Origin of the sequence: uncultured Jatrophihabitans sp., assembly GCF_964252635.1 — a bacterium.
Classification (GTDB): Bacteria; Actinomycetota; Actinomycetes; order Mycobacteriales; family Jatrophihabitantaceae; genus Jatrophihabitans.
Genome location: NZ_CAXUNP010000032.1, coordinates 1 through 45837 on the forward strand (window position 1 = coordinate 1; position 45837 = coordinate 45837).

39 protein-coding genes and 1 tRNA gene are annotated in these 45837 nt (G+C 71.0%); 21 read left to right on the plus strand and 19 right to left on the minus strand.

Features of this window, described 5'->3' with window-relative positions; translation table 11 throughout:
* Window positions 1-776: 776 nt before the first annotated feature.
* On the minus strand, window positions 777-1514 hold the full coding sequence (locus tag ACFFCA_RS14015; RefSeq protein WP_375485812.1) for a class I SAM-dependent methyltransferase: 738 nt from the start codon (window positions 1512-1514) through the stop codon (window positions 777-779).
* 147 nt (window positions 1515-1661) lie between these two features.
* Here ACFFCA_RS14015 and ACFFCA_RS14020 point away from each other — a divergent pair, with 147 nt between their 5' ends.
* Together ACFFCA_RS14020 and ACFFCA_RS14025 are read left to right on the plus strand one after the other, a co-directional pair.
* Window positions 1662-3257 (plus strand): glycosyltransferase, encoded by a 1596-nt coding sequence (locus ACFFCA_RS14020; RefSeq protein ID WP_375485814.1) that lies wholly within the window; start codon window positions 1662-1664, stop codon window positions 3255-3257.
* A gap of 118 nt (window positions 3258-3375) precedes the next feature.
* On the plus strand, window positions 3376-4881 hold the full coding sequence (locus ACFFCA_RS14025) for an endonuclease/exonuclease/phosphatase family protein (RefSeq protein ID WP_375485816.1): 1506 nt from the start codon (window positions 3376-3378) through the stop codon (window positions 4879-4881).
* 79 nt (window positions 4882-4960) lie between these two features.
* Here the strand turns inward: ACFFCA_RS14025 and ACFFCA_RS14030 are convergent.
* Window positions 4961-5043: transfer RNA gene (locus tag ACFFCA_RS14030), tRNA-Leu, on the minus strand.
* Between the two features lie 190 nt (window positions 5044-5233).
* On the opposite strand from ACFFCA_RS14030, the gene ACFFCA_RS14035 reads away from it, so the two are divergent.
* From ACFFCA_RS14035 to pknB, 6 genes are all read left to right on the plus strand, one after another.
* On the plus strand, window positions 5234-6265 hold the full coding sequence (locus ACFFCA_RS14035; protein ID WP_375485818.1) for an FhaA domain-containing protein: 1032 nt from the start codon (window positions 5234-5236) through the stop codon (window positions 6263-6265).
* A gap of 95 nt (window positions 6266-6360) precedes the next feature.
* Complete coding sequence (locus ACFFCA_RS14040; protein WP_375485877.1) at window positions 6361-6810, plus strand: FHA domain-containing protein; 450 nt, start codon at window positions 6361-6363, stop codon at window positions 6808-6810.
* Window positions 6811-6813: 3 nt separating this feature from the next.
* Entirely contained in the window at window positions 6814-8085 is a 1272-nt protein-coding gene (locus tag ACFFCA_RS14045; protein ID WP_375485820.1) for a PP2C family protein-serine/threonine phosphatase, read from the plus strand.
* Window positions 8082-9485 (plus strand): FtsW/RodA/SpoVE family cell cycle protein, encoded by a 1404-nt coding sequence (locus ACFFCA_RS14050; RefSeq protein ID WP_375485822.1) that lies wholly within the window; start codon window positions 8082-8084, stop codon window positions 9483-9485. Before ACFFCA_RS14045 ends, ACFFCA_RS14050 begins: the two co-directional genes overlap by 4 nt.
* Before the next feature lie 16 nt (window positions 9486-9501).
* Window positions 9502-11229, plus strand: coding sequence for a penicillin-binding transpeptidase domain-containing protein (locus ACFFCA_RS14055; RefSeq protein WP_375485824.1), 1728 nt, complete (start codon window positions 9502-9504; stop codon window positions 11227-11229).
* 18 nt (window positions 11230-11247) lie between these two features.
* On the plus strand, window positions 11248-13068 hold the full coding sequence (gene pknB / locus ACFFCA_RS14060) for a Stk1 family PASTA domain-containing Ser/Thr kinase (protein WP_375485826.1): 1821 nt from the start codon (window positions 11248-11250) through the stop codon (window positions 13066-13068).
* Window positions 13069-13071: 3 nt separating this feature from the next.
* Here pknB and ACFFCA_RS14065 read toward each other — a convergent pair whose 3' ends face one another.
* Both ACFFCA_RS14065 and ACFFCA_RS14070 read right to left on the minus strand, forming a co-directional pair.
* A complete protein-coding gene (locus ACFFCA_RS14065) occupies window positions 13072-14538 on the minus strand; it encodes a sensor histidine kinase (RefSeq protein WP_375485828.1) in 1467 nt (488 codons plus the stop codon).
* A gap of 30 nt (window positions 14539-14568) precedes the next feature.
* On the minus strand, window positions 14569-15243 hold the full coding sequence (locus ACFFCA_RS14070) for a response regulator transcription factor (RefSeq protein ID WP_375485830.1): 675 nt from the start codon (window positions 15241-15243) through the stop codon (window positions 14569-14571).
* A gap of 150 nt (window positions 15244-15393) precedes the next feature.
* Here ACFFCA_RS14070 and ACFFCA_RS14075 point away from each other — a divergent pair, with 150 nt between their 5' ends.
* Genes ACFFCA_RS14075 through ACFFCA_RS14085 form a run of 3 tightly spaced genes read left to right on the plus strand, consistent with a single transcriptional unit; the run spans window position 15394 to window position 18305 of the window.
* Complete coding sequence (locus tag ACFFCA_RS14075; RefSeq protein ID WP_375485832.1) at window positions 15394-16479, plus strand: hypothetical protein; 1086 nt, start codon at window positions 15394-15396, stop codon at window positions 16477-16479.
* 10 nt (window positions 16480-16489) lie between these two features.
* The gene (locus tag ACFFCA_RS14080; RefSeq protein ID WP_375485834.1) at window positions 16490-17470 is read left to right on the plus strand and encodes an ABC transporter ATP-binding protein; all 981 of its coding nucleotides are present in this window, start codon (window positions 16490-16492) and stop codon (window positions 17468-17470) included.
* Between the two features lie 28 nt (window positions 17471-17498).
* Complete coding sequence (locus ACFFCA_RS14085) at window positions 17499-18305, plus strand: ABC transporter permease (RefSeq protein WP_375485836.1); 807 nt, start codon at window positions 17499-17501, stop codon at window positions 18303-18305.
* 58 nt (window positions 18306-18363) lie between these two features.
* On the opposite strand, the gene ACFFCA_RS14090 is transcribed toward ACFFCA_RS14085, so the two are convergent.
* From ACFFCA_RS14090 to ACFFCA_RS14100, 3 genes are read right to left on the minus strand one after another with little or no spacing between them, the layout of a single operon-like run.
* Window positions 18364-18603 (minus strand): DUF2630 family protein, encoded by a 240-nt coding sequence (locus ACFFCA_RS14090; protein WP_375485838.1) that lies wholly within the window; start codon window positions 18601-18603, stop codon window positions 18364-18366.
* Between the two features lie 40 nt (window positions 18604-18643).
* Entirely contained in the window at window positions 18644-19222 is a 579-nt protein-coding gene (locus ACFFCA_RS14095; RefSeq protein ID WP_375485840.1) for a peroxidase-related enzyme, read from the minus strand.
* A gap of 13 nt (window positions 19223-19235) precedes the next feature.
* Window positions 19236-20012, minus strand: coding sequence for an LLM class F420-dependent oxidoreductase (locus tag ACFFCA_RS14100; RefSeq protein ID WP_375485842.1), 777 nt, complete (start codon window positions 20010-20012; stop codon window positions 19236-19238).
* Between the two features lie 67 nt (window positions 20013-20079).
* On the opposite strand from ACFFCA_RS14100, the gene ACFFCA_RS14105 reads away from it, so the two are divergent.
* The gene (locus tag ACFFCA_RS14105) at window positions 20080-22254 is read left to right on the plus strand and encodes a SpoIIE family protein phosphatase (RefSeq protein WP_375485843.1); all 2175 of its coding nucleotides are present in this window, start codon (window positions 20080-20082) and stop codon (window positions 22252-22254) included.
* Window positions 22255-22278: 24 nt separating this feature from the next.
* Here the strand turns inward: ACFFCA_RS14105 and ACFFCA_RS14110 are convergent, their stop codons facing one another.
* Window positions 22279-24171, minus strand: coding sequence for a thioredoxin-like domain-containing protein (locus tag ACFFCA_RS14110; protein WP_375485844.1), 1893 nt, complete (start codon window positions 24169-24171; stop codon window positions 22279-22281).
* Between the two features lie 82 nt (window positions 24172-24253).
* Between ACFFCA_RS14110 and ACFFCA_RS14115 the strand changes: the two genes are divergently transcribed.
* Window positions 24254-25117, plus strand: a complete 864-nt coding sequence (locus tag ACFFCA_RS14115; RefSeq protein ID WP_375485845.1) for a hypothetical protein — start codon at window positions 24254-24256, stop codon at window positions 25115-25117.
* 51 nt (window positions 25118-25168) lie between these two features.
* Here the strand turns inward: ACFFCA_RS14115 and ACFFCA_RS14120 are convergent, their stop codons facing one another.
* The 4 genes from ACFFCA_RS14120 to ACFFCA_RS14135 form a co-directional block, all read right to left on the minus strand.
* Window positions 25169-26146 carry a hypothetical protein gene (locus tag ACFFCA_RS14120; RefSeq protein ID WP_375485846.1) on the minus strand — a complete coding sequence of 326 codons (978 nt, stop codon included), beginning with the start codon at window positions 26144-26146 and terminating at the stop codon, window positions 25169-25171.
* A 66-nt stretch (window positions 26147-26212) separates the two neighbouring features.
* Window positions 26213-27673: a dihydrolipoamide acetyltransferase family protein gene (locus ACFFCA_RS14125; RefSeq protein ID WP_375485847.1), complete on the minus strand. Its 1461-nt coding sequence runs from the start codon at window positions 27671-27673 to the stop codon at window positions 26213-26215.
* A gap of 6 nt (window positions 27674-27679) precedes the next feature.
* Window positions 27680-28660 carry an alpha-ketoacid dehydrogenase subunit beta gene (locus ACFFCA_RS14130; RefSeq protein WP_375485848.1) on the minus strand — a complete coding sequence of 327 codons (981 nt, stop codon included), beginning with the start codon at window positions 28658-28660 and terminating at the stop codon, window positions 27680-27682.
* Between the two features lie 61 nt (window positions 28661-28721).
* Complete coding sequence (locus ACFFCA_RS14135) at window positions 28722-29843, minus strand: thiamine pyrophosphate-dependent dehydrogenase E1 component subunit alpha (protein ID WP_375485849.1); 1122 nt, start codon at window positions 29841-29843, stop codon at window positions 28722-28724.
* Window positions 29844-30140: 297 nt separating this feature from the next.
* On the opposite strand from ACFFCA_RS14135, the gene ACFFCA_RS14140 reads away from it, so the two are divergent.
* Window positions 30141-30635, plus strand: coding sequence for a CD225/dispanin family protein (locus tag ACFFCA_RS14140; protein ID WP_375485850.1), 495 nt, complete (start codon window positions 30141-30143; stop codon window positions 30633-30635).
* Between the two features lie 10 nt (window positions 30636-30645).
* On the opposite strand, the gene ACFFCA_RS14145 is transcribed toward ACFFCA_RS14140, so the two are convergent.
* Entirely contained in the window at window positions 30646-32658 is a 2013-nt protein-coding gene (locus ACFFCA_RS14145; protein WP_375485852.1) for a HelD family protein, read from the minus strand.
* A 46-nt stretch (window positions 32659-32704) separates the two neighbouring features.
* Window positions 32705-33574 carry a WcbI family polysaccharide biosynthesis putative acetyltransferase gene (locus tag ACFFCA_RS14150; RefSeq protein ID WP_375485854.1) on the minus strand — a complete coding sequence of 290 codons (870 nt, stop codon included), beginning with the start codon at window positions 33572-33574 and terminating at the stop codon, window positions 32705-32707.
* Window positions 33575-33632: 58 nt separating this feature from the next.
* Between ACFFCA_RS14150 and ACFFCA_RS14155 the strand changes: the two genes are divergently transcribed.
* The 5 genes from ACFFCA_RS14155 to ACFFCA_RS14175 all read left to right on the plus strand — a co-directional run bounded on the left by ACFFCA_RS14155 (window position 33633) and on the right by ACFFCA_RS14175 (window position 37280).
* The gene (locus tag ACFFCA_RS14155) at window positions 33633-33980 is read left to right on the plus strand and encodes a GntR family transcriptional regulator (RefSeq protein WP_375485856.1); all 348 of its coding nucleotides are present in this window, start codon (window positions 33633-33635) and stop codon (window positions 33978-33980) included.
* On the plus strand, window positions 33977-34435 hold the full coding sequence (locus ACFFCA_RS14160) for a hypothetical protein (RefSeq protein WP_375485857.1): 459 nt from the start codon (window positions 33977-33979) through the stop codon (window positions 34433-34435). Before ACFFCA_RS14155 ends, ACFFCA_RS14160 begins: the two co-directional genes overlap by 4 nt.
* A 68-nt stretch (window positions 34436-34503) precedes the next feature.
* Window positions 34504-35139, plus strand: a complete 636-nt coding sequence (locus tag ACFFCA_RS14165; RefSeq protein ID WP_375485859.1) for a nucleoside/nucleotide kinase family protein — start codon at window positions 34504-34506, stop codon at window positions 35137-35139.
* Window positions 35140-35143: 4 nt separating this feature from the next.
* A complete protein-coding gene (locus ACFFCA_RS14170) occupies window positions 35144-35686 on the plus strand; it encodes an NUDIX domain-containing protein (protein ID WP_375485860.1) in 543 nt (180 codons plus the stop codon).
* A 112-nt stretch (window positions 35687-35798) separates the two neighbouring features.
* On the plus strand, window positions 35799-37280 hold the full coding sequence (locus ACFFCA_RS14175) for an amino acid permease (protein WP_375485862.1): 1482 nt from the start codon (window positions 35799-35801) through the stop codon (window positions 37278-37280).
* Here ACFFCA_RS14175 and ACFFCA_RS14180 read toward each other — a convergent pair.
* The 3 genes from ACFFCA_RS14180 to ACFFCA_RS14190 form a co-directional block, all read right to left on the minus strand.
* Window positions 37277-38926 carry a DUF563 domain-containing protein gene (locus ACFFCA_RS14180; protein WP_375485864.1) on the minus strand — a complete coding sequence of 550 codons (1650 nt, stop codon included), beginning with the start codon at window positions 38924-38926 and terminating at the stop codon, window positions 37277-37279. The two genes, ACFFCA_RS14175 and ACFFCA_RS14180, sit on opposite strands and share 4 nt — an antisense overlap.
* A gap of 220 nt (window positions 38927-39146) precedes the next feature.
* The gene (locus ACFFCA_RS14185) at window positions 39147-39665 is read right to left on the minus strand and encodes a PKD domain-containing protein (protein WP_375485866.1); all 519 of its coding nucleotides are present in this window, start codon (window positions 39663-39665) and stop codon (window positions 39147-39149) included.
* The gene (locus ACFFCA_RS14190; RefSeq protein WP_375485868.1) at window positions 39631-40917 is read right to left on the minus strand and encodes a hypothetical protein; all 1287 of its coding nucleotides are present in this window, start codon (window positions 40915-40917) and stop codon (window positions 39631-39633) included. The genes ACFFCA_RS14185 and ACFFCA_RS14190 overlap by 35 nt, the downstream gene beginning before the upstream one ends.
* A 200-nt stretch (window positions 40918-41117) precedes the next feature.
* Here ACFFCA_RS14190 and ACFFCA_RS14195 point away from each other — a divergent pair, with 200 nt between their 5' ends.
* A complete protein-coding gene (locus ACFFCA_RS14195; RefSeq protein WP_375485869.1) occupies window positions 41118-41507 on the plus strand; it encodes a PKD domain-containing protein in 390 nt (129 codons plus the stop codon).
* Window positions 41508-41573: 66 nt separating this feature from the next.
* Here the strand turns inward: ACFFCA_RS14195 and ACFFCA_RS14200 are convergent, their stop codons facing one another.
* Together ACFFCA_RS14200 and ACFFCA_RS14205 are read right to left on the minus strand one after the other, a co-directional pair.
* On the minus strand, window positions 41574-42986 hold the full coding sequence (locus tag ACFFCA_RS14200) for a metallopeptidase TldD-related protein (protein WP_375485871.1): 1413 nt from the start codon (window positions 42984-42986) through the stop codon (window positions 41574-41576).
* Window positions 42983-44500, minus strand: coding sequence for a TldD/PmbA family protein (locus ACFFCA_RS14205; RefSeq protein ID WP_375485873.1), 1518 nt, complete (start codon window positions 44498-44500; stop codon window positions 42983-42985). Before ACFFCA_RS14205 ends, ACFFCA_RS14200 begins: the two co-directional genes overlap by 4 nt.
* Window positions 44501-44708: 208 nt before the next feature.
* Between ACFFCA_RS14205 and ACFFCA_RS14210 the strand changes: the two genes are divergently transcribed.
* The coding region (locus ACFFCA_RS14210) for a DUF222 domain-containing protein (protein WP_375485875.1) at window positions 44709-45837 on the plus strand (1129 nt) is incomplete at its 3' end.

Below are 45837 nucleotides of genomic sequence, written 5' to 3' on the forward strand. Positions count from 1 at the left end.
GGGCGGGGGCGCGGCCACGACCTGTTTTCTCGGCGGTCGGGGCTTGCGCAGCTCATAACCGGTAGTTCGCCGCAGGACGGCGTTGAGGTGCGTTCGATACGGCATCGCGATATGAAAGCACAGAACGGACACCCGCACGTGCTCCCGTCAGTCAGTGATCTGCCGGTTGCCTGTTCTGAGAACAATTCCTCTTCGCTACGGTGAGATTCAGCACCGACATGAGGAGGAACCCCATGGGCGATTCGCGTCCCCCGCCAGCAGCCTTCGATTTGATAGGTAGCTTCGCACGGTGCCGTGGCTTGGATGTCGAGATGGTGCTGGCCGGACCGAAGTTGGCGCTACCGAACGGCGGGGTAACGGTCGCCTTGCAGCGCGGCCGGAAGACCGTCGAGGCGGATGGTCACACTGAGCGCGGTGCGGGCGATGACAGGCTGGTCGTGCGGTGCCCGCGGGCGGAGCTCGGTGACGGGACCTGGAGGCTAAGCGTCAAGCGGCCCGACGGTCCGCGGGAAAGGATTGGCGCACGGCTCCTTGTCCAGGGACAGCGCCCTGTGGTGCTGCTATGGGGGGCTCAGGACCCGCCGTCCGTGGTGCCGACAGCGCGGACTGTCGTGCCGGCCCGCAGGCGAGTGGCGGCGGCGGCCGGTCGCGTACTCGACCGCGCTCTGCTCGTCCTTCCGGAGCAGCAAGCGACGGTGGTCAGGGCCAGCGTCCGCTCGACCGCCCGCCGGGTCCTGCGATGACGGATCACGATCCGGCCCCGCTGGACGTCTTGTTTAGCCGGTGATGAACTCCCGGAAGCTGTGCCGGATCCGATCGGCGTAGTCGACCTTGCGGCTGGAGTCGCGCAGGCGCGCCAGCTCTGCCCACCCACTGCACTCAACCAGGCGGTCGGGATCCACGGCCCGTGATCGGGTCAGCACCTCGGTCGGGACGTCCTGCGGGTCCGGGGAGACTGCGACCTCGAGCCAGTCGTCGTACCCTGCAAGCACACCGCCGTTTCGGGCGTCAGGCAGCAGCACGACGACGACGCCGGTCGTGGTGGTGTTCACCTCTATGACGACGAGGTCCGGACGCAGGTCGCGCAACGCCTGCGCCGCCTTGAAGACATCCCCAGTCCAGGCGTTCGTGTGGCGGTAGCGGGCAGCCTCGTCGACGGAGCGGGGCAACATATCGTCGAACACCAGCACGCTTGTGGGAGCGGTAAACCGCTCAATCGCGAGGAAGTCACGTAGCGCGTATTCCGACAGGTGCATCCCGTCGATGAAGGCCAGGTCGATGACGTCTTCGGGTAGATGCGCCACAGGGTGGGGTCGTGCGAAGAACTCGTCGCTGGATGTCCGGGCGAGGTGGACATCGGCGCGCAACTCGGTCTCGACGGCGAACTCCGGGTCGATGCCAATACTTGGCACGTGCGACAGGACGAGACTCTCGCCCTTGTAGATCCCGGTCTCCACGTAGGTTCGCGGACGAAGTCGCTGGTGCAGTGCGTGCAGGAAGTCGTGGCGGCGCATGAGAGGTCCCTTGTTCGCTGAACGGTGGTGCCGGACCATTGTCACGCAGGGGGCAGCCTGCGCCTACGCCCATCCGTCCCAGGTCCCGTGGCTGTGGTTAGAGACGCGGTCGCGGTACCCACAGGAGCCGCGACTTAGCATTGCGCCGTGCGTTATAACCCTGGGCTGACCGTGGTGGTGCCGGTGTACAACGCCGGGACGTATCTTGCGCGCTGTCTGGAATCGCTAACTGTGCAAACCGCGGAAAGGTCCCGTTTCGACGTTGTCGTCGTCGATGATGGTTCGACGGACGGCAGCGGCGAGCAGCTGGACCGCTTCGCGGCTGAGCATCCCGGGTTCGTCCGCGTCGAGCACATCGAGAACTCTGGTTGGCCGGGCCGGCCCCGCAACCTGGGCACCGACCTTTCGACACGGGAGTACGTTTTCTACTGCGACGCGGACGACTGGCTTATGCCCGACGCGGTCGAAACGATCCTGGACCGAGCGGCGGCTGACGACTCGGATGTGGTCATGGTGCGCGCGGTCGGCAACCGCCGTCGGGTGCCACACGCAATCTACGAACGCGGCGACCGTTGCACCAATTGGCGGGAGACGCCGGGGGTCTTCAGCAACCTGACCTGTCACAAAGCGTTCCGCAAGAATTTCCTGCGTGAGAACGACATCCGGTTCCGGGAGGGACGGGTGCGTCTCGAGGACTTCTTGTTCATGACGGCGGCCTATCTGTACGCGGAGCGCGTCACCATCCTCGGGTCGCGCCCGTTGTATGTGCTGGAACGGCGCGACGACGGCGGTAATCTGACGGCGACGCGGGCGACCGAGGACGACTATTGGAGCAGTGTCGAGGCGCTGATCGATCTGGTCTGCTCGGTCGTTGAGCCCGGTTCCGCACAGGATCTGGCCCTCGACCGAGTGGTGCGCTCCGAGCTCGCGGGTCCATTGAGCCGGCCACCACTGTTACGGAAGGAGCCCGAGGTACAGGCTTCAGCGCTGGCCCACGGACGTCGAATCCTGGAGACCAAGGTGCCGCCGTCCGCCGTCGCCCGCTTGGACAGGACCACGCAAGCCCGCCTGGACGCCGTCCGCAGAGGCGATCTCATGAGCATTCTTCGCCAAATCGAAGCAGACCAGGCAGTGGAGCTCGTCGGCCGTGGACGAAGCCTGGCTTGGGACGGGACCGGACTTCGGGTCGACGTACTCGCAGTTCTTCAACGGGACGGGGCCTCGCTGACGATGTGTCGTGCGGGCGAGAGCTGGGTGCTTCCGCGCCTGGACTCCCGCCAAACGCCGGCCGACCTGACAGCGTCGTTCGCTCAGACCTCGGCAAATCTGCGCCTGCGCAACCGTGCGACCGCAGAGGTCCGTCGTGCCCGCCTGCCGGTGCAGCCGGTGGACATGTCGACGACCGCACGCCCGCTGGCCTGGGCGGGCGCGGCCATTGTCGAGGTACCGGTGTTCGCTGCCGGCCAGCCGTTGCACCCCGGCATCTGGGACGTATCGGTCGAGGTCAACTCGTGCGGCTTCCACCGCACGCGACAGGTGCAACTCGACGAGTCACTGGTCGTGCCGTCGAGCATCGTCGTCGACGGTCTGCGTGTCCGGCCCTACCGCACGCAGTCCGGCAGGTTGGCCATTGTGGTTCGCCCGGCCGTGTCGGTCACGCTCCGGGCCCGCCTGCGGTTGATGGTGCGGCGAACCGGGAAATCGATTCACCGGAAGTGGGATTCCGTCACCCGACCTGGGTAGACCGACGGTCGGCGGGGGAGCCGTGTTCGTCAACGACCCCGTGAGGCCCCCGCTCATGACCCTCCGCATCTTTACGCCGTGCCGCAGTTCCGCAATCGGACGCCACCGTTCCCGCTCGTTGGCCATCGCGGCCCTGACACTCGCTCTGGGCGCGGCGACCACGGTCGCTGCCGGGCCCGCATCCGCTGCCTCCACCTGGCCGGGCAAGCCGTCCGGCGTGCGCGTCAGCGGCGCCGGAAACAGCTGGCTGACGGTGTCGCTCCGCTCCGCCGTCCACGCGCGCTCGTACCGCCTGTTCGCGTCGACCACCAAGAGCGACATCTATTACGACAACCTCATCCACGGCCGCCACTCCTCGGCCCGCCACACCGCCACGTCGAGCCGGCCGTCCCTGTCGCTGCACGGCATGCGATACACCAGTGCTCCCATCTACTACCGGGTGGTTGCCTTGAACGGCAGCAAGGCCTCTTACTCCGCGGGCATAGGCCAGACCGCCCTGCGGCCGGCCACCCCTTGGTCGCTGACGGTGCACACCTCGGCCGCAGGCACGTACCTGACCTGGGGAAGCCAGGCCGCGACCGGCTACACGATCGCAACGGCCACCAACTCCTCGATGACGGCCGGACGACGCAACTTCTCGATCATTGACCAGAGCCACGCCTTCACTCCGTCCGGCCTGACGAAGGGGGTGCGGTACTACTTCACTGTGCGCGCCCTGAACGGCTCGATGCCGTCGCACTACGCGGGCATCGTCTCGGCGGTCGTGCAGTCGCGCCAGCAGAGCATGCGGCTGATGAGCTACAACATCCTCAACCTGGGTGCGGACCGCACCCGTGAGGCAGGTGGCGTGGTCGCTCCGTGGTCGCAGCGCCGCGCCCCGGCAGTCGCACTGATCAAATCCGCCAACCCTGACGTCGTCGGCATCCAGGAGGGCAACTGGTGGGCCGACGCCACCCACCACATCCTGCAGGTGGATTCGCTGCGCAACGGCCTCGGTGGCACCTACACCCTGGCCCACACCGAACCGCGCTACGGCGAGAGCGACTGGAAGTGGTTCCGGACCGGCAATTACATCCTGTACAAGCCCAGCACGTACCGCGCGGTGGGCGCCGGCGGGAACTGGCACCTCGGCGCGAAGGCATACGCCGTCTACCAGGTGCTGCAGAACAAGGCATCGGGCGCACGCGTCCTCGTCGTCAACACCCACCTGACCCAGCCGGGCGGGTACAGCAACGACCTGGCTCGCCAGTCCGAGATGCGGTCGATGGTCTCGGGGGCCAACGCACGGGCGCACGGGCTTCCTGTGGTCTACGTGGGTGATTTCAACTCCAACAACAACCCGAAGCAGTACCGGCTCGACGGCCCCGGCAGCATCATGCGCTCCTCACGCATTGCCGACGCCCGGCTGGTCGCCCAGTCCCACGTAAACCCGCACTGGGACAGCGCGAACGACTACATGCGCGCGCCGTACCACTACGACCTGTACATCGACTACCTGTGCCTGACGCCAGGGGTCTCCGCCACGTCCTGGGGTATGGCCATGCGGATGTCGCACGGCCGCTTCGTCGGCACCATCCCGTCGGACCACAACCCGATCTGGACGCAGTTGCAGTTCCCGTACTGAGCCGTGCGGGCCGCGAGGCCTGCACCAGCACCGACGGTGCGCCGGTCCGCCCGGCGCACCGTCGTCGTGCTGGGTTCGGTGGGCAAGGGGGGAGTTGAACCCCCACGTCCTTTCGGACACACGGACCTGAACCGTGCGCGTCTGCCATTCCGCCACTTGCCCGGCTGCGCACCCTGGCCGGGCCGCGCTGATTGGCGTCCGCAACGGTAGCACGCGGCTGAGGACGGATACCCGGCCCTTTCAGGGAGGACCGATAGACTCCTGCGGATGCGCGTCACCGACGCGTCCCCGTCTGCTGCTCGCACCACGTAGCCGACCGGCGGTTGACCCGAAACAAGACGAGGAGACGTCCGTGAGCCTGGCCCAACGTTTCGAGCGTCGGCTCGAGGGCCTCGTCGGCGGGGCTTTCGCGCGGGTCTTCAAGGGTCAGGTCGAACCGGTCGAGATCGGCACCGCCCTGCAGCGCGAGGCCTCCGACAAGCGCAAGGTGATGGGCAACGGCCAGGTGCTGTGCCCCAACCGCTACCGCGTCACGCTGTCGCCGTCCGACCACGAACGTCTCGACCCGTGGGAGGTCCAGCTCACCAACTCCCTGGCCGAGCTGCTGCAGGAGTACCTCGACGAGAACGGCCTGCAGACCATCGGCGACATCGAGGTCTTCCTCGCGCGTGACGACGAGCTGCACACCGGCGTGTTCGGCGTCGCGTCGCGGATGGAACCCGGCGCCCCGCCCCGCCGGCGCCCGCACGACTCGCTCTCGCTGCCGATCGTCCCGGGGCAGGCCCCGGGCGAGTACGCGGACGACCAGCAGTACGGCCGAGGCGCACCGTCCTACGCGGCCGGCCCGGCAGCCGGGGCGGCCGCCGGCTACGCAGCAGCGGCCCCACCGTTCCCCGGCGCGGGCCCGTCCTACGACCAGCCGGTCGGCAACGGCGGGCCCGGCTACGGCGACGCCCCGGGGTACAGCGCCGTGCCCGGCTTCGACGACGACCCCGGGTACGGCAACGGTCCTGGGTACGGCAACGGTCCGGGGTACGGCGGCGGCCAGGGCTACGGCGGTGGCGCGGGGTACGGCGCACCGCCCCCCGGCCCGCTGGTGCACGCCTCGCTCATCGTCGACCAGACCAACCGCCGCTTCGACCTGCAGCGCGGCGCGAACGTCATCGGCCGTGGGACCGACGCCGACCTGCAGCTGCTCGACCAGGGGATCTCGCGGCGGCACGTCGACATCCAGTTCGACGGCAGCTTCGCCACCGCCTACGACCTGGGGTCGACGAACGGCACAACCGTGAACGGCCACGAGATCAGCAGCCAGTTGCTGCGCCACGGCGACGTGCTCAGGGTGGGTCACACCCGCATCGTGTTTCACCAGGAACGCTCGTGACGGCCCGCGAGGAACGCCCGTGACGAGCCGGCGACCGCCGGGGCTCGGCGTCCGAGAGCGGTGACGCGGTGAACTCGGCGCTCGCGCTGCAGCTGATGCGTTTCGGTTTCCTGGCCCTGCTCTGGCTCTTCGTCCTCGCGAGCCTGCGGGTCATCCGCAGCGACCTGCGCACCAGCGGGCAGCCGCGCATCGCGGTGCCGCCGCCGGCCCGCCGTCGCGGGAAGAACGAATCGGCGCCACCGCGGCAGGCACCGGGCGCCCCGACCCAGCTCGTCGTCACCGAAGGCGGGCTCACCGGGACCCGGATCGGCCTGACCGGTGCGCCGGTGCTCATCGGCCGGGCCAACGACTCCACCCTCGTGCTCGAAGACGACTACGCCAGCACGCGGCACGCCCGGATCAGCATGTCCGACGGGTTGTGGGTCGTCGAGGACCTCGGCTCGACGAACGGCACCTACCTCGGCCAGCGCAAGCTCGACGGTCCCGTGCCGATGGAGATCGGTGTCCCGCTGCGGATCGGCAAGACGGCCCTGGAGTTGAGATAGGTCGTGGCGCTCTACCTGCGGTACGCGGTGCGCTCCGACCTCGGTCTGGTGCGCACCAACAACGAGGACTCGGTGTACGCCGGTCCCCGGCTGCTGGCCATCGCCGACGGCATGGGCGGCCACGCGGCCGGCGAGGTCGCCAGCAAAATTGTCATCAGCACGCTCGAGCCGCTCGACGAGGACCGTCGCATCGAGGACCTCATGGGGGCCCTGCGCGACTCGGTGGCGCAGGCCAACCACGGCATCTCCCAGGCCGTCGCGCAGCGCAAGGAACTCGACGGCATGGGCACCACCCTCACCGCGCTGCGTTTCACCGGTGCCCAGGTCGGGCTCGTGCACGTCGGCGACTCCCGGGCCTACCTGCTGCGCAACGGGCAGCTCACCCAGATCACCCACGACGACACCTACGTCCAGTACCTCGTCGACGCCGGGCAGCTGACTCCCGACGAGGCGAAGGACCACCCGCGCAAGTCCGTCATCCTTCGCGCGTTGCTGGGCAGCGACGTCGAGCCGGACGTCTCGATCCGCGAGGCCCGCGGCGGCGACCGGTACGTGCTGTGCTCCGACGGGCTGTCCGACGTCGTGTCGGCCGAGACCATCGCCGACACGCTGCGCATCGACGACCCTCAGGACGCCGCGGACCGGCTCGTGGAGCTGGCGCTGCGCAGCGGCGGCCCGGACAACGTCACGGTCATCGTCGCCGACGTCCTCAACGCCCGGGTCGGGGACGAGATCGACGACACCCCGGTGATCGCCGGTGCCTTCGTCGACCCGGCCGCGGCCGACGTCCCCGGCAGCGACAGCGCGGCCGGCCGCGCCGCCCTCATGTCCCGTCCGCTGGCGACGAAGCAACCCGCCGAGGCCACCGACGAGCCGATCCCGCACCGGCGCCTGCAGCGGCTCCGGCCGTGGCTGCTCGTCGCCGTCGTGCTGGTGCTCATCGTCGCCGCGCTCGGGGGCACCTACGCGTGGACGCAGAGCCAGTACTTCGTCGGCCACGCCGACGAGGACGTCGCGATCTACCGCGGGGTCAACACCGAGTTCGGTCCGCTGAAGTTCTTCAAGGTGTACCAGCTCAGCGATCTGAAGCTGGACGACCTGAACCCGGCGACGCGCACGCAGGTCCAGGCCGGCATCACCGCCGGCAGCGCCACAGAGGCCAAGAGCATCATCGTCAGCCTGCGCGGTCAACAGCTACCCGTGTGCCGGACGCCCGCGCCCAGCTCCGCTCCGCCCTCCGGCTCGGCGTCGTCCAACCCGGGGTGCCGACGATGAGCGGCACCTTCAACCCCGCCCTGCGCATCCCCACGAAGCGCAACCTCGAGCTGCTGCTGCTCGCTTTCGCGGTGCTGGTCGTGATCAGTGCCGAGGGTGCGGTCGAGGCGGCCCGCGACGGGCACCTGTCGTCGCACCTCGTCACCTACGCGGCGGTGCCCCTCGCTGCCGGCCTCGTCGCGCACCTGGTCATCCGCAAGATCGCGCGCTACGCCGACCCGTTGATGCTGCCCGTCGTGGTCCTGCTCAACGGCCTGGGCCTGGTGATGATCCATCGCCTCGACCTAGGACTGAAGACCCAGGCGGCGCAGAACGGCCAGCAGTTCGCCGGCGCGCAGGCACCCACCCAGGTGGTGTGGACCGCGCTCGGCGTCGTGCTGTTCCTGGCGCTGCTGTTCGTCGTCCGTGACCACCGGGTGCTGCAGCGCTACGCCTACACGCTCGCGCTCGTCGGAGTCTTCCTGCTGATGCTGCCCGCCGTGCTGCCGGCCCGCTTCAGCGAGGTCAACGGCGCCCGCATCTGGATCCGTGTCGCCGGCTTCTCGCTGCAGCCCGGTGAGTTCGCGAAGACGCTGCTCACCATCTTCGGTGCCGCCTACCTGGTGCAGAAGCGGGACGTCCTGGCGCTGGCCGGCCGGCGCATCCTGGGCATCGACTTCCCGCGCGGCCGCGACTTCGGTCCGCTGCTGCTGGCCTGGTTGCTGTGCATCGGCGTGCTCGTGCGCGGCCACGACCTCGGCACGTCGCTGCTGTTCTTCGGCCTGTTCGTGGTGTTGCTCTACGTCGCCACCGAGCGGGTCAGCTGGGTCATCGTCGGCGTGCTGCTGTTCGCCGGAGGCGCCTACCTCGCCTACCAGATCTTCGGCACCGTGCAGACCCGGGTCGAGGTCTGGCTGCACCCGTTCGACCCGCGCTACACCGACACCGCCTACCAGCTCAAGCAGTCGCTGTTCGGCCTCGGTACCGGCGGCATCTTCGGTACGGGGCTCGGCGGCGGCCACCCCGAGCTGGTCCCGCTCGCCACCACGGACTTCATCATCGCGTCCTTCGGCGAGGAGATCGGCCTGTTCGGGCTGATCGGCCTCCTCGTCGCCTACGGGGTCCTGGTGTCGCGTGGTTTCGCGGCCGGGCTCGCGGTCCGCGACTCCTTCGGCAAGCTGCTCGCCTGCGGGTTGGCCTTCCTGATCGGGCTGCAGCTGTTCGTGGTCGTCGCCGGCGTCACGCGGCTGCTCCCCGAGACCGGTCTGACGTCGCCGTTCCTGTCCTACGGGGGCTCCTCGCTGCTGGGCAGCTGGGCCATCCTCGCGCTGCTCGTGCGGGTGTCCGACGCCGCCCGCCGGCCGGCGACCACGCCGCCGGGACGTGCGGTCACCACCGAGCAGCCGGCCGTGGTCGCATGAGAGAGGTCGTCGACCGATGAACAAGCCCATCCGCAAGGTGTCGATCGCGATCGGTGTGCTGCTGCTCGCCCTGTTCGTGAACCTCAACGTCGTGCAGGTCGTGCAGGGCAACAGCTACCGCGACAACAGCCAGAACCGCCGCGTGCTGCTCAACGAGTACTCGAACCCGCGCGGGCAGATCACCGTGCAGGGCACCGCGGTCGCCGAGTCGCGCAAGACCACCGACGAGCTGAAGTACCTGCGCGAGTACCCGCAGGGCCCGGTGTACGCGCCGGTGACCGGCTTCTACTCCTACATCTACGGCGCGTCCGGCATCGAGGAGACCGACAACGACGTGCTCAGCGGCGACTCGCCCTCGCTGTTCACCACGAACCTCACCAGCCTGCTCACCGGCCGCAACCCGCGGGGCGGCCGCGTGGAGCTGACGATCAACCGGGCGGCGCAGGCCGCGGCCTACAAGGCGATGCGCCTGTCCAACGGCACCTACCGGCCCGGCGCGGTGGTCGCTCTCGACCCGTCCAACGGGGCGATCCTGGCGGCCGTGTCGACGCCGTCCTACGACCCGGGCGCGCTGAGCTCCCACGACTCCGGCGACATCTCGCACGCCTATGCCTGCTACTCCGACATCGACACCGTCCGGCGGGTCGGCGAGTCGAGCACCGCGCTCAAGGCCCGCATTGCCAAGCAGCTTGCGGAACGCGAGAAGACCTCGAAGTCCAAAGGCTGCAGCAACGTGCCCGACGACCCGACCGCCTTCCTGAAGAAGGACCCCACCGCGCTCGGCCCGTTCCACAACCGGGCCTTCGACGTCACCTACCCGCCCGGCTCGATCTTCAAGGTCGTCGTCTCGGCGGCAGCCCTCAAGGCGGGCGTCAAGCCCGACGACAAGATCTTCGCGCCGCAGTACTACTGGCCCGACGACGCGACCGCGACCCAGAAGCAGACGCCGTGCCCGAAGACCGACACCGGCCCGTGCATCCACAACTTCACCCTCGACAACGGCGTCCGCGAGACGTGCAACGGCAGCAACAAGTTCGCGACGCTGGACTTCGCGCTCGAGAAGTCCTGCAACACCGCGTTCGCGGCGGTGGCCAACGAGAAGCTGGGCATCGGCAAGATCGCCGCCGAGGCCAAGCTGTTCGGCATCGACACCACACCGCCGAAGATCCCGTTGTCCACGGTGGGCTCGACGGTCGGGTCCGTGAGCCAGCTCGCCCGCGACCCGGTGGCCCTCGGCCAGACCGCGTTCGGTCAGCGCGACGTCGCGATCACCCCGCTGCAGGCCGCCATGATCTCCTCGGCCGTGGCCCAGAACGGCACGCTGTACAAGCCGCACCTGGTGCAGAAGACCTACCGGCCGAACCAGTCGGTGCTGTCCGACCCGCAGCCCAGCCAGATGAGCCAGGTCCTCGACCCCGGTCTCAACAGCGAGCTGATGCAGATGATGGAGAACGTCGTCACGGGCAAGCAGGCCGGGGACGATGCCACCGGCAAGTCCGCGGCCATCACCGACATCCCGAACGTCGTGGTGGGCGGCAAGACCGGCACCGCCGACCACCAGGACGCGAACGGCAACGCGCTGCCCGCGCACTCCTGGTTCTCCGGGTTCGCCCTCGTCAAGGGCGAGGCGAAGATCGCAGTCGCGGTGATCCTCGAGGACAGCGACGCGACGGGTGGCGAGGACGCGGCGCCGAAGGCCCGCCAGGTGATGGAGGCCTACCTGCGCTCCATCGGGACGGACTGACATGAGTGAGGACGCACGATGACCCAACCGAGGATGGTCGGGGACCGCTACGAGCTCGGCGAGCTGATCGGGTACGGCGGCATGGCCGAGGTGCACCGCGGCCGCGACACGCGGCTCAACCGCGACGTCGCGATCAAGGTCCTGCGCGCCGACCTGGCCCGCGACCCGTCGTTCCTGGCCCGCTTCCGCAGGGAGGCCCACTCGGCGGCCGGGCTCAACCACCCGTCGATCGTCTCGGTGTACGACACCGGCGAGGACGCCGCCCCCGACGGCACGTCGATCCCGTTCATCGTCATGGAGTACGTCGAGGGGCGCACCCTGCGCGACGTGCTCAAGTCCGAGGGGGCGCTCCCGGCGCGCCGGGCCATGGAGATCGTCGCCGACATCGACAGCGCGCTGGACTTCAGCCACCGCAACGGCATCATCCACCGCGACATCAAGCCGGCGAACGTGATGATCACGCAGGCCGGCGCGGTGAAGGTCATGGACTTCGGGATCGCCCGCGCGGTCGCCGACACCTCGGCCACCGTCACCCAGACCGCGAACGTCATCGGCACGGCGCAGTACCTGTCGCCGGAGCAGGCGCGCGGCGAGGCCGTGGACGCCCGCTCCGACGTGTACTCGACCGGCTGCCTGCTCTACGAGCTCGTCACCGGCGTGCCGCCGTTCCAGGGTGACTCGCCGGTCGCGGTCGCCTACCAGCACGTGCGTGAGACCCCGGTCGCGCCGTCGGCGCGTAACCCCGAGGTCCCCCGCGCCCTCGACTCGATCGTCATGAAGGCGCTGGCCAAGAACCAGCTCAACCGCTACCAGTCGGCCGGCGAGATGCGCGCCGACCTGCAGCGGGCGCTGGCGAACCAGCCGGTCGCGGCCGAGGCTGTCATGACCGACGCCGAGCGGACCCAGTTCATCGCGCGCACTCCCCCGCCACCGGTGAGGCCCCGCCCCGGCCCGGTCGCCGACGAGGTCGACGACTCGCGCCGCCGCGGCTGGATCTGGGCGGCTGTCGTGGTCGCGCTGCTGCTGGTCATCGGCATCGGCTCGTTCGTCATCTTCGGGACCTCCGGCAACAGCGACACCAAGGAGATCGCGGTTGCCAATGTCACCGGCCAGGTGCCCGACGCCGCTGCGAACAGCCTGCGCCAGCAGGGTTTCCGGCCCAAGCAGAACACCGCCACGACCGGCGGGCCGTGCACGAACAACCAGACCGTCGAGAAGGGCCGCGTCTGCACCACGTCGCCGAAGGTGGGCGAGATGGTGAAGAAGGGCGAGACGGTCACCTACACGCTCTACTCGCCCAAGCTCGTGCAGGTGCCCTTCGTCGAGGGCAAGAGCTACACCGACGCAGTCGCGCTGCTGCAGGCGGCGGGGCTGGGCAGCACGCGCAAGGACGTGCACGACTCCGACGCCAAGGGAACGGTCGAGAAGCAGGGCACCGCGCAGTTCACGTCGGTGCCGCCGGGCACGAAGATCGAACTCGAGGTCTCGACCGGCACCATCAAGCTGCCAGACGTGCGCGGCAAGACCATCGACGAGGCACGGTCGACGATCCCCAGCGACTTCAAGAAGATCGAGACGCAGACCAAGAACACGTCCGACCAGGGCAAGGACGGCAAGGTCGCCGAACAGACCCCGACGGCGGGTTACTACTCCCCCGACCAGCAGGTCACCCTGACGGTCTACAAGTACGTCAAGCCCAAGCCGACGTGCACCACGCCGCCGCCGAGCCCGACCACGACCACACCCACCCCTGGGCAGCCACCGGGCCAGCCGCCGGGCCAGCCCACGACCACCCCCGCGCCGAGCACGAGCAGCACCGGGCTACCCGCCTGCAAGTGAGGGTCAGAGGGTGTCGGGGGCGGCGGGCAGGACGACGACGGCCCGCAGCCCCGGCTGCCCGTCCTCGCGATCGGTGAGCCATACGCGGCCACCGTGGCCGCGCACGATGTCGCGCACGATCGGCAGGCCCAGCCCGGTGCCGCCGGTGTCGCGCGACCGGGACTCCTGGACGCGGTAGAAGCGGTCGAACACCCGCTCACGCTCGTCCTCGGCGATGCCGGGGCCGTCGTCCTCCACCGTGAGCACGCACTGCCGGGCCGCGGCGCCCCGGTCCGAAGCGTTCCGGTCCGCGGCGTTCCGGTCCCGCGCGGCCTGGGACGGCGCGACGGGCTCGACCGCGACCCGCACCACGACCTCGCTGCGGGCGTAGCGCAACGCGTTGTTGACCAGGTTCACGACCACGCGTCGCAACGCGTCGGGGTCGCCGTCGGTCAGGGCCGGCTCGGCCTCGGCGCGCACCGTCACCCCCTCGGGATGCACACCGTCCACCACCGCCGCCACGACCTGGTTCAGCGGCACCGACTGGCGACGGACGCCCGCGGACTCGTCGAGGCGGGCCAGGGCCAGCAGGTCCTCGACGAGGCGGTCGAGGCGGTCGACGTCGACCAGGACGTCCGTGACGAGCGCGTCCCAGCCGTCGTCGGGCTGGCCGATCCGTTGGCCCACCTCGAGCTGGACCCGGATCGAGGCCAGCGGTGAGCGCAGCTCGTGCGCAGCGTCGCCGACGAAGGTGCGCTGCCGGCTGGTCGCCGAATCGATGCGGTCGAGCATCGCGTTCAGGGTCACGGCCAGCCGGTGGATCTCGTCCTGCGAACCCGGCACCGGCAGGCGCTGTTCGGCCAGGCCCGCGGCGGTGATGTCGGCGGCGCCGTGCCGCAGCGCGGCCACGGACCGCAGCGTCAGAGCGACGACCAGGTAGGTGGCGAGAGCCATGACCAGGACCGCGAGCGGACCGCCGATGAGGGCCGCGCGCGTCAGGATGCGCAGGCTGTCGTCCACCCGGGTGACGTCGGTGAACACGAGCACCGTCCGTGAGCCCACCGCCCGACCCAGCACCCGCAGCCGCGCGTCCGACGTGGGGCTGTCGATCTCGATGCGGGCGCCGTGCCGCACCTCGCGGAGCTGTTCGCGGCTGGCGAGGATGGGGCGGGCGTGGTCGGTGCCCTGGGACGCCGCCAGCACCGCGTTCCTCGCGTCCACCACCTGCACGGCGGCGATGCCACCGGTCGTCGGTGCGACGGTCGGGGGCAACCGCCCGCTCATGACCTGTTGGGAGATGTCGCGGGCCGTCTTGCCCGCCGACTGGTCGAGCACCCGCGTCAGTGCGTAGCGCTGCAGGACGAGGAGCAGCACCGCGCCGGTTGCCACGGCCAGCGTGAACAGCGCGGTGGCGAGCAGCGTCAGCCGTCGCCGCAGCGACTGGCGCGACCACCACCGGCGCGGGGCGGAGGTCACCGTCGAGATCACCATGCGGTCACCCGCGGGCCGACCACGGCCCGGTCAGCCCTCGGCGGTCAGGCGGTACCCGGCACCCCGGACGGTCTGCAGCGTCTGCCGCTCGAAGGGGACGTCGATCTTGCGGCGGAGGTACCCGACGTACACCTCGACGACGTTGGCGTCGCCGTCGTAGTTCGCGTCCCACACGTGGTGCAGGATGTCGGCCTTGCTGACCGCGTCACCGGCCCGCCGCATGAGGAACTCGAGCAGCGAGAACTCCCGGGGCGTGAGGTCGATCGTGGTCTCCCCGCGGCGCACCGTGTGGGCGGCGGGGTCGAGCACGAGGTCGTTCACGGTCAGCGCCGCCGGGCGGGGCTTGACGCCCCGGCGCAGCAGGGCCCGGATGCGGGCCAGCAGCACCACGAACGAGAACGGCTTGGTCAGGTAGTCGTCGGCGCCGAGGTCGAGCGCGTCGGCCTCGTCGTACTCGCCGTCCTTCGCCGTCAGCATGAGGATCGGCACCCAGTTCTCGGCCGCCCGCAGCTGTTCGATGATCCGGTAGCCGGACAGCTCCGGCAGCATGATGTCGAGGATGACCGCGTCGTACGTGGTCTCTTGCGCCATGTGCAGCCCGTCCGGGCCGGTATGGGCGATGTCGACGGTGAACCCCTCGGCGCCGAGCCCGCGCTGCAACGCTGACGCCAGCCGGATCTCGTCCTCCACGATCAGCAACCGCACGGCGGACCTCCTCGAGACTGCGTGTGCTCGGCGACGTGCCGGGCCGCTGCTGAGTTCGGACTCAGCAGTTGTCAGACTGCCAGGGTGGACCTTGGCGATCGCTGGAGAGGCTCAGCCCCATCACAGTGGCTGGTCCGCACGCTGGGACCAGTGAACGTCCCGTCCGTACTGCTCCGCCACCGCTCGCTGCGCTGGTTGGCTCCGGCGGGCGTCGTGGCGGTGGCCGGTCTGGTCGCGACCGGCTTCTTCCAGGCCGACGCCAAGCAGTCCACGAAGCTGCCGCACATGACCCCGTCGGCCCTGTTGGCCGACGTCCGCTCCGCCGGCACCACCGGCTTCTCCGGCACGATCCTGTCGCGCGTGTCGCTCGGGCTGCCCGAGCTGCCGTCGCTGGGCACCGTCGGCGGCGACGCGGACAGCACCTCGTTCACCTCGCTGCTGTCCGGCTCGCACACGCTGCAGGTCTGGTACGGCGGGGCCGACGAGCAACGCATCGCCCTGCTCGGGGCCATGGACGAGACCGACGTCTTCCGCTCGGGGCGTCAGCTCTGGACGTGGAACAGCTCGGACCGCATCGCGCAGCACGCCGTCCTGCCGGCGGGCGCCGCCGCCGTCCCCGACCCGGTCGGCTCGCCGGCACCGACGATGACGCCGAGCGCGCTGTCGTCGCAGGCCCTCGCCGCCCTGTCGCCGACCACACGCGTCAGCGTCCGCGCGGGCGCCCAGGTCGCCGACCGCAACGTCTACGACCTCGTCCTGACGCCGCGCACGAGTGCGACGCGGGTCGGGTCGGTGCACATCTCGGTCGACGCCTCGACCAAGCTGCCGCTGGCCGTCCGCGTCTACGCCCGCGGTGAGCGCAGCCCGGCCGTCGATGTGGCCTACACCAGCGTGCGGTTCACGGCGCCGTCGAAGTCGTCGTTCACCTTCTCCCCGCCGGCCGGCGCGACCGTCCACACCGTGAAGCTCGGCGCCGACCTGCGCCGCCTGGCCGGTCGCGACGAGGCACGGGTCGTCGGGGCGGGCTGGACGAGGGTGGTCGAGGTCGACACCCATTCGCAGGTGAACACCGCACGCGGGGAGTTCGCCCGCGCCCTGACACCGGTGTCGGGGTCGTGGGGCCACGGCGGCCTGCTCGAGTCCAGCCTGGTGAGCGTCCTGGTGACGAGCACCGGGCGGGTGTTCGCCGGCAGCGTCGACCCGTCCGCGCTGTACGCCGCCGCTGCCGCGAAGTGAGGGCGGGTGCGTGGCCGATGGTGAGCTGGCCGAGGTCGAGGCGTCCCGCGGCGGGGCCGCGATCGCTACAGCGATCGCCACGACGGGGCTGACCAAGCGCTTCGCGTCCGTCGCCGCTGTCGACTCGGTCGACCTCGCCGTGCCCACCGGATCGGTGTACGGCTTCCTCGGCCCGAACGGTTCGGGCAAGACCACGACGATCCGGATGCTGCTCGGGCTGGTGTTCCCGACCGCCGGCACCCACCAGCTGCTGGGGCGCGACTTCGCCACCGGTGGGGCGGCCGCGCTGCACCGGGTCGGCGCTCTCGTCGAGGGCCCGGCGTTCCACCCGTACCTGTCCGGACGTGCCAACCTGATCCGTGTCGACGCTGCCGACCGCAGCGCGGACGCCCGTACCGTCGGAGCCCGCGTGGATGCCGCCCTGGACCGGGTGGGTCTCGGCCCGGCCGCCGGCAAGCGGTACCGCGCCTACAGCCTCGGCATGCGCCAGCGGCTCGGCATCGCGGCCGCCCTGCTGCGTCCGCGTGACCTGCTCGTGCTCGACGAGCCGACGAACGGGCTGGACCCCCAGGGCACCCGTGAGGTGCGAACCCTGATCGGTGAGCTCGCCCGTGACGGTGTCACGGTGTTCCTGTCCTCGCACCTGCTCAGCGAGGTCGAGCAGCTCTGCACCGAGATCGGGGTCATGAGCGCGGGGCGGCTGGTGTGGCAGGGCCCGCTCGTGCGGCTGCGCGAGCGGCAGGCGCAGCGCGTGCACGTCGAGACCACCGAGCCGGCGGCTGCCGCTCGCTTGTTGCGCTCGCTCGGGCTGGCCGAGGTCACCGACGGCGAGGCCGGTGTGAGTGCGCTGCTCGGCGCCGCCGCGCCGGAAGAGGTCGTGGCTGCGCTGGTCCGGGCCGGGGTGGGCGTGCGCGGCTTCGTCGTGGCCCGTCCCAGCCTCGAGGACCAGTTCGTCGGCCTCACCGGGGACGGCTTCGATGTCAGCGGTTAGCGGCTCCGACTCCCGACCGTCTCGGGCGGTGCCCGGACGGTTCCTGCGTTCGGAGCTCGCGCTCGTGTTCCGGCGCCGCCGCAACCTGGTGCTGCTCGGCATCCTCGGCCTGGTGCCGGTGCTCATCGCGGTGTCGGTGAAGGCCACCGACCGGTCCGCCCGCGACGGGTCCATCTTCGGCGGCATCACCGACAACGGCCTGTTCGCCGCCCTCGCCGGGTTCCTGGTGACCACCCCGCTGTTCCTGCCGCTCGTCGTCGCCGTGGTGGCCGGGGACACCGTGGCGGGTGAGGCCAGCACCGGCACCCTGCGCTACCTGCTCGCCGTGCCGGTCGGGCGGACACGGCTGCTCGCCGTCAAGTTCGCGGCCTGCGTCGTCTGGTGCGTCGCATGCGTCGCCCTGGTGGCGCTCACCGGGCTGGTGGCCGGGCTCGCGCTGTTCCCCGCCGGGCGGGTGACGCTGCTGTCCGGCACCACCGTGTCCTACGGCGCGGGCCTGGGCCGGCTGCTGCTCGTGGCGGGCTACGTGGCGTTGACGATCGCCTCGGTGGCGGCGATGGGCCTGTTCGTCTCGACCATGACCGAGGTGCCGGTCGCGGCGATGGCCGCCACGCTCACGCTGACGATCGCCAGTGAGGTCGCCGACGCCATCCCGCAGCTCGGGGTGATCCACCGCTGGCTCCCGAGCCACTACTGGCTGCGCTGGGTCGACCTGCTGCGCGATCCGATGCGCACCACCGACGTCCGCACCGGCCTGCTGGTCACGCTCGCCTACGTCGCGATCTTCGCCGCGCTGGCCTGGGCCCGTTTCGGCGGCAAGGACGTGACGTCGTAGTCGACGTGGGCCGCTCCGGCCGGACAGGACCGGCCCGAGGGGCCGATCCGCGCCGGGCCTACTGCAGGTAGCCCTCGACCTCGCCGACCGGCCGCTCCTGCACGTCGTCGGTGGGCTCGTCGAACTCGTCGCGGGCTCGCCGCTGGCGCAGCAGGTCCCAGGCCTGGTCGAGCTGCTCCTCGAGGTGGCGCAGTCGCTCGCGGTCCTCGTCGGTGTGCGTGTGCGTCGACGAGCGCAGCTGCTTCTCCTCAGCAGCGAGCTCGTTGATGTGGTCGAGCATCGACTTCTCGGTGGCCATGATGTGGTGTCCTCTCGGTCCGGTCGTGACAGGAAAGGTGCTACCGGTCCAGGTAGTGGTATTCCTCGTTCGGCAGCTGACCCGTTGCCAGCGCCATGCGGTTGGTGAAGTTGTACATCGCCGCGATCTCGGCGACGTCCCACACCTCGTGCGGGCTCAGCCCGACGTCGGCGAGGCGCTGCAGGTCGTCGTCGGTCATCTCGTGCGGCCGGGCGGTCAGCTTCTCGGCGTAGTCGCAGATCGCGTACCGGCGGGGGTCCAGGCCGGCGTGACGCCAGTTGGTGGCGATGTAGTCGGCCAGCACCTGGTCCTCACGCCGCCCGCCGAGCGCCTTCCGCAGCGCGTGGCCGTGCGACACGATGCAGTAGGTGCAGCGGTTGTAGGCACTGACGACGACCGCGATCATCTCGCGGTCGGCCCTGTCGAGGTTCTCGGTCGGCTCGTGCAGCATCTTGTAGTGGGCGAACCACGCCGACAACCGCTCGGGGCGGTAGGCGTAGGCGCGGAACACGTTCGGCACCAGGCCCACCGTCTCGCGCGCCTTCGCGAACAGGCCCCGCAGGCGTTCGGGCAGGTCGGCCTCGTCCGGGACCGGGAAGAACCAGAGCGCGCGGGCCATCAGGCGCGGTCCCTCACAGCGAGTCGCGCCAGGCGAGCCAGCGGCGCAGGGTGGTGAAGTCGTAGTCCGGGCCGCCGACGCCGACCGTGAACAGCGTCGCCCCGGCCTCGACCAGCGGCGGCCCGACCTCGGCGGGATCACCCTCCGGCACACCGACCGAACGCTCGATCTCCCCGGGGTCGCGCCCGGCGTCGGCGCAGTGCGCCGCGAGCACCTCCTGCTTGCGCACGAAGGTGTCGAGGTCGCTGAAGGAGTGCCAGATGTTCGCGTGCCGGGCCACCATGCGCAGCGTCTTCTTCTCGCCGCCCCCGCCGATCAGCACCGGGATGTCGCGCGTCGGCGCGGGGTTGAGTTTCGCCAGTCGCTGCTCGATGCGGGGCAGGTCCTCGGCCAGCTGGTCCAGCCGGCTTCCTGCGGTGCCGAAGTCGTAGCCGTACTCGTCGTAGTCGCGCTGGAACCAGCCCGACCCGATGCCCAGGATGAGCCGTCCGTCGCTGATGTGGTCGACGGTGCGGGCCATGTCGGCCAGCAGCTCGGGATTGCGGTAGCTGTTGCACGTGACCAGGGCGCCGATCTCGATGCGCGAGGTCTGCTCGGCCCAGGCGCCGAGCATCGTCCAGCACTCGAAGTGCTCGCCGTCCGGCTCGCCGTAGAGGGGGTAGAAGTGGTCCCAATTGAAGGCGATGTCGACGCCGAGATCTTCGGCCTCGGCGACCGCGCGCCGGATTGCCGCGTACTGGGCCTGCTGGGGATGCAGCTGGACGCCGATCCGGATCCGCGAGGGTGTCATGCTCCCGACGCTAGCGCAGCTGCGCTGCGGTCGCCGCGGCTGCGGTCGGCCTATAAAGTCTGGTCCTGTGACACGTGGGACCGGCGCCGACCTCGCGCCCGAGGGCGAGGATCCGGACCTCGGATCCATGCTGTTGCCCCAGGTGGTCCACGAGGCCAGTGCCGCGGTGCTCATCGTCGACGTCGAGAAGCGGCTGGTCACCTTCGCCAACCACCTGGCGGTCGAGCTGGTGCCGGACCGCTCGCTGCCCATGCCGGTGGACGAGTGGTCGCGGGCGGCCGGGCTCGAGGACGTCGCCGGTGACGACCTGCCGGGCCACGGCGGCGGCGCGCAGGGTGCCGCCGAGTCGTTGATGCGCATCGCCGAGGGCGAGCCGGTCACCGGGGAGCCGGTCACCGCGGCCCGTGGCACCTCGGTCACGCGGGCTCGCGAGGTGCTGTGGGTTCTCGGGTTGCCGCTCACCGATGCGCCCGAGCCGATGACCTCGCTGGCCTTGGTCGCGTTCCTCCCCGCCCGCAACGCCCAGCTGATCGCGGGCGTCCAGCAGTCAGCGCTGGGCCTGCGCGACCGGGCCGTGCTGGCCACCAAGGTGTCGTTCACCATCACCGACCCGCGGGTGGCCGACAACCCGCTCGTGTGGGTCAACCCGGCGTTCACCACGACCACCGGGTACGAGTTCGACGACGCGGTCGGGCACAACTGCCGCTTCCTGCAGGGCCCGGAGACCGACCAGGCCGTTGTCAGCGACATCCGCGCGGCCATCGCCGACGGTCTGCCCGTCACCACCACCCTGCTGAACTACCGGCGCGACGGGTCGCCGTTCTGGAACGAGCTGTCGATCTCCCCCGTGCGCGACGAGCAGGGCACGGTGACGCACTTCGTCGGTGTCCAGGCCGACGTCACCGCCCGCGTCACCGCCCAGCGCAGCCGCGACGACGCGCTCGCCCAGGTGGCCATCGTGGCCGACCGGCTCGGCCTGCTCGCCGACGTCACCTCACGGATGGCGGCCGCCCAGCGCCCGGCGCAGATCGTCGACGTGCTCGGGCAGGTGCTCACCCCGCGGGTCGGAGTCGCGTGCGCCATCTTCACGACCGACATCGGCGGCCACCTCGAGCGTCCCTACCTGCGGCACGAACGGCAGTCGACCGACGACCGGGTGCTCGGCTACTTCGACGAGCTGGTCGATCTTTTGCCCGACTCGTTGCGGGTCGACGGGCCGGTGTGGCGCGTGCTGCGTGGCGAGTCCCGCGGCGTGCTCGTGCCCGACATGGGCGACGAGCCCGACGCCGTGTCCGGGCTGTCCGACGACCGGCGCAGCGAGATCGTCCGCGAGCTGCACCTGTCCAGCATGATCGTGGTGCCGCTGCGGGCCCGGCACAGCGTGCTGGGCGTCGTCTGCCTGCTCAACGACGGGACCCGTCAGGCGTTCACCGAGACCGACCTGGCGCTGGTCCAGGACCTCGCGATCCGCGCCGGGTTGATGCTCGAGAACTCGCAGCTGTTCGCCCGCGAGCGGGCCGTCACCGCCACTCTGCAGCGCAGCCTGTTGCCGCGGCTGCCGAGCATCCCGGGCCTCGAGGTGGCGGCGTCCTACGTCCCGGCGGCGGACGAGGCGGCGGTGGGCGGCGACTGGTACGACGTGTTCGAGCTGCGCGGGCACGGCGGTGTCGGGGTCGTCGTCGGCGACGTCATGGGGCACAACTACGACTCGGCGGCCCGGATGGGCAAGCTGTCGACCATCGTGCGCAGCTACGGCTGGGTCGGTAGCGAGCCCTACACCGTGCTCACCGCCGTCGACGAGTTGCTCGAGGGCGGCAACCTCGACTACATGGCCACCTGCTTCTACGGCACGCTCATGCTGCGCAACAACGGTGCGTCGCTGCGCTACACCAGCGCCGGTCACCCACCGGCGCTGCTGCGCCGCCCGGGCGGCTCGGTGATCGTGCTCGAGGACGGCCGCGGGCCGATGATCGGCATCTCGCGGCTGCTGCCCGAGGGTGCCGACCGGCCGAGGGACGCCCACATCGACCTGGCACCCGGGTCCACGTTGATCTGCTTCACCGACGGGCTGACCGACGGCTTCGCCGACGAGCCCGACCTGGACGCCGGGCTCGCCGAACTGGCGCGGCTCACCAGCGAGCTACCGGTCGACGCGTCGCCCACGCAGATCGTGGACGCCCTGACCGGCGCGGCGATCCGGCACGACGACGACGTCGCGGTCGTCGCCATCCGGATCCGTTAGGCCGCCGCCGCTGACCGGCGACTGCTACTCGCCGAAGAGCACCAGCCGCACGGTGGGCTCGCCGGCGGGGTCGATGGCCACCGGGATACCCCAGTCCTGCCGGCTCAGGTAACAGGCGGGGTGCTCGGCGCCGGAGTCGTCGCAGGACGCGACCTGCGCGGTCACCGACAGCACGCCCTGCCCGTCCGGGGCCAGCTCCAGGCGACGGACGAGCTCGGTGCCCGGGCCACCACCGGTGCGCAGGAGCTCGGGCGGCGACGCGCTGACGTCGACCCGGACCGGCGGCCCGTCGCTGTCGTCGACCTTGCGACCCGGCGCGGGTGTGAACGCGATCGTGAGTTCGACGGCCCCTGGACGGACGACGCTGACGGGTCGCCCGGGCGTCGCGACGCGGTCGTCGCGCGGCGGTGTCGCGACGCGGCCGTCGGGACCGAGCTGCGAAGCGAGCGGGACGAGCCGGTGGGCCGCGGACTCGACCACCAGCAGCGTTCCGTGCGAGTCGACCAGCCCGCTGGGCTCGGCCAGGCCGGTGACCAGGGTGCTCAGTTCCGCGGTGGCGGGGTCGAACCGGCGGACGGCACCGTTGAAGGTGTCGGCCACCGCGACCGCACCGTCGGGCAGCACGTGCACGCCGAGCGGGTGCTGCATGCGCGCGACCTGGGCCGGCCCGTCGACGAGGCCGAAGTCGAACAGTCCCTCGCCGACGGCGGTGTGCAGCGTGCCGTTCACTGTGAGCCGGCGCAGGGCCGAGGTCTCGGCGTCGGCGAACCACAGCTGGTCACCGTCGACGGCCAGGCCGGAGGGTTGGGCCAGCCACCCGTCCAGCGCCGGCCCGTCGCGCAGCCCCTCGACGGTGGTGCCGGCGAGCACCCTGGCCGTGTCCGTCGCCGGGTCGTAGGCCAGCAGGAGGTGCACGCCGGAGGCCGAGACGACGACCTGCTGCAGAGCCGGCCACCAGGCGACGTCCCACGGTGAGAGCACCGCGGGCACCGGCCCGGTGACGGTGCGCGCGTCCGCGAGCAGATCCGGCAGGGCAATGGTGGTCACGACGGCACCGTCGCCGAGACGGACGCCGCGCAACACGTGGTTGGCGGTGTCGGCGACCAGCACGTCGTACCTGAGACCGGGCGGCACCAGGGTCAGCCCGTTGGGTTCGGCGAACGGCTCGCCCCGGCCGCCGCCGATGCGGCGCAGGACCGTGCGCCCGTCGGCGGTCAGCTCCGCCAGCTGGTGGTGGCCGGCGTCGGCGACGAGCAGGGTGTCGGTGTCACGCCCGGTGCGGTCGGCGGGCAGCACGACGGCCGACGCCGGGAAGCGCAGGTCCGTGCTCGACTGCGGGGCGCTGTGGGTGGGCAGCGGGCCGCGGTGCAGCGTTCCGCGCTGCTCGTAGTGGCCGATCCGGTCGGCGACCACCATCGCCAGCGCGTCCGCCTGCCCCTCGCCCGCCGCCTGGGCGATGACGTAACCCTCGGGATCGATCAGGACCAGGGTCGGCCAGGCCCGCACCGCGTACTGGCGCCAGAGCTCGAGGCCCGGGTCGTTGAGCACCGGGTGGGTGATGTCGGCCCGCTCGACCGCGGCGGCCAGCGCGCGCTGGTCGGCCTCGTGGGGGAACTTCGGCGAGTGGACGCCGATCACGGTCAGGACGTCGGCCAGCTGCGTCTCGAGTGCGCGGAGCTCGTCGGCGACGTGCCAGCAGTTCGCGCACGCGTTGGTCCAGAAGTCGAGCAGGACGAAGCGTCCCCGCAGTGCGGCCAGGCTCAGCGGGTCGGAGTTGAGCCAGAAGGCGTCGGGCAGCAGCTCCGGCGCACGGACCCGCGGGGTGGAGACCTTCCGTGTCGGGACGTTCGGTGTCGGGACGTTCGGTGTCGGGACGTTCGGTGTCGGGACGTTCGGTGTCGGGTCGTTCGGTGTCACCCCTGGGCAACGCTGAGAGTGCGCCGTGACGTTCCCGGCCCGGTGATGATCGTCGCCGGCCCGTCGCGGGTAGGAGCACGCGGTGAAATCACCCACCCGCGCCCTGCTCGTCCCGCTGACCGTGGCGCTCGGCCTGGCCGCCGCCGGGTGCTCGTCCACCACGTCGGGGTCGGCGAGCACCGGCGGCGCTAGCGGCTCCGCGTCGGGTGGACCCGCGGCCGTGGGCTCGACGAGCGCGTCGTCGTCCCGACCGGCGAGCGCGCCCGCCAGCGCCCCCGCGGCGACCGCGGAGGAACTCGCGTCCCGGTTGCAGTCCGGGCTCGCGACCACCCGGACCGCGCGCATCTCGCTCTCGGTGACGACCGGTGGGCAGTCACTGAACGGCCACGGCGTCGAGCGGCTCACGGCGGGCAAGCTGAGTGCGCTCGACCTCACCGAGACGGTGCCTGGCGCGGGCGAGCTGCGCGTCATCCAGGTCGGCGGCAAGACGTACGCGAGGCTGCCGGCGAGCCTCAACCACTCGGGCAAGCCGTACGTCCTGGTGACCGGGAACAGCTCCGACCCGACGGTGCGCAACCTGGCCAAGTCGCTGGACTCCACCCAGTCCTCGGCATCAGCCGGCAACGCCGGCATTCTCGCCGCCGCGTCCGACTCGGTGAAGGCGACCGTCGGCCAGGACGTCGGCGGCGTCCGGACCACCCGGTACGCCATCGTCGTCGACACCGCGAAGCTGCCCGCGACCTACCCCGGCCGCGCCGCCCTCGTCCAGGCCGGGGTCACGCGGCTGCCCGTCGACATCTACGTCGACGGCAGCAACCACCCGGTCAAGGTGACCGAGCGCTTCACTGCGTCCGGCCAGGCTGTGTCGACCACGATCCTGGTCACCGGCTACAACCGGCCGGTGACCATCACGGCACCGCCGGCGAGCCAGGTCAGCACCCGCTGACCCCGACAGGGAGGTCACGGCAGGCCGCCGGGCGAACGGGGCCGTCGCCGCTCAGCGGCCCGTTCCGACGACCGTGACCAGCGCGCTGCCCTGCTGGACCAGCGTCACCGTGGTGTCGAAGTTGTTGCGGTAGGTCGGACGCGGCAGGTTGGCGACGAGTTTCCAGCCCAGCGTCTTGAGGGTCAGGGCGTACTCGGTGGCGGGCAGGCGCTCGTACTGGGCGAGGTAGGCGATGCGGCCGCGCCCCTGGCCGGCGGCGGGGCGGAAGTAACCGATGCAGATGCCGACCCGTGTGCCGCTCTCCGGCTCGACGTAGGAGTCGGGCATGCGCGGCGTTGGGTGGGTCTGGGCGACAAGGCTGGTGAACGGCACCGTGACCCGGAACGACGCGCACACCCGGGTCGACGCCGAGGAGCCACTGGCGGGGACGCCGGCCGTCGTCGACGGGGCCGCCGAGACGGGCGCGGACGACGTGCGGGCGGTGGTGGCCGTCGAGGCCGGCGTGCTGCCCGCGCCGGGGCCTGCGCCGTCCTGCGGGGACGATCCGTCGTCGCCGCCCGACAGCCCGATGGCCAGCCCCACCGCGACCGCCACCACGACGATCACGGCGACGACGACGAGCAGGGCACGGTTCGACGGGCGCCGACGCGCGCCACTCGGCGCCGGGGTGTACCCGGCCGCGCGGCCGGGGTCGATCGGGAACGGGCCCGAGGGCGGCCCGTCGGGACCGCGCTCACCGCCGCCGGGACGGCCGGGCGGCGGCATCCCGCCCTGGCCCGTCGGCGCCGCAGGGCCGGGGTCGACGGGTCCGGGCCCGTCGGTGGAGCGGCGGTGGTACTGCTCGGCGGCGTCGGCCAGCGTCGGGTTCTGCCGGGTGATCTCGTCGGCCGGGGACGTGCCTGGGGAGGTGGCCGCCGCCGGGGACGCCGGGGCCGGCACGGGGTAGCGGCGCGGCCGGTTGTACGCGCGCCGACCGGCGCCGTCGCCCGCTGAACCGGGCGTGGCGTCGCCGTCGCTGTCCTCGCTCATGACCGCCCCTCGCCCCGGTTACGCCTCGCGCCGAACACGCTAGCGGAGCCGGGGGCGGCGCACGGCTCAGAGCAGAGCCAGTCCTGGATCGTTAAGGACTTCGGCGACGTCGGCGAGGAACTGCGAACCCTGCTGCCCGTCGACGATGCGGTGGTCGAACGACACCGCCAGCTGGGTCACCCAGCGCGGCTCGATCCGCTCGTCACGCCCGCTACCCACGACCCACGGTGTGCGACGGACCGCGCCGAAGGCCAGGATGCCGGACTCGCCGGGGTTCAGGATCGGCGTCCCGTTGTCGACGCCGAACACGCCCACGTTGCTGATCGTGAACGTGCCGCCGCTCATCGCCGCCGGTGTGGTCTTGCCCGATCGTGCCGTGTCGGTGAGCTGGGCCATGGCCCGGGCGAGCTCGAGCAGCGACAGCTCGTGCGCGTCCTTGATGTTGGGCACGATCAGCCCGCGCTCCGTGGCCGCGGCGATGCCGAGGTTGACGTAGTGCTTGAGCACGATCTCCTGCGCGGCGTCGTCCCAGGTCGCGTTCATCTCCGGCGTCGTCGCCAGCGCCCGCATGACCGCCCGGGACAGCAGCAGCAGGGGCGACACCTTGACGTCGCGGAACTCGCGGCGGCCGGCGATCCGGTCGCGCAGTTCCATGGTGGCGGTGACGTCGACGGTGATGAACTCGGTGACGTGCGGTGCGGTGAACGCCGAACCCACCATGGCCGCCGCGGTGTGCTTGCGCACGCCCTTGATCGGCACGCGGGTCTCGCGCACTGAGTGGTCACCTGCCGCGCGAGTGGTCGCCTGTGGCTGACCACTCGACGCGGAACCGTCCACTCGACCGCCGTTGGCCGCGGTGTGGACGTCGTCGCGCGTGATGATGCCCTGCGGGCCGGTGGGGGCGATCGTCGTCAGGTCGACGCCGAGGTCCTTGGCGAGCTTGCGCACCGGCGGCTTCGCCAGCACGCCGTTCGTCGTCGCAGCACTGGTCGGGGCGCGGTGGCGGGCGTCGGACGCGGGTGTCACCGCCGGCGCCTCGTCCACGACCGCCGGCTCGGGCGCGGGGTGGGGGGCGCTGGCCGGCGGGAGGTTGAAGCTGGTCTGCGCGGCCGCGACGGTGGCCTCGGGCCGGCGACGACGCCGTCGACCGCCCGTCTCCTCGCGGGGGCCGTAGCCGACGAGCGTCATCTGCTTCTCGTCGTCGACCGCCGGGCCTGCGCCCTCGCCGGGCAGCCCGGGCACGAGGTCCTCACCGGCGTCGGCAGGGCCGGCCGCCGGAGCGTCACCGGCGACGTCGATGGAGATGATCGGCGTACCCACCGGCACGGTCTCGCCCGCTTCGGCGTGCAGGGCGGTGACGACGCCGGCGAACGGCGACGGCAGCTCGACCGCGGCCTTGACAGTCTCCACCTCGGCGATGGTGTCGTTGACCTCGACGGTGTCGCCGACCGCGACCGTCCACGCCAGGATGTCGCCCTCGGTCAGACCCTCGCCGAGGTCGGGAAGCTTGAACTGTTGCACGGCCATCGTGTGTCAGTACTCCAGGACGCGGTCGACGGTGTCGAGGACACGGTCGAGGTTGGGCAGCCATTCGTGTTCGAGACGGCTCGGCGGGTACGGGGTGTCGTAGCCCGTCACCCGCAGCACCGGCGCCTCGAGGGAGTAGAACGCCGCCTCGGTGACGCGGGCAGCCAGCTCCGCGCCGACGCCGAAGCTCTGCGGCGCCTCGTGGACCACGACCAGGCGACCGGTGCGCCGCACCGACTCGATGACGGTGGGCAGGTCGAGCGGCGACACCGACCGCAGGTCGATCACCTCGAGCTCGAGGCCCTCGTCCGCCGCGGTCTTCGCGGCCTCGAGCAGCGTCGGCATGGTCGGGCCGTACCCGGCGAGGGTGACGTGCCGGCCGGGGCGGCGCACGACGGCCGAGTACAGCGGCGTCGGCTCGGCCGCGACCTCGGCCTTCGCGGCGTGGTAGAGCCGCTTGGGCTCGATGAAGATCACCGGGTCGTCGTCGGCGATGGCCTCCTGGATCATCCAGTAGGCGTCGGAGGCGTTGCTGCACGCCACGACCTTGAGCCCGGCCGTGTGCGCGAAGTAGGTCTCGACCGACTCGCTGTGGTGCTCGACGGCGCCGATGCCGCCGCCAGAGGGGATGCGAATGGTGATCGGCATCTTGACCTGGCCGGCCGAGCGGTTGTGGAACTTCGCCACCTGGCTGACGATCTGGTCGAAGCCGGGGAACACGAAGCCGTCGAACTGGATCTCGCAGACGGGGCGGTAGCCGCGGATCGCCATGCCGACCGCGGTGCCGATGATGCCGGACTCGGCCAGCGGCGTGTCGATGACGCGGTCCTCGCCGAAGTCCTTCTGCAGGCCGTCGGTGATGCGGAAGACGCCGCCGAGCTTGCCGACGTCCTCACCCATGATGACGACCTTGGGGTCGGCCTCCATCGCCTTGCGCATGCCCTCGTTGAGGGCCTTGGCCATGGTCATGTTCGGCAGGTCGCTCATGCCTTCACTCCGTTCCGGCCTGTGGAGACGCCGTGTTGCCTGTTCGCTCCGCAAGCGTCGCTCATGCGGACACCTCGCTGACGAAGTCGACGAACGAGTCGCGCTGGGCGCGCAGGTCGTCGGGCATGGTGACGTGCACGTGCTCGAAGGCCGACGCGGGAGTCGGGTCGGGCAGGGTGCGGCAGCCCGCGCGGATGTGCTCGGCCAAGGCCTTGCCCTCGGCCTCGATGCCGTCGAAGAAGTCCTTGCCGAAGCCCGCCTCGCGGGTCAGGTAGGCGCGCACCCGCTCGATCGGGTCCTTGAGCTTCCAGGTCTCGCTCTCGCTGCCCAGCTGGTAGCGGCGCGGGTCGTCGTTGGTGGTGTGCGGGTTCATCCGGTACGTGAACGCCTCGATGAAGGTGGGCCCCTGGGCGTTGCGGGCGTCGTCGAGCGCCTTGCGGGTGACGGCGAGGCAGCCCAGCACGTCGTTGCCGTCGACGCGGACGCCGGGGAAGCCGAAGCCGCTCGCCCGCATGTACAGCGGGACGCGGCTCTGCGTCGTGACCGGTTCGCTGATCGCCCACTGGTTGTTCTGGCAGAAGAACACGACGGGCAGGTTGCCCGCGCCGGCCCACACGAACGCCTCGTTGACGTCGCCCTGGCTCGACGCGCCGTCGCCGAAGAAGGCGAGCGTGGCGGTGTCGCGTTCGGGGTCGCCGGTGCCGACCGCACCGTCGCGGACGACGCCCATCGCGTAACCGGTGGCGTGCAGGGTCTGGGCGCCGATGACGATCGTGTACAGGTTGAAGTTGTTCGTGCTCGGGTCCCAGCCGCCGAGGTTCGTTCCGCGGAACAGGCCCAGCAGCGTCAGCGGGTCGACGTCCTTGCACCACGCGACACCGTGCTCGCGGTAGGTGGGGAAGGCCATGTCCTGCGGCCGCAGCGCGCGGCCCGCGCCGATCTGCGCGGCCTCCTGACCCAGCAGGCTCGCCCACAGGCCCAGCTCGCCCTGACGTTGCAGCGCGATGGCCTCCGAGTCGATGCGCCGGACGAGCGTCAGGTCGCGAAAGAGCGCGCCGATCTCGTCGTCGGTGATCTCGAGGGGGTAGTCCGGGTGCTCGACGCGCTGACCCTCGGGGGTCAGCAGCTGGACCAGATCGGGCTCGGGATGGACGGCCAGAACCTGTTCGGACGGAGATGCCAAGGGAGCTACCTTCCTGCGTGGACGCCGAGCGGGGTGGCCGCCGGTCGTACTCGTCGCCTGGGAGTCCGTGGGTACAGGGGTGGCGTACCGGGCGAACTACCCAGGGGTTCCTACCATATCCGTGACCGGGGTCACCGGGCCGTGGGTGGTCCGACGAACGCGACGGCCACCTTGTGTCGGTTCCGACCGAGCGGATCGATCACGTCTTCCTCTCGAGTTGCCGGTTTCGACCCGCATACCGGTAACTCCGCAGGAAGACGTGATCGACGCGGGGTGTGGCATGCGCGATCATGAGGCGTGACCGACGAGCCCGGGGTGTCTTTCGACAAGCAGGGTGAGCCGGCTTCCGGTGGGCACCCGGGCTACGGGCCGCTACCCGGGTACCCGCCGTACGGGTACGGGCTGCCACCCGGGTATCCGCCCCAGGCCTACGGGCCGCCACCTGGCTACCCGCCGTACGGGTACCCGCCCTTCGGTGCCGGGTACGGGCCGGCCGGCCCACCGCACGAGAAACCGTCGTCGAACATCGGCTGGGCGATCGCGGCGGTCTTCACGTTCTGGCCGCTCGCCATCCCGGCGTTCGTCTACGCCAACAAGGTGGATGCGTTCTGGTTCGCCGGCAACCGCGCCGGTGCCCAGCAGGCGTCGAAGGACGCCCGTCTCTGGGGCATGGTCGGGGTCATCGTGGGGGTCGCGCTGTTCCTGCTGCTCATCGTGTGGGTCGTCGTGCTGGTGTCCGTGACCACCGCCGCGTCCCGGGTCGGCCCCACCCCGGTGCCGTATCCGAGCTGACCGATCCGCATCAGCCGTCGAGGGCGAGCTCGGGCGGCAGCGGCTCGTCGTGCACGATCCGCAGCCGGGAGACGGCACGCGTCAGTACGACGTAGAGACCCCGCAGCCCGTCGACCCGGGTGGCGCCGCCGGCCACGACGACCGCGGGCTCGACCAGCACGACCGAGTCGAACTCGAGGCCCTTCGCCGTCGACGCCGCCACCACGGCGACCGCCGGGTCGGCGTCCTCGTCCAGGGCGTGCGCGTCGATGCCGGCCGTCCGCAGCTGCTCCAGCACGGGGCCGGTGCGCTCGTCGGGGACGACGACACCGATCGAGCCCTCGACCGCCTGGCACGCCCGCACCTCGTCGACGACGGCGGCGCCGCGCGTCACGGTCAGCGCATCCGCCCCCTGACGCACCGACGTCGCGGGCGGGACGTCGGGCGCGATGTGTGGCAGCAGCCGGTTGGCGACCTCGAGCACCTCGCCGGGCACGCGGTAGCCGGCGGTCAGCGGGCGGACGGGCGCCCCGGGCGCGCCGAGGTGTTCGAGGGTCAGCGGCCACGACCCCGGTGCCCACGGCGTGGTGGCCTGGGCCAGGTCGCCGAGGACGGTGACCGAGCCGAGCGGGCAGCGGCGCGCGACGACCCGGCACTGCATGGCGGACAGGTCCTGCGCCTCGTCGACGACGGCGTGCACGAACGTGTCGGTGCCGTGGATGATCGCGTCCAGCTCGTCGAGCAGGACGACGTCGGCGGGGGTCCAGCGCACGCTGCGGACCGACTTCGGCGCGGCCCGGTGGAGCGCGGTGCGCTCGTCGTCGGTGAGTGCCGGCGCGCAGCGACGCAGGAAGTCGGCGTCGTCGTACAGGCGGGCCAGCAACGCCGGGGCGCTCAGTTCGGGCCACACCTCGTCCAGCCACTCCCGGACGGCGGGCGAGCGGGCGATGCGCCGCGTCTCGGCGTCGGAGGGCGCCCCGCCGCGGTCCTCGCGCTGGCGGCGGACGTCTTCCGCGACCTGTTGCCGCAACCGCTCACGCGCCACCGACCAGCGCAGGCCGGGGCCGAGCGAGCGCCGCGCGTCGTCGACGTAACGCCGCAGGTGGTGGGCACCGACCCGGTAGCGCTTGGTGTCGATGACGACCAGGACGTCGTCGGCCGGTTTGGCGACGTGCGCGAACACGGCACGCCGCAGCACGTCGGCCAGTCGCGCGTCACCCTTGAGGACGGCCGTCGCCACCGGCTCGGTACCGCGCGCGGTGAACGGCACCAGGTCGGCGACCGTGCTCTGGGTGATGCCGCCCTCGCCGAGCGACGGCAGCACCTGCGCGATGTAGTGCAGGAACGCGGCGTTGGGCCCGACCACGAGCACGCCGGACCGCCGCAACCGCTCGGGATAGGTGTAGAGCAGATACGCGGCCCGGTGCAGCCCGACCGCGGTCTTGCCGGTACCCGGCGCACCCTGCACGCACAGCGAGGTGTCGAGGTCGGCGCGGACGAGGTCGTCCTGGTCGGGTTGGATGGTGGCCACGATGTCGCGCATCGGCCCGACGCGGGGCCGCTCGATCTCGGCGCGCAGCAGGTCCGACGCGAGCCCGAGCGCCTCGCCGCGCTCGAGGTGCTCGTCCTCCATCGAGGTGAGCGTCCCGTCGCGGAAGCCGAAGCGCCGGCGTAGCTGCACGCCCATCCGGGCCTGCGGGGTGGCACGGTAGAAACCGCGGGCCAGCGGTGCGCGCCAGTCGATGACGACAGGGTCGCCGGCCGGGTCGCGGACGTGGCGTCGCCCGATGTGCAGCACCTCGGGCGGCCCGCCCCGTGCCGGTCCTTCCGCATCGCGGTCGGTGCGGCCGAAGAACGGCGGGGCGTCGGGCTCGGCCGACAGCGCGGCCAGCCGGTCGGCCCGCAGCCTGCCCAGGCTCTGGCTGGCGAGCTCGTCCACGCCGTAGTCGGCGATGCGATCGGCCGCCTCACGCATGTCGGCGAGGCAGGCCCGGGCCAGTTCGAGATGGTTGCGTTCGGCGAGCAGGTTCGGATCGTCGGCCACGATCAGACGACGTTACGGACCCGCGCAAGTGGTTTGCCGGGAGCCCTCACCCGGTCGTGAGCTGCAGGTCGGCGGCCCGCTTCGCATGCCGCGAGAGCCCGTGGCGCACCAGGCCCGGACGGTCGGCGTACCACCGCAGGTGCTCGGTGACGATCTCTCCGGCGGGGACCGACTCGCCGCCGATCGTCCAGTCGACGTCGGCGGTGCTCGATCCGGCTCCGCTGCGGGGCGTGCGGATGGCGCCGAGGTACTCGCGCTCGGGGGCGGGCGGGACCTCGGCGTCGGACGTGCCGTCGAACGCGGCGAGCACGCGGGCGGCGACCTGCACGAGCGTGGCGTTGCTCGGATGGTCGACGGTGAACATCGACCCCGGCGCCGACACCAGGTCCGACGCTGCCACGTCGCAGGACGCCTCACGCCGCTGCAGCTCGGCCACGGACGCCGTGGCGTGGGCCTGCAGTGCGGCCTCCGGTGCGCGGACCGGCCACCCGGCGAGCACCTCGTCGACCGGGCGCCCGGCGCCGGCGGCGAGCAGCAGGCGCAGGTCGTGGTAGTCGGTGCGCGGTGCGTTGACCCGCTCGCCGTTCTCGTCGTCGACGGTCACCTGGTAGGGCAGCTCGCCGCTGTAGTACAGGACAGGGAAGACGACGAGCCGACCGTCCGAGGGCAGCAGGCCGGCCAGGTGCTGGGTCGAGCAACCTGGCACGTGGTACTCCTCGCGCACCGGCTGCGACACGAGCAGCGCGGAGCCGGCGACCAGCTCGTGCACCCGCGCGACGTCGTCCGGCGTGGCCAGGAACACGGGCGGGACGTCGACGATCTCCAGCCCGCGTCGCTGCAGCGGTTCGCGCAGCAGGTCGGCCAGCGGCTCGGCCTGGCAGTTGCCCCACACCATGACGTGCTTCGGGTCGCTCACGGGCCCATGGTGACATGCTGGCGGAGCGCAGCACGATGGTGCTAGTTTCATCAGCATCATGTTGTGGACGATCGACCATGCCTCGCGCATCCCGCTGCAGGAGCAGATCGCCGCCTGCATCCGGCGCGCGATCGCCGATGCGCAGTTGTCGGTGGGCGACCGCCTACCGCCCGCGCAGGAACTGGCCGATGCGGTCGCGGTCGACCGCAACACGGTGCTGGCGGCCTACCGCTCCCTGCGTGAGGCCGGGTTGCTGGAGTTCCGACGCGGCCGAGGTGTCCGGGTCGCCGACTCGCCGGCAGGGCGGGCCGAGCTCGACACCGCGAGCCGTGAGCTGGTGCGCCTCGCCCGTCGGCACGGGTACGGCCGGGCCGAACTGATCACAATGATCGAGGAGTTGACATGAGCGACACGACCACGACGGTGTACAGCGGACGCGTCACGAACTGGCCGCTGTTCTGGCTCATGAACGTCCTGGCGCTGGCCCTGGTGGCCCTGGTCGTCGCGGACGTGCAGGCCCGCGTGCCGCTGGCGATCGCCGCGGTCGTCGTGCTGGTGGCCAACCTGACCATCACCAGCGTGCGCACCACCGCCGGCCCGCAGGGCGTCGTCGTGCGCTTCGGTCTCCTCGGGCTGCCGCGCTTCCGGTTCGCCACCGCGACGATCGAGCGGGCCGAGGCCGTCGACGTACCGCCGCACCGGCTCGGCGGGCTCGGCGTGCACTGGTCGCCGTGGCGCGGTACGCGGCTCACCATCAGGTCCGGGCCGCAGCTCCAGCTGCGGCGCCGTGGCGCCAAGCCGGTGACGATCACTGCCGAGAACCCGCGCGCCGCCGCCGACGTCATCAACGGGCTGACCTGACGACGCCGCCCGCGACGGGGTCGACCCGGCGCGGCGCAGCGCGGCGGCGATCCTGGTTGGCTGGGGCGATGACCACGCAGACCCCTGAGCTGGCCGCGCGTGCTGCGGCCCTGTCCGCGCCCGGTCGGGCGATGCTCGGCATCACCGGGGCGCCGGGTGCCGGGAAGTCGACGCTGGCCGCCGAGCTGGCGGCCTCGGTGCCCGGTGCGGTGGTGGTGCCGATGGACGGCTTCCACCAGCCGACGTCCTGGCTGGTGCCGCGTGGCCTCGTCGAGCGCCGTGGCGCCCCGGAGACCTTCGACGCCGACGGGTACGTGGCGCTGCTCGCGGCGCTGCGCCACGGCGGCGCGGTGTCGGCACCGGACTTCGACCGCACCCGCGAGGAACCGGTGGCCGACGCGATCACCGTGCCGGCCGACGCAACCGTGGTCATCACGGAAGGCAATTACCTGCTGCTCGACACCGACCCCTGGCGTCGCGTGCGCGAGCTGCTCGACGAGACCTGGTTCGTCGAGGTGCCCGAGGACGTCCGGGTCGAGCGGCTCGTCGCCCGGTTCGTGTCCTTCGGCTGGGACGCCACGACGGCGCGCGAGCGCGTCCTCACCGGGAGCGACGCAGCGAACGCCCACTTGGTCGCCACGTCGCGTGATCGCGCCGACCTCGTGGTGCGACCGCCCACCGGCGACGCCGATCGGGCACGCTGATCACGTGCCCGAGATCGGTGACGAGATCCGTCAGCTGTCCACCCGCGAGGTCTACCGCAGCCCGTGGCTGCGGCTGCGCGAGGACGAGGTGGAGTTCCCGGACGGTTCGCTCGGGCGGTACTCGGTCGTCGACAAGGACGACTTCGTCGTCGTGCTGGCGCGCGAGGACGACGGGTTCTGGTTGGTGCAGCAGTACCGCTACCCGGTGGGCAGCCGGCAGTGGGAGTTCCCCCAGGGCGGGTGGCCCGCCGGGCACGCCGGGACGCCGGCCGAGTTGGCGCAGGCCGAGCTGCGCGAGGAGACCGGGCTGCGCGCCGAGCGGTTGCAGCACCTGGGGCGGTTGTTCGCCGGGTACGGCTTCTGCTCGCAGGGTTACGACGTCTATCTCGCCACCGGCCTGACCCACGGCGAGCCGGAACGCGAGAGCACCGAGGCCGACATGGTGCACGCCTGGCGCTCGGACGCCGACCTGCGGGACATGCTGCGCCGGGGCGAGTTCGCCGACGCGCACAGCATCGCCGCGCTCGCGCTGTTCGACCACGCCTAGGCGGACGACCGCGGACGTGCGGTCGCCGGTCGTGCGGAACTGCACGGCGGGTAGGTCAGTCCCACCAAGCACGGTTCGACACCAGCCGAGCTCGGCAATCGAGCGGAGCGCCATGACGAACAACGTGCTGCGGACCAAGTCGATCGACGACGTCCTGCACCAGAACGACAAGACCGAGGGCGTCGAGACTGCCGGGCTGCGCAAGCGACTGGGCAGCATCGATCTCATCGGGTTCGGTATCGGCATCGTCATCGGCACCGGCATCTTCACCCTCACCGGCGTCGAGGCCCGCCAGCACGCCGGCCCGGCGATCGTCATCTCCTTCGTCATCGCCGGCGTGGTCAGCCTGCTGGCCGCCCTCTGCTACGCCGAGCTCGCGTCGGCGGTGCCCACGGCCGGCAGCGCCTACAGCTACGCCTACGCCACGATCGGCGAGATTGTCGCGTGGATCATCGGATGGGACCTGCTCATGGAGTTCGTGCTCGGTTCCTCGGTCGTGGCCCGCGGCTGGTCGGGGTACCTGCAGAGCCTGTTCGACCTGCCGACCTCGGTGTTCGGCGAGAAGTCGACGGTCAACCTGGGCGCGGTCGCGATCGTTGCCGTACTCGCCGTCGTCGCCGTCACGGGCATCAAGCAGTCGGCCTGGCTCACCAACACACTGGTGGTCGTCAAGGTCGCCATCTGCCTGTTCGTCATCGTCGCCGGGCTGTTCTACCTGCGCCGCAGCAACATCACCCCGTTCGTGCCGCCGTCGCGCCCCGAGTCGGGCGGCAGCGGGCTGGACCGCCCGGTGATCAACGCGCTGTTCGGCTCCCCCGCGGCCTACGGCGTCGCCGGGGTCATCACGGCGGCTGCAGTCGTCTTCTTCGCGTACACCGGGTTCGAGGCGGTGGCCAACCTGAGCGAGGAGTCGAAGAACCCGGCCCAGGACCTGCCCCGCGGGCTGATCGGCACGCTGATCGCGGCCACCGTCCTGTACTGCGGGGTGTCGTTCGTGCTCACCGGCATGCAGAAGTACACGAACATCGACCCGGGATCCCCGCTGTCGTCGGCGTTCAAGAGCGTCGGGGCGGGCTGGGCGGCCACCTTGATCGACATTGCTGCGGTGTGCGGTCTGACGTCCGTCATCCTCGTCGAGCTCGTCAGCATCGGCCGCATCGGCTTCGCCATGGGCCGTGACCACCTGATCCCACCGGTCGTGTCCGCCGTCAGCCCGCGTACGGGGACGCCGGTCCGTTTCACCATCGGTGCGGCCGTGGTGATCATGTTCGTGTCCGGGCTGGTGCCGCTGGCAACCCTGGCCGACCTGGTGAGCATCGGTGCGCTGTTCGCGTTCGTGTTGGTGTCCGTCGCGGTGCCGATCCTGCGGCACACCCGTCCGGACCTCGAACGCCCGTTCCGGGTTCCGTTGTCGCCGGTGCTGCCGATCGTGTCCGCGCTGGCGTGCCTGTACCTGACCCTCAACCTGTCGGTGGCCACCTGGGTGCGCTTCGCGGTCTGGTTCGCCGTCGGCATGGCGCTGTACTTCGGCTACGGCCGGACGCATTCGCGACTCGCCCGCTACGAATCGGCGTCGCACCAGCCCGACCACTAAAGGTTCGAAAGGAGTTCCTCAAGCGCCGCTCCATTGGTCTCGAAGTCGAAGACCCAGTCCGAGAGGAACGCGTTCACGTCGAAGTGCTTACCGTGCTTGGTATCCGACTCGGACCAGAAGTAGTCGACGTCGGCGTCGTGAACCGCTGCGAACTTGTTCTCGTGGCGCGCCAGATACGAGTCGTGCGCGAGCACAATGAGGTGCTCTAGCTTATCGGTGTACATCGCGTTGAACATCCCCGAACCGGCAAAACCGGCGACGATTCGCGGGCCGCGGAAGATGCCGACCTGCATCGCCAGCTCGAGCTGGTCGGGGCGGACGAGCTGGAACCCGTGCCGCACGAACACCGCCTCCACATCTGGCGCGTTGCGGCATGTCCGTACGTAGCCGGAGTGCGGACGGGCGACGAAGATGCGTTCGTACACGGGGGCGTCGGGGTCAGCTAACGCGTCTCCGATGCGCCGCCAGATGCCAGCCAGCTCGGGCCGAACGAAGTGCGGGGTCGCGTTGTGCACCAGCGCTGATGCGCAGATTGCCGACGACAGCTTGACGGGGCCGTGGACGACGACCTGGTCCGCGGGGTCGATCCCGTAGGCGGTCAGCAGCCGAGAGACTACGGGATCGACGTCGTCATCGGGTTTGGCCATGTAGAGGGCCTTGAGATCGGGGAATCGGTGTCTGGCCTCGTCCCAGCCCCACAGCCGGGGCACGGTCTCGGTCATGATGTGGCCGAAGTGGCCGGTCCACTGAGCGTCGAGAACGAAGAACGTGCCGGAGAGCTCGTCCGTCGGTTCCAGCGACGTGGACAGGCGCCCGTACCCCTGCGCGACGTCACGCAGAGCAGGGTGTTTTGGGAAGGGGGCGTGAAAGAACCGGAACGAGTCGGGCAGAACGGTATGGCCACTCGTAAGCAACGTGCGTCCGCGGAAGACGAGCGAGCCGGTGTAGTGCCGCAGCGTGGCCGGCGGGTAAGACATCGACGTATCAAGCCCGTAAACGGTCTTGGTGGTGCCGTGGGACCTGATGGTCCGAGTGGAGTGCAGTTCACCGGCCGGGAGCTCGGCAAGAAGCCCAACTGTGGTACCCGGTTCGCGGGACTCCACCAGCGAGATCTCGTCGTCGCGCAGCAAGGCGAGGTCAACGCCTTGTTTGCGCACGAGGACGGCGTGCGGGAGATTGACGATCGGGTCGGCCAGCTCGGCGTCGAGGGCGTGGCGGCTTGATACATCCAAGGCTGGGTCGTCTGGTTTCAGCTGATTGCGCCAACGCTGCAGGATGGGATCCCTGCGTTGGTTGTCCCAGGCCTGTCCGGCAGGACGGAGCCTGACTGCCGCGAAGTAGCCGCCCTCTACTACCTCAAGGCCGAGACGTTTCCACGAGCCGCGGAGTTCAGCGAAAGTCGTGTTCAACTGCATGTCCACGACAAGATCGACCGGTCCGAAGGCGCGCGCAGCGTGCGCAATCTCGTCACTGGTCGTCGCCTGACGGTACGTGGCTTGCGTGGTCAGCGGCCCGTCCGCAGGGGGACCGTCTGGGCCGATCACCCGGACGTCTCGAGTCCGAAAAACCGGCAGCCAGCGGAGCGCATCTGCGCGATGGCCATCCGAATAGATCATCAACACGCGACCCGGCGCGGACCAGGACACACCAGACTCAACGGCTTGGGCCGTTGCAGCCAAGGCCGCGTTGCGTTGACGTCTGGCACGCCAACGGTTGGCGCTTCGGCGTGCCCTGCGGAGCCGGGAAACTACCCTGCGGGCAACCTGAAACCGCCTCAACCCAGCTCTGAGCACTCAGAGAGGGTACCTGCCACGGCTCGGGCCGCCATGCAGCAACGGGTGGTGGCGCAGCTGCACCTACGGGCGGTCATCGCACGCGGACGGTGGCGTGCGTGGTCGCGTACTGGTGCCGCGAGTCGTACATCCGTACGGTGACCGTGTAACGGCCGGCCTTCTTCCACGTGTGGTGCAGGTGGTAGGAGAGACCGTGCGCCGGCGTCGAACCGTCGCCGAAGTACCAGGTCAGCGAGCGGACCCGGGTGCCGCGCGTCCGCTGCGCCACGGCGAGCCCGAGAGCCGCTCGGCGCTTCGCCCGTGCCGACGTGGGATGCGAGATCGACAGATGGGCGGTCGTCGAGTACATCGCGCTCGCCGACGTCGGTGCGCCGACACCGGAGGGACCGTCGAACCCCGGGGCGGCGTTGCATTCCGGCGAGAGGCGCTTGGGCAGGGCCACGGAGTCACCCGAGCGCGGGTAGCTGCAGTCGACCGGGCCGTTCCACACACGGTTCGGGTTGGTGGTGCGGCCGTGGGAGTACGTGGACGCCGCGGTCTGGCAGTTCGCGCTCTCGTCACCGGCGCAGAACCCGTTGCCACCCAGCGTCACGTCGTACAGCGACGACGGTCGGTAGGTGCGGTTGGTGTACAGCGACGACGCCGGGTAGGACGTGCCGCCCGACCCGCCGGCCAGCGCGTACATCGCGGCCACGACGGGAGCCGACAGCGACGTGCCGCCGACGGTCCCCCAACCGCCCATGCCGTAGCGGTCGTAGACGTCGAACCCGTAGAGCGGGTCGGCGATGGCGGCGACGTCGGTGGCGAGCCGCTTGCCGCGGCAGCCCGCGGCGGCGTACCCGGGTGTGGCGAGCTGCCACGGCGGCGCTGCGAACAGGTGGCTGCACCCACCGCCGGTCGCCCCGCCCGGCCCGTAGCGATGACCGGTGGCGTCGTCGGCGGCGTTGCCGTTCCACACGTACTCGTCGGCGCGACCGCCGCCCGCTGCGAGCCGCAGGGGTGGTGCCGCCGACGGCGATGACACTGGACGCGGTGGACGGGAACGACGCGGCGCCGTCGCCCTCGTCGCCGCCGTTGAGCCAGTCCCAACCGAACCAGCCGTCGTCGCCGGTGGAGACGGTGATGGGGATGCCGGGGTGGTTGTAGGCCTGGACGACCGACGCGGGGAGGCGACGGGGCTCGGCCAGACCGTAGGAGTTGCTGATCTCGGTGGCACCCAGCCGCGCGGCGGTGTTCACGGCGGTGGCGAGGTCGCCGGGCGTGCCGTCCTTCGCCTCGACCAGCAGGATGCGGCAGGTGCGACACACGGCGCGGACGGCCTGCACGTCGAGCGAGGTCTCGGTCGCGGCGTCGCGGTCGCGAGCCGGCAACGGCGAGGTGCGTCCGCTCTGGTTGACCTTACGGAACGAGCGCGCGGTCTCGCTGCGGAAACCGTAGTGGCGGTCGAACGCGTTCAGGTCGGCGAGCGCGTAGGGGTTGTCCATCCAGTCGATCACCGCGACGGTGTGGTTCGACCGGTTCACGGCGGGGTTGTAGCCGTACGCGGAAGCGAGGTCGGCGGGCGTGTACCCGCCGGCGGGGCCGTAGTTGACGCCGGCCCGGCGGATCCACCGCACCGCGCCTCGCGTGCCCTTGCGCACGGTGACCCGGTGCAGGGCCAGGCAGCGCGCGACGTTCGGGTTGGCCGGTTTGGCGCAGACCGGACGTGCCACGGCGTACTGGGCGGCGCTGCGGGCGGCGGCCGGCGTGGTCGCGACGGCGCTGACCGTGCCGAGCACCAGGACGGACACCAGGCCCAGCAGGGCGACGCGCCGCGGGCCGGGCGACGGGAATCGACGGGTCAAGGCGAGCTCACTTCTCGTTGCGACGGCTCGAGCCCCATGGTCGCGCTCACGTCGTGAACCGAGAGCGTCTCACACACAGATCACATTTCGAACTCGAACCTGACGAGGTCGGGGCTTCTGCGGCGGGGTCGCGCCGGGCGAATGCGGGTCCGCGTTCCTTCCCGACGCCGACAACCCCAACACCGGGCTTCGGTTACGGAGTGGTCGACTGCGCATGGGACGCGAATGGGAACCCCGGGCTCGGCACCCGGGGGTGCGACGCGGCCACCGGCTACGACGGTCCGTCCGGTGTCGGCACGCCGAGGGGCCTGTCCGCGTTCAAGGCGCTGAACCCGACCGGCCGGATCACCGCTCCGTCGTCGATCACGCACCGCAGGGCGGCGCACTTCAGCGGCCGGTCGTCGACCGATCCGTTCCCGGGCGGCGCGATCACGCACTACCGCTGGTACTGGGGTGACGGGGGTGCGTCGTCCACCAGCTCCACGCCGTCGCACACGTACGCCAGGAAGGGCACGTACACGGTGCGGCTCACCGTGTCCGACACCTACGGGCGGACCACCACGGTGTCGAGGCGGGTCGGCGTCAGGTGACGATCAACGCCCGGCGGGCCCGGACCGTGCTGCGGTCCGGGCCCGTCGGTGTCTCACCGGCGCGCGTCAGGACGCCTGGCTCACCGTGGACATGTTGAAGTCCGGAATCCGCAACGCCGGCATCGCGGTCCGCCGGAAGTAGTCGTTCCACTCGCGCGACATCGCCGGCACCGTGGCGCCCACCTCGCTGGCGCGGGCGAGCAGGTCGACGGGTGACTCGTTGAAGCGGAAGTTGTTCACGGCTCCGCGGACCTCGCCGTCCTCGACGAGGTACACCCCGTCGCGGGTCAGCCCGGTCAGCAACAGGTTCTGCGGGTCGACCTCACGGATGTACCAGAGGCAGGTCAGCAGCAGTCCGCGTTCGGTACCGGCGATCATCTGCTCCAGGTCGCGGCTACCGCCACCGTCCAGGACGAGGTTGTCGACGTAGGGACGGGGTGCGCTGCCGGTGCGCTGTGCCCACGAGCGGGTGCGGACGAGCTCGTGCAACGTCCCGTCCTGGATCCAGTCGACCGGCGGCACGGGCTGGCCGTTGTCAAACACCGACTGCACTCCCGCACTGGACGACGTTGCCACCTCGAACGGGCTGCAGAACAGCCCGGGTGCCGCGGGGTCGGAACGCAGGGTGAGCGGCAGCTCGGCCAGGCGCTCGCCGATGCGCGTCGCGGCCCCGTCGCCGTTTCCGGAGGCGGAGTCGCTGCGCGCGAACACGTTGCGGCCCTCCTCGGCATCGCGGGCGGACAGGTTCCAGTAGGTGTAGACCATCAGGTCGGCGACCGCGGTCGGCGGCAGGATGGTCTCGTAGCGCCCGGGCGGCAGCTCGAGGCGGGTGGCCGCCCACTGCAGGCGCTGTTCGAGGTCGCCAATGAGGGCGTCGACGTCGATGTCGGTGAAGTCGACGGTGTGTCGGCCGATCCATGCCGAACGGGCGAGGTCGGCGGACTTGCCGTTGATCTCGACGCGCCCGTCGGGCTGGTCGAACCGGCGTCGCAGGCCGGTCGATGTGCCGAGGAAGGTCGACGTCAGGTGGTGCTCGGCGAAGCCGTAGAGCAGCCCGTGGGTGTCCTGCCAGCTGCGGAACGCCCGCCCGAGCGCCGGCGCGAAGTCGTCGAAGACGCCCACGTCGGTGTGTCGGGCGTCGGCCGCCCAGTCGTCGTCGTGCGGGTAGTTCTTGACGAGCGGCATGGCGTCGTCGGCCGGGGCGGCGTCCCGGCCGGCCTCCTCGGAGGCGCGGACCAAATCGTCGATCTCCTCCAGCGATGCGACCGAACGGGTGACGACGCCGGCGCTGGTGCCGTCCGGTCGGTCAAACGTCGACACGACCGTGACGGACCGGGTGCTCGTCTGCCCGTTGGTCGTCAGCGAGTTGCCCGCCCAACGCAGGTTGGTCTCGGAATGTTCGGTGGCCACGACCACGCAGCCGTCGGCGCCCGACGCGGCGAGCGCCGCCTCGACCAGCTCCTGCGGTCGGGTGCTCATTTCCCGCCCTCCTGCCGAGTGTTGAGCACGTTGATGCCGCGGAACAGCGCGGCCGGTGCGCCGTGCGACACCGCCGCGATCTGACCCGGCTGGCCCTTCCCGCAGTTCATCGCGCCGCCGAGGTACCAGGTGGACGGACCCCCGACGGCCTCCATCGCGCCCCAGAAGTCCGTCGTCGTGGCCTGGTAGGCGACGTCGCGCAGCTGACCGACGAGCCGGCCGTTCTCGATGCGGTGGAACTGCTGGCCGGTGAACTGGAAGTTGAATCGCTGCATGTCGATCGACCACGACCGGTCGCCCTTGATCAGGATGCCGTTCTCGACCCGGCCGACGAGCTCGTCGAGAGTGGGGCCCTCCGGGTCGGGCTGCAGCGAGACGTTGGCCATGCGTTGCAACGGGATGTGCCCCGGGGAGTCGGCGAAAGCGCAGCCGTTCGACCGGTCGGTGCCGAGCCGGTCGGCGTTGGCCCGCGCCATCTGACGGTTGAGCTGATAGCCGACGAGGACGCCGTCGCGCACGAGGTCGAAGCGTTGCGCAGCCACCCCCTCGTCGTCCCAGCCGATGCTGGCCAGGCCGTGCTCGGTGGTGCGGTCGCCGGTGACGTTCATGATCGGGCTGCCGTACCGCAACGAGCCGAGCCGGTCGGGCGTCGCGAAGGTGGTGCCGGCGTAGGCGGCTTCGTAGCCCAGCGCGCGGTCGAGCTCGGTGGCGTGCCCGATGGACTCGTGGATGGTCAGCCAGAGGTTGGACGGGTCGATGACCAGGTCGTAGCGGCCCGGCGTCACCCCCGGTGCCTTCACGTGCTCGCGCAACAGGCCGGGCAGCTCGTCGAGCTCGGCGTCGAAGTCCCAGCCGGTGCCTGTCAGGTACTCCCACCCGCGTCCGACGGGCGGCGCCAGGGTGCGCAGCGAGGAGAACGAGCCGGCGCCGCGGTCGACGGCCACCGCCGTGAACTCGGGTTCGATGCGCACCCGCTGCTGGGTGGTCATGGTGCCGGCGAGGTCGGCGTAGAACGTGTTCTCGAGGACGAAGGTGACCGACGCGTCGACGTGGTCGACCCCGTCGGCGGCGAGCAGCCGCTCGGACAGCTCGGTCATCCGGGCGATGCGTTCGCCCTCCGGGACGCCGAACGGGTCGACGTCGTAGGCCGACACCCAGTGGACGTCGTCGTACACCTGCTCGGGTGCGAGCTCGACGGGTTGGCTCGACAGCACCCGGCTGACCCGCGCGGTGGCCACGGCCTGTTCGGCCAACGCGGCCGCGCCTTCGGTGGTGCGCACGATGCCGGCGGCGAAGCCCCACGTGCCGTCGTGCACGACGCGCACCGCGAGCCCGATGTCCTCGCTCTCGCTGCTGGAGTCGATCTGCGCGTCGCGCAGGCGCAGCGAACCGGTGCGGATGCGCTCGAGCCGGAAGTCGGCGTGCTCAGCGCCGAGCTCACCTGCGCGCTGCAGCGCGGAGCCGGCCAACCCGCGCGCGGGCAGGGCCAGGAAGGACGAGTCGATCTCGGGCATGGCGCCACCGTACTGTCCTGCGCGGACCCGATTCGGTTCGTTGCTGGATTGACCACGGACAACGGCAAGGGCGCAGCGACGAGGTGTTCCACGTTTGTTCGAGCTGCGTCGTCGGGTCTCGTTGCGCACTGGTCGATCTTGTTGCAGGGCCCGGATTTGCTGGGAAAATAGCTGGCCGGCCAGCTCAGTCTGCGCTAGAATAGAACGCATGAGCGATACGTTGACGCGGGCCGATCTGGCCACGCTGCTCGCGGACGCTCACCAGGTTGTGGACGCGCTGCAGGCGGTGGACCTGAGCTGCTGCACTGACGACGAGGTTGTCGCGGCGGTGCGCTCGTTCGAGGCGTTGCGGCGGCGGTTGGAGCCGGTCGACCACGCTCTGATTCTCGAGGTGGAGGCGCGAGGGGTTCCGGCGCGGGCGATGGCCCGGGCCACCGGCTACTGGCTGCGTCAGACGCTCACGATCGACATCTCCGAGGCGAACGCGCGGGTGCGCGCTGCGCACGCCGCTGGGCCACGACGCTCGCTACTGGGTGAGCCGATGCCGGCCAAGTACCCGGTCGTGGCGGCGGCGCAGGCCGCCGGTTCATTGGCGGCGCGGCAGGCTCGGGTGATCACCGCCACCCTGGACAAGCTGCCGCTCGAGGTCTGCGAGCACGTCCCTGACGCCGAGGCGCGGCTGGTCGGCTTCGCGCGCACCTTCGAGGCCGCCACGCTGCAGCAGCTCGCCACCCGGGAGGCCGAATGGCTCGACCCCGACGCCGGTTACCGCGATGTCGAACGCCGCCGCAAGGATCGGGACCTGCGCCTGCACGTGCGCCCCGACGGGTCCTGTGTCGGATCGTTCGAGGGCACCGCGGAGCTGGGTGAGTTCCTGCAGGTCACCTTCGACAGCCTGGCCAAGCCCCAGCCCGAAGCGAATGGCATCAAGGACCCCCGCACCGCCGGGCAACGACGCCACGACGCCCTGCTCGACGCCCTGAAGATCACCGTCGGCTCCGGCAAGCTCCCGACCGCAGGTGGGGTGCTGGCCACCGTCGTGCTCACCATCGACGCCGACACCTACCTCACCGGCGAGGGGTTCGCGCTCACCGGCCACGGCGCCCAAGTCCCCGTCCGGGAAGCGCTGTCCTGGGCGGGTGGGGACTACCGGCTGATGTGCACCGCCCTGAACTCACTCAAGGCGGTCACCGCCTACAGCTCGACGCATCGGCTGTTCACCGAAGGACAGAGATTGGCGTTGATCGCCCGCGACCAGGGCTGTGCCTTCCCCGGATGCCTCGCCCCACCGGGCTGGTGCCAGATCCACCACATCCTCGAACACATCCTCGGCGGAC

Excerpts from the sequence above, each read along its gene's own strand:
- ACFFCA_RS14050 (WP_375485822.1), top strand. The coding sequence starts at position 8,082 with ATGAGCGGCACCTTCAACCCCGCCCTGCGCATCCCCACGAAGCGCAAC.
- ACFFCA_RS14205 (WP_375485873.1), bottom strand. The coding sequence starts at position 44,500 with ATGCCCGAGATCGACTCGTCCTTCCTGGCCCTGCCCGCGCGCGGGTTG.
- ACFFCA_RS14090 (WP_375485838.1), bottom strand. The coding sequence starts at position 18,603 with ATGGCCACCGAGAAGTCGATGCTCGACCACATCAACGAGCTCGCTGCT.
- ACFFCA_RS14100 (WP_375485842.1), bottom strand. The coding sequence starts at position 20,012 with ATGACACCCTCGCGGATCCGGATCGGCGTCCAGCTGCATCCCCAGCAG.
- ACFFCA_RS14125 (WP_375485847.1), bottom strand. The coding sequence starts at position 27,673 with ATGGCCGTGCAACAGTTCAAGCTTCCCGACCTCGGCGAGGGTCTGACC.
- ACFFCA_RS14095 (WP_375485840.1), bottom strand. The coding sequence starts at position 19,222 with ATGGCCCGCGCGCTCTGGTTCTTCCCGGTCCCGGACGAGGCCGACCTG.
- ACFFCA_RS14065 (WP_375485828.1), bottom strand. The coding sequence starts at position 14,538 with ATGGTGATCTCGACGGTGACCTCCGCCCCGCGCCGGTGGTGGTCGCGC.
- ACFFCA_RS14130 (WP_375485848.1), bottom strand. The coding sequence starts at position 28,660 with ATGAGCGACCTGCCGAACATGACCATGGCCAAGGCCCTCAACGAGGGC.
- ACFFCA_RS14040 (WP_375485877.1), top strand. The coding sequence starts at position 6,361 with ATGCGTTTCGGTTTCCTGGCCCTGCTCTGGCTCTTCGTCCTCGCGAGC.
- ACFFCA_RS14160 (WP_375485857.1), top strand. The coding sequence starts at position 33,977 with ATGAGCGACACGACCACGACGGTGTACAGCGGACGCGTCACGAACTGG.
- ACFFCA_RS14015 (WP_375485812.1), bottom strand. The coding sequence starts at position 1,514 with ATGCGCCGCCACGACTTCCTGCACGCACTGCACCAGCGACTTCGTCCG.
- ACFFCA_RS14200 (WP_375485871.1), bottom strand. The coding sequence starts at position 42,986 with ATGAGCACCCGACCGCAGGAGCTGGTCGAGGCGGCGCTCGCCGCGTCG.
- ACFFCA_RS14120 (WP_375485846.1), bottom strand. The coding sequence starts at position 26,146 with ATGAGCGAGGACAGCGACGGCGACGCCACGCCCGGTTCAGCGGGCGAC.
- ACFFCA_RS14165 (WP_375485859.1), top strand. The coding sequence starts at position 34,504 with ATGACCACGCAGACCCCTGAGCTGGCCGCGCGTGCTGCGGCCCTGTCC.
- ACFFCA_RS14055 (WP_375485824.1), top strand. The coding sequence starts at position 9,502 with ATGAACAAGCCCATCCGCAAGGTGTCGATCGCGATCGGTGTGCTGCTG.
- ACFFCA_RS14175 (WP_375485862.1), top strand. The coding sequence starts at position 35,799 with ATGACGAACAACGTGCTGCGGACCAAGTCGATCGACGACGTCCTGCAC.
- pknB (WP_375485826.1), top strand. The coding sequence starts at position 11,248 with ATGACCCAACCGAGGATGGTCGGGGACCGCTACGAGCTCGGCGAGCTG.
- ACFFCA_RS14155 (WP_375485856.1), top strand. The coding sequence starts at position 33,633 with ATGTTGTGGACGATCGACCATGCCTCGCGCATCCCGCTGCAGGAGCAG.